The 57671-nt window shown below is 72.2% G+C and carries 29 protein-coding genes (2 of these 29 only partly in view); 10 read left to right on the plus strand and 19 right to left on the minus strand.

The genetic code is table 11. The features are described from left to right. Both OG892_RS39325 and OG892_RS39330 read left to right on the plus strand, forming a co-directional pair. Nucleotides 1–6079, plus strand: the 3' portion of a protein-coding gene (locus OG892_RS39325) for a type I polyketide synthase (RefSeq protein WP_371631826.1). Its footprint begins 3101 nt before the window's first position; the window shows 6079 of its 9180 coding nt (coding positions 3102–9180); its start codon lies off the left edge, out of view; its stop codon occupies nt 6077–6079. Nucleotides 6080–6081: 2 nt separating this feature from the next. Then, nucleotides 6082–17481, plus strand: a complete 11400-nt coding sequence (locus OG892_RS39330) for an SDR family NAD(P)-dependent oxidoreductase (RefSeq protein ID WP_371631827.1) — start codon at nt 6082–6084, stop codon at nt 17479–17481. A 156-nt stretch (nt 17482–17637) separates the two neighbouring features. On the opposite strand, the gene OG892_RS39335 is transcribed toward OG892_RS39330, so the two are convergent. Then, nucleotides 17638–18906, minus strand: coding sequence for an activator-dependent family glycosyltransferase (locus tag OG892_RS39335; protein WP_371631793.1), 1269 nt, complete (start codon nt 18904–18906; stop codon nt 17638–17640). Between the two features lie 224 nt (nt 18907–19130). Between OG892_RS39335 and OG892_RS39340 the strand changes: the two genes are divergently transcribed. The 4 genes from OG892_RS39340 to OG892_RS39355 all read left to right on the plus strand — a co-directional run bounded on the left by OG892_RS39340 (nt 19131) and on the right by OG892_RS39355 (nt 23895). After that, a complete protein-coding gene (locus OG892_RS39340; RefSeq protein WP_371631794.1) occupies nt 19131–20099 on the plus strand; it encodes an NAD-dependent epimerase/dehydratase family protein in 969 nt (322 codons plus the stop codon). A gap of 27 nt (nt 20100–20126) precedes the next feature. After that, nucleotides 20127–21437 carry a lipopolysaccharide biosynthesis protein RfbH gene (gene rfbH / locus OG892_RS39345; RefSeq protein WP_371631795.1) on the plus strand — a complete coding sequence of 437 codons (1311 nt, stop codon included), beginning with the start codon at nt 20127–20129 and terminating at the stop codon, nt 21435–21437. Between the two features lie 171 nt (nt 21438–21608). Then, nucleotides 21609–22649 (plus strand): Gfo/Idh/MocA family oxidoreductase, encoded by a 1041-nt coding sequence (locus OG892_RS39350; protein ID WP_328868581.1) that lies wholly within the window; start codon nt 21609–21611, stop codon nt 22647–22649. Beyond that, the gene (locus OG892_RS39355) at nt 22636–23895 is read left to right on the plus strand and encodes a macrolide family glycosyltransferase (protein WP_328868582.1); all 1260 of its coding nucleotides are present in this window, start codon (nt 22636–22638) and stop codon (nt 23893–23895) included. Before OG892_RS39350 ends, OG892_RS39355 begins: the two co-directional genes overlap by 14 nt. A gap of 54 nt (nt 23896–23949) precedes the next feature. Here OG892_RS39355 and OG892_RS39360 read toward each other — a convergent pair whose 3' ends face one another. Continuing rightward, nucleotides 23950–24822, minus strand: coding sequence for a 1,4-dihydroxy-6-naphthoate synthase (locus tag OG892_RS39360; RefSeq protein WP_371631796.1), 873 nt, complete (start codon nt 24820–24822; stop codon nt 23950–23952). Nucleotides 24823–24850: 28 nt separating this feature from the next. Next, nucleotides 24851–25495, minus strand: a complete 645-nt coding sequence (locus OG892_RS39365; protein ID WP_073737826.1) for a hypothetical protein — start codon at nt 25493–25495, stop codon at nt 24851–24853. A gap of 194 nt (nt 25496–25689) precedes the next feature. Here OG892_RS39365 and OG892_RS39370 point away from each other — a divergent pair, with 194 nt between their 5' ends. Then, entirely contained in the window at nt 25690–26901 is a 1212-nt protein-coding gene (locus OG892_RS39370; RefSeq protein WP_328698389.1) for a macrolide family glycosyltransferase, read from the plus strand. 71 nt (nt 26902–26972) lie between these two features. Here the strand turns inward: OG892_RS39370 and OG892_RS39375 are convergent, their stop codons facing one another. From OG892_RS39375 to OG892_RS39390, 4 genes are all read right to left on the minus strand, one after another. Next, entirely contained in the window at nt 26973–27677 is a 705-nt protein-coding gene (locus tag OG892_RS39375) for a PAS domain-containing protein (protein ID WP_242436821.1), read from the minus strand. Nucleotides 27678–27959: 282 nt separating this feature from the next. After that, on the minus strand, nt 27960–29540 hold the full coding sequence (locus OG892_RS39380; RefSeq protein ID WP_371631797.1) for a bifunctional 3-(3-hydroxy-phenyl)propionate/3-hydroxycinnamic acid hydroxylase: 1581 nt from the start codon (nt 29538–29540) through the stop codon (nt 27960–27962). A gap of 127 nt (nt 29541–29667) precedes the next feature. After that, nucleotides 29668–30606: a hypothetical protein gene (locus OG892_RS39385; protein ID WP_371631798.1), complete on the minus strand. Its 939-nt coding sequence runs from the start codon at nt 30604–30606 to the stop codon at nt 29668–29670. Nucleotides 30607–30744: 138 nt separating this feature from the next. After that, nucleotides 30745–32343, minus strand: coding sequence for an FAD-dependent monooxygenase (locus tag OG892_RS39390; protein ID WP_371631799.1), 1599 nt, complete (start codon nt 32341–32343; stop codon nt 30745–30747). A 283-nt stretch (nt 32344–32626) separates the two neighbouring features. Between OG892_RS39390 and OG892_RS39395 the strand changes: the two genes are divergently transcribed. Further along, nucleotides 32627–33712: an arylcarboxylate reductase gene (locus tag OG892_RS39395; RefSeq protein WP_328868588.1), complete on the plus strand. Its 1086-nt coding sequence runs from the start codon at nt 32627–32629 to the stop codon at nt 33710–33712. Nucleotides 33713–33758: 46 nt separating this feature from the next. Then, complete coding sequence (locus tag OG892_RS39400; protein WP_371631800.1) at nt 33759–41789, plus strand: type I polyketide synthase; 8031 nt, start codon at nt 33759–33761, stop codon at nt 41787–41789. 44 nt (nt 41790–41833) lie between these two features. Here the strand turns inward: OG892_RS39400 and OG892_RS39405 are convergent, their stop codons facing one another. From OG892_RS39405 to OG892_RS39460, 12 genes are read right to left on the minus strand one after another with little or no spacing between them, the layout of a single operon-like run. Next, nucleotides 41834–43030, minus strand: a complete 1197-nt coding sequence (locus OG892_RS39405) for a macrolide family glycosyltransferase (protein WP_371631801.1) — start codon at nt 43028–43030, stop codon at nt 41834–41836. Nucleotides 43031–43088: 58 nt separating this feature from the next. Continuing rightward, the gene (locus tag OG892_RS39410) at nt 43089–43952 is read right to left on the minus strand and encodes an SAM-dependent methyltransferase (protein ID WP_371631802.1); all 864 of its coding nucleotides are present in this window, start codon (nt 43950–43952) and stop codon (nt 43089–43091) included. Further along, the gene (locus OG892_RS39415) at nt 43949–45256 is read right to left on the minus strand and encodes an amidohydrolase family protein (RefSeq protein ID WP_371631803.1); all 1308 of its coding nucleotides are present in this window, start codon (nt 45254–45256) and stop codon (nt 43949–43951) included. Before OG892_RS39415 ends, OG892_RS39410 begins: the two co-directional genes overlap by 4 nt. A gap of 5 nt (nt 45257–45261) precedes the next feature. After that, on the minus strand, nt 45262–46167 hold the full coding sequence (locus OG892_RS39420) for a UbiA family prenyltransferase (RefSeq protein ID WP_371631804.1): 906 nt from the start codon (nt 46165–46167) through the stop codon (nt 45262–45264). Further along, nucleotides 46164–46811 carry a nitroreductase family protein gene (locus OG892_RS39425; RefSeq protein ID WP_073737815.1) on the minus strand — a complete coding sequence of 216 codons (648 nt, stop codon included), beginning with the start codon at nt 46809–46811 and terminating at the stop codon, nt 46164–46166. The genes OG892_RS39420 and OG892_RS39425 overlap by 4 nt, the downstream gene beginning before the upstream one ends. Then, nucleotides 46808–47797 (minus strand): ScbA/BarX family gamma-butyrolactone biosynthesis protein, encoded by a 990-nt coding sequence (locus OG892_RS39430; protein ID WP_371631805.1) that lies wholly within the window; start codon nt 47795–47797, stop codon nt 46808–46810. The genes OG892_RS39425 and OG892_RS39430 overlap by 4 nt, the downstream gene beginning before the upstream one ends. A 15-nt stretch (nt 47798–47812) precedes the next feature. After that, entirely contained in the window at nt 47813–48814 is a 1002-nt protein-coding gene (locus OG892_RS39435; protein WP_107421845.1) for a nucleoside-diphosphate kinase, read from the minus strand. Further along, nucleotides 48811–49947: an SDR family oxidoreductase gene (locus tag OG892_RS39440; protein WP_073737813.1), complete on the minus strand. Its 1137-nt coding sequence runs from the start codon at nt 49945–49947 to the stop codon at nt 48811–48813. The genes OG892_RS39435 and OG892_RS39440 overlap by 4 nt, the downstream gene beginning before the upstream one ends. Then, nucleotides 49944–50219 (minus strand): acyl carrier protein, encoded by a 276-nt coding sequence (locus OG892_RS39445; protein ID WP_073737812.1) that lies wholly within the window; start codon nt 50217–50219, stop codon nt 49944–49946. Before OG892_RS39445 ends, OG892_RS39440 begins: the two co-directional genes overlap by 4 nt. A gap of 28 nt (nt 50220–50247) precedes the next feature. Further along, on the minus strand, nt 50248–51903 hold the full coding sequence (locus tag OG892_RS39450; protein ID WP_371631806.1) for a hypothetical protein: 1656 nt from the start codon (nt 51901–51903) through the stop codon (nt 50248–50250). Next, a complete protein-coding gene (locus OG892_RS39455; protein ID WP_371631807.1) occupies nt 51900–53618 on the minus strand; it encodes an AMP-binding protein in 1719 nt (572 codons plus the stop codon). Before OG892_RS39455 ends, OG892_RS39450 begins: the two co-directional genes overlap by 4 nt. Beyond that, on the minus strand, nt 53611–56376 hold the full coding sequence (locus OG892_RS39460; protein WP_079193581.1) for a phosphoenolpyruvate synthase: 2766 nt from the start codon (nt 56374–56376) through the stop codon (nt 53611–53613). Before OG892_RS39460 ends, OG892_RS39455 begins: the two co-directional genes overlap by 8 nt. A 318-nt stretch (nt 56377–56694) precedes the next feature. On the opposite strand from OG892_RS39460, the gene OG892_RS39465 reads away from it, so the two are divergent. Beyond that, nucleotides 56695–57671, plus strand: partial view of a cytochrome P450 gene (locus tag OG892_RS39465; protein ID WP_371631808.1) — the 5' portion only. 445 nt of this gene lie beyond the right edge of the window; 977 of the gene's 1422 nt are visible here — the first part of the coding sequence; it begins with the start codon at nt 56695–56697; its stop codon lies beyond the right edge, outside the window.

Consider the following 57671-nt stretch of genomic DNA (forward strand, 5'->3'; position numbering starts at 1 on the left):
GTTGGTGCAGGCGTTGGGTGATGCCGGTGTTGACGTTCCGGTGTGGTCGGTGACGTCGGGTGCGGTTTCGGTGGGTGCGGGTGATGTGGTTGCGCGTCCGGTGCGGGCTGGTGTGTGGGGTCTGGGTCGGGTGGTGGCTTTGGAGGAGCCGGGGCGTTGGGGTGGGTTGGTGGATGTTCCGGTGGGGGTGTCTGCCGAGGGTGTGGCCCGGTTGGTGGAGGTTGTGGCCGGTGCTGTGGGGGATGAGGACGAGGTTGCGGTGCGTGGTGGGACGGTGTTCGGTCGCCGTCTTGGACCGGTGAGTGCTGCCTCTGGTCCCGGTGTGGTGTGGTCGCCGTCGGGGACGGTGTTGGTGACGGGTGGTTTGGGTGCGTTGGGTGCCCGGGTCGCGCGGTGGGTGGTGGGCCGGGGTGCTGAGCGTGTGGTGCTGGTGGGCCGTCGCGGCATGGAGAGTGATGGTGCGGCGGAGTTGGTGGATGGGCTTCGTGGGTTGGGTGCTGTGGTGGATGTGGTGGCGTGTGATGTGGGTGTGCGGGAGGAGGTGGAGGAGCTTTTCGCCCGGTTCGAGTTTTCGGCGGTGGTGCATACGGCGGGGGTGTTGGACGACGGTGTGGTGGATGGTCTGACGGCTGAGCGGGTGTCCGGGGTGTGGGGGGCGAAGGCGGGTGGTGCGTGGAATCTGCATCACGCTTCGCTCGGTCGGGAGCTGGATGCGTTTGTGGTGTTCTCGTCGGCTGCGGGTGTGTGGGGTGGTGCGGGTCAGGGTGCGTATGCGGCGGCGAATGCTGCGCTGGACGGGTTGGTGGATTTCCGCCGGGGTCAGGGTCTGGTGGGCTCGTCCATTGCGTGGGGGCCGTGGGCCGAGGGTGGTATGGCTGATGACGTCACGGTGTTGGCCCGGATGGAACGCGGTGGGGTAAGGCCGTTGGATCCTGGTGCGGCGCTTGGGGTGCTGGGGTCCGCGTCGGGTTGTGTGACGGTTGTTGATGTGGAGTGGGAGCGTTTCGTTCCCGGGATGACCGCGTTGCGGGCGAACCCTCTGTGGGACGAGGTCGCGCCCCGTGGGGCGGTGGCTCCGGTGGTGGGTGTTGGTGGGCTGAGGGAGCGGTTGGCCGGGGTGTCGGGGGTGGCTCGGCGTTCTTTGGTGACGGATGTGGTGCGCGGGCAGGTCGCGGCGGTTCTGGGCTTCGCGGACGGGGCTGCGGTAGAGGTGTCGAAGGCGTTCCGGGATCTGGGCTTCGACTCCCTCACTGCCGTCGAACTGCGCAACGCACTCACCGCCGAGACCGGCCTCAAACTCCCCTCGACGGTCGTCTTCGACTACCCCTCGGTCGAGGCTCTGGCCGCCTTCGTGGTGACCGAGCTGTTCGGTGTGGAGGAGGAGGGTGCGGCGCTGGGTGTGGTGGCGGCGCGTCAGGCCGATGCTGATGATCCGGTGGTCGTGGTGGGGATGGGTTGCCGGTTCCCGGGTGCGGTGGATTCGCCGGAGGGGTTGTGGCGGCTGCTGGCTGAGGGCACTGATGCGATGGGTGGGTTCCCCGCGGATCGCGGCTGGGAGCTGATCAGCGGTGTCGGTGGTGACTATGCCCGGGTCGGTGGGTTCGTCGAGGGCGTGGCGGACTTCGATGCCGGTCTGTTCGGGATCTCGCCGCGTGAGGCACTCGCCATGGACCCGCAGCAGCGGCTGCTGCTTGAGGTGGTGTGGGAGTCGCTGGAGCGGTCGGGCATCGCACCGTTCTCGTTGCGTGGCCTGCCGGTCGGGGTCTTCGCGGGGACGAACGGCCAGGACTACCCCGCGGCGTTGGCACTGGCGGGGGAGCCCGCTGATGGTTACGGCGGGACTGGAAGCTCGGGCAGTGTCCTGTCCGGGCGGGTCTCGTACGCACTCGGGCTTGAGGGTCCGGCCGTGACTATTGATACGGCGTGCTCGTCGTCATTGGTGGCTCTTCACCTTGCGGCGCAGGCGTTGCGGTCGGGTGAATGTGATCTTGCGCTGGCCGGTGGTGTGACGGTGATGTCGACGCCGGGTGCGTTCGTGGAGTTCGAGCGGCAGGGTGGTCTGGCCGGGGACGGCCGGTGCAAGGCGTTCTCGGACGATGCGGACGGTACGGGCTGGGGCGAGGGAGCGGGTCTCCTGGTCCTGGAGCGGTTGTCGGATGCCCGGACCCATGGGCACGAGGTGCTGGCGGTGTTGCGCGGGAGCGCGGTCAATCAGGATGGTGCGTCCAATGGTCTGACGGCGCCGAACGGTCCCTCGCAGCAGCGGGTGATTCGGCAGGCGCTGGCGAATGCGGGGTTGTCGGGCGCTGAGGTGGACGCGGTCGAGGCGCACGGCACGGGCACCTCGTTGGGTGACCCGATCGAGGCGCAGGCGCTGCTGGCCACGTACGGCAAGGACCGGCCCCAGGACCAGCAGCCGTTGTGGCTCGGCTCGATCAAGTCGAACATCGGTCACACGCAGGCGGCCGCAGGCGTCGCGGGTGTGATGAAGATGATTCTGGCGATGCGGCACGGTGTGTTGCCGCAGTCGTTGCACGTCGGTACCCCGTCCTCGCACGTGGACTGGTCGGACGGTGCGGTTGAGCTGCTGGCCGAGGCGCGGGACTGGGCGCCCGGTGACCGGCCGAGGCGGGCGGGTGTGTCCGCGTTCGGCGTCAGCGGGACAAACGCACACGTGATCATCGAAGAGGCGCCGACTTCTCAGACAGCGCCGGACCCGCAGGGGCTGCTGGAACTTCCCGTGGTGCCGTGGGTGGTATCCACGAACGTGGGCACCGCGCTGTCCGCACAAGCTGCGCGGCTGGCTTCCGGTGTGGACGGCCTGGACGCCGTCGATGTCGGCCTGTCGCTGGCGCAGACCCGGGCAGCGCTGGAGCACCGCGCCGTCGTTCTCGGTGCGGACGCCGATGAGCTGCGGGCGGCACTGACGGCTCTGGCGGCCGGTGACTCCACACCGAGCATCGTCACCGGCCGGACCCGCACAGGGCCTACAGGGTTCGTGTTCTCGGGTCAGGGTGGTCAGCGGGTCGGTATGGGGCGTGAGTTGGCGGAGGCCTTCCCGGTGTTCGCGGCTGCGTTGGATGAGGTGTGTGGGCACTTCGATGGTCTGCGTGAGGTGATGTTCACCGATGCGGAGGCGTTGAAGTCGACCGGTTGGGCGCAGCCGGCGTTGTTCGCGGTCGAGGTGGCGTTGTTCCGGCTTCTTGAGTCGTGGGGGGTGCGCCCGGACTACCTGGTGGGTCATTCGGTGGGTGAGCTGGCGGCTGCGCATGTGTCCGGGGTGTTCTCGCTGGCGGACGCCTGCAAGCTGGTGTCGGCGCGTGCCGGGTTGATGCAGGCGTTGCCTGCTGGTGGTGCGATGTGGGCGGTTCGGGCGACGCTCGACGAGGTCACTCCGCTGCTGGTCGAGGGCGATGGTGTGTCCGTGGCTGCGGTGAACGCTCCCGGTCAGGTGGTGCTGTCGGGTGCCCGGGAGGCGGTCGAGGCGGTAGCGAGTGGTCTTGCTGATCGGCAGGGGCGGTGGCTTGAGGTCAGTCACGCGTTCCACTCGGTGTTGATGGACCCGATGCTGGACGAGTTCCGTGCGGCGGCGGATGCGCTGGAGATGCGCAGCCCCGGGATACCCGTCGTATCGACGCTGACGGGTGAGCTGGTCTCCGAGTTCACCGGGTCGTACTGGGTGGATCAGGTGCGGGGGACGGTTCGTTTCGCGGATGCCGTTTCCCGGCTGAGGGCACTGGGGGTGGCGCGTCTGGTGGAGATCGGGCCGGATGCTTCTCTGGTCGGTGCGATCGGTGAGGCGGCTGACGATGCGGTGTTCGCTGTCTCGATGCTGCGTCGGGACAAGCCTGAGCCAGTCACCGCGGTCGCCGCCTTGGCCCGGCTGTGGGCGGCCGGCGCCGATGTCGACTGGGCGTCGTTCTACGGGCCCACCGGCGCCCGCACCGTCGACCTGCCTACGTATGCGTTTCAGCGTCAGCGTTTCTGGCCGAGTGTGCGGCGGGAGCCGGTGGTGGCGTCGGCTGCTGTTGATGCGGTGTTCTGGGATGCGGTGGAGCGTGGTGACGGTGAGTTGTTCGCGGCGGAGTTCGGTGTGGATGTCGGGGCGCCGTTGCGGGAGACGTTGCCGGCGTTCTCGGCGTGGCAGCGTCGGCGTCGTGAGCGTGAGGTAGCGGACAGGCTGCGTTATGAGGTGTCGTGGGCGCCTTTGGTTTCCGTTGCTGGTGGTGCTGGTGTTGGGGTGTCGGGTGGGTGGCTGATTGTTGAGCCGGGTGGTGTTGAGGATGTGTGGGCGGCTGCGTTGGCGGATGAGCTGACGGGTCGGGGCGCGGAGGTGTCCCGGTTGGTTTTGGATGCGGAGGGCTTGGAGCGGGCGGTTCTGGCTGGCCGTCTTGGGGAGTTTGCGGGTGTTGGGCGTGTGGTGTCGTTCCTGGGTCAGGTGGAGTCGGGGGCCGGGGGTGTTGTGGGGTCGGCGGTGTTGGTGCAGGCGTTGGGTGATGCCGGTGTTGACGTTCCGGTGTGGTCGGTGACGTCCGGTGCGGTCTCGGTGGGTGCGGGTGATGTGGTTGCGCGTCCGGTGCGGGCTGGTGTGTGGGGTCTGGGTCGGGTGGTGGCTTTGGAGGAGCCGGGGCGTTGGGGTGGGTTGGTGGATGTGCCGGAGGTGCCGGTGGGGGGTGCGGTGGGCCGGCTGGTGGAGGTGCTGGCCGGTGGTTTCGGTGATGAGGACGAGGTGGTGGTGCGTGGTGGGGCGGTGCTGGGGCGTCGGCTCGGTCCTGCCCGGCCTGGGGGTGTGGTGTGGTCGCCGTCTGGGACGGTGTTGGTGACGGGTGGTTTGGGTGCGTTGGGTGCCCGGGTCGCGCGGTGGGTGGTGGGCCGGGGTGCTGAGCGTGTGGTGTTGGTGGGCCGTCGTGGGATGGAGTCCGTTGGTGCGGCGGAGTTGGTGGATGGGCTTCGTGGGTTGGGTGCTGTGGTGGATGTGGTGGCGTGTGATGTGGGTGTGCGGGAGGAGGTGGAGGAGCTTTTCGCCCGGTTCGAGTTTTCGGCTGTGGTGCATACGGCGGGGGTGTTGGACGACGGTGTGGTGGATGGTCTGACGGCCGAGCGGGTGTCCGGGGTGTGGGGGGCGAAGGCGGGTGGTGCGTGGAATCTGCATCACGCTTCGCTCGGTCGGGACTTGGATGCGTTTGTGGTGTTCTCGTCGGCTGCGGGTGTGTGGGGTGGTGCGGGTCAGGGTGCGTATGCGGCGGCGAATGCTGCGCTGGACGGGTTGGTGGATTTCCGCCGGGGTCAGGGTCTGGTGGGCTCGTCCATTGCGTGGGGTCCTTGGGCCGAGGGGGGTATGGCTGATGACGTCACGGTGTTGGCCCGGATGGAGCGTGGTGGGGTAAGGCCGCTCGACCCCGACTCCGCCTTGGGTGTGCTGGGGTCTGCGTCGGGTTGTGTGACGGTTGTTGATGTGGAGTGGGAGCGTTTCGTTCCCGGGATGACCGCGTTGCGGGCGAATCCTCTGTGGGACGAGGTCGCGCCGCGTGGGGCGGTGTCTCCGGTGGTGGGTGTTGGTGGGCTGAGGGAGCGGTTGGCCGGGGTGTCGGGGGTGGCTCGGCGTTCTTTGGTGACGGATGTGGTGCGCGGGCAGGTCGCGGCGGTTCTGGGCTTCGCGGACGGGGCTGCGGTAGAGGTGTCGAAGGCGTTCCGGGATCTGGGCTTCGACTCCCTGACGGCCGTCGAACTGCGCAACGCGCTCACCGCCGAGACCGGCCTCAAACTCCCCTCGACGCTCGCCTTCGACCACCCGACCACCCTCGCCCTCGCCGAGTTCCTGCTCGGTGAGCTGTCCGAGGATTCGGCCGACGATGCCCCGGACGTGGCAGCCGAACTGGACCGGCTCGAAACCGCCCTGCTGGCTCTGCCCGCTCCCGAATACGCGCGGCTGAGGATCGCCTCGCGCCTGCAACAACTGATGAAACGACTGGACGGTGCGCCATCTGACGCGAATGCCGTGGACATCTCGGCAAAGATCGAGGCCGCTACATCCAACGACATCTTCGCTCTTATTGATCACGAGATCGGGACGCGGTGAGCTTGATGAGTAACGAGGACAAGCTTCTCGGATACTTGAAGAAGGTCACGCTTGAGCTTCATGAGACCAAGCAGCGCCTTCACAGCATGGAATCCGCAGGAACCGAACCCGTGGTCGTCGTCGGCATGGGCTGCCGCTTCCCCGGTGGGGTGAACTCGCCGGACGACCTCTGGCGGCTGGTGGCGGACGGTGTCGACGCGCTCGGCGCGTTCCCCCCGGACCGGGGCTGGGACGCCCTCCAGGGCGTCGGTGGGTTCGTCGAGGGTGTGGCGGATTTCGATGCCGGTCTCTTTGGGATCTCGCCGCGTGAGGCACTGGCGATGGACCCGCAGCAGCGGCTGCTGCTTGAGGTGGTGTGGGAGTCGCTGGAGCGGTCGGGCATCGCACCGTTCTCCTTGCGTGGCCTGCCGGTCGGCGTCTTCGCCGGGACGAACGGGCAGGACTACCCGACAGCATTGGCGCTGGCGGGGGAGTCGGCCGAGGGGTACGGCGGGACGGGAAGCTCGGGCAGCGTCCTGTCGGGGCGCATCTCCTACGCGCTGGGCCTTGAGGGGCCGGCCGTCACCATCGATACGGCGTGTTCGTCGTCGTTGGTGGCCCTTCATCTTGCCGCGCAGTCGTTGCGGTCGGGTGAGTGTGATCTTGCGCTGGCCGGTGGTGTGACGGTGATGTCGACGCCGGGTGCGTTCATCGAGTTCGAGCGGCAGGGTGGTCTGGCCGGGGACGGCCGGTGCAAGGCGTTCTCGGACGATGCGGACGGTACGGGCTGGGGCGAGGGCGCCGGCGTTCTGGTCCTGGAGCGGCTGTCGGACGCCCGACGCAGCGGGCACCAGGTCCTGGCGGTGTTGCGCGGAAGTGCGGTCAATCAGGACGGTGCGTCCAATGGTCTGACGGCGCCGAACGGTCCCTCGCAGCAGCGTGTCATCCGTGAGGCGCTGGCCAGTGCGCGTCTCTCGTCGGCGGATGTGGACGTGGTGGAGGCACACGGTACGGGTACCAAGCTGGGTGACCCGATCGAGGCCCAGGCCCTGCTGGCCACGTACGGGCAGGACCGGCCTGCGGACCAGCCGCTGTGGCTCGGCTCGATCAAGTCGAACATCGGGCACACGCAGGCGGCCGCAGGCGTCGCGGGCGTCATGAAGATGATTCTGGCGATGCGGCACGGTGTACTGCCCCGGTCCCTCCACGTCGGTACCCCGTCCTCGCACGTCGACTGGTCCGCCGGCGCGGTGGAACTGCTGGCCGAGCCACGCGCGTGGCCGCACTCCGAGCGGGTACGCCGGGCTGGAGTGTCGTCCTTCGGGATCAGCGGGACGAACGCGCACGTTCTCGTCGAGGAGGCGCCGCCCTCTCAGCTGGCCCAGGTACCGCAGGAGCTGCTGGAGCTTCCGGTGGTGCCATGGGTGGTGTCGTCGAAGTCGGCGGCGGGGGTTGCGGATCAGGCGCGTCGACTGGCTTCCGGTGTGGACGGCCTGGACGCGTGTGACGTCGGTCTGTCGCTGGGGACGACCCGGGCAGCGCTGGAGCACCGTGCAGTGGTCCTCGGCGCGGACACCGGTGAGCTGCGGGCGCGGTTGGGTGAGCCGTTGGTGCCGGTGGTGGCCCGGGACGGTCTGACCGGGTTCGTGTTCTCGGGTCAGGGGGGTCAGCGGGTCGGTATGGGCCAGGAGCTGGCCGAGTCCTTCCCGGTGTTCGCAGCCGCTCTGGATGAGGTGTGTGCGCACTTCGATGGTCTGCGTGAGGTGATGTTCACCGACGCTGAGGCGCTGAAGTCCACGGGCTGGGCGCAGCCCGCGCTGTTCGCGGTCGAGGTGGCGCTGTTCCGGCTTCTTGAGTCGTGGGGGGTTCGCCCGGACTACCTGGTGGGCCACTCGGTGGGTGAGCTGGCCGCCGCGCACGTGGCCGGGGTGTTCTCGCTGGCGGACGCCTGCAAGCTGGTGGCCGCGCGTGCCGCGTTGATGCAGGCGTTGCCTGCCGGTGGTGCGATGTGGGCGGTCCGGGCCACGCTCGACGAGGTCACCCCGCTGCTGGTGGACGGTGTCTCCGTGGCTGCGGTGAACGCTCCCGGTCAGGTGGTGCTGTCGGGTGCCCGGGAGGCCGTTGAGGCGGTAGCGAGTGGTCTTGCTGATCGTCAGGGGCGGTGGCTGGAGGTCAGTCACGCGTTCCACTCGGTGCTGATGGACCCGATGCTGGACGAGTTCCGTGCGGCGGCCGACGCGCTGGAGATGCGCAGCCCCGAGATACCCGTCGTATCGACGCTGACGGGTGAGCCGATAGCCCGGTTCACCGGGTCGTACTGGGTGGACCAGGTGCGCGGCACGGTCCGCTTCGCCGACGCGATCACCCACCTGAAGTCCTCCGGTGTCACCAGGTTCCTGGAGCTGGGCCCGGACGCCACGCTGACCGGTGCCGTCGACGAGACGTACGACGGCGAATCCCTCGCGGTGGCGGCGCTGAACCGTAAGCAGTCCGAGCCCGCCACCGCCGTCGAGGCCCTGGCCCGCCTCTGGGCCGACGGCGCCGACGTCGACTGGGCGGCCTTCTACGCGCCGACCGGCGCCCGCACCGTCGACCTGCCCACCTACGCCTTCCAGCACCAGCGCTACTGGCCGACCGCCCGTCTCACCGCAGGACCGCGACCGCTCGGCTCCGCCGGGGCCGGGCACCCGCTGCTCCAGGCCATGATCGGTCTGGCGGACTCGGGGGACGTGCTGTTCCTGGGCGGGCTGTCAGCGCAGTCGCACCCTTGGCTCGCGGACCATCAGGTGGCCGGCCGGATCGTGTTCCCCGGAACCGGGCTGCTCGACCTCGCCCTGTGCGCCGGGTCGCGGGTGGGCTGCGAAAGGGTCGAGGAGCTGACCCTGACGGCTCCCCTGGTGATCCCGGAGAGCGGCATCGTCTACGTGCAGTTGCTGGTCGGTGCGCGGGACGCCGCCGGCTGCCGCTCCGTACAGGTGTCGTCGCGGCAGGACAGCGAACCGGCCGACCGGTGGACCCGTCACGCCACCGGCCTGCTCTCCGCCGCCCAGGACGAGGAACCGTCGTACGACCTCGCCCAGTGGCCCCCGGACGGTGCGCAGGAGGTGGACACGGCCGGGCTCTACGAGGCCCTGGCGGCGCTGGGGCTCCAGTACGGTCCTGTCTTCCGCGGGCTGCGCCGGGCGTGGCGGCGGGCGGACGAGCTCTTCGTCGAGACCCTGCTCTCCGACCCCGCTCAGCCCTCGGGCGCCGGCACCTACCCGCTGCACCCCGCCGTCCTGGACTCGGTGCTCCACGCGATGGCGCTCGGCGCCACCGCATCCAGCGGCGCCGACGCGGCCGGGAGCGGGACCCCCGGGCGGTTGCCGTTCTCGTGGAGCGGGGTGGCCCTGCACGCCGAGGGAGCCGGTGCGCTGCGGGCGCGCCTGACGCACAGCGGACCGGACAGCATCGCCGTCCAGGTGGCCGACGTCCTGGGCCGGCCCGTCGCGGAGGTGGCCTCCCTGACGCTCCGGCCGATGGCCGTGGACGCCCGGGACTCAGAGGGAGCCGGCGCAGCCGGCTCTGCGGACGACGCCCCGAAGGACGCCCTGTTCCGGCTGGACTGGATGCGGATCGCGGCACCGGACGCGCCGGCGGGACCCGGACCGGTGCTCCTGGGCGAGGACGCGGGCTCAGCCGCGTACCGCGACCTGGCGGCACTGCGTACGGCGATCGACGCCGGACACCCCGTACCCGACGTGGTCATGGCCAGAGCGGCCGGCACGGCCGCCACAGCCGACTCGGCCACGGCCTCCGGCGCCGGGCTGGCCGACAGCACCCACGAGGCGGTCCTGCACGCCCTCGCCCTCCTCCAGGACTGGCTCGCGGACGAGCGCTTCGAGACGAGCCGGCTGGTCCTGGTCTGCGAGGGGGCGGTCGCGGTCCGGCCCGGGGAGAACGTGCGGGACCTGCCGGGCGCGGCCGTCTGGGGCCTCGTGCGGTCGGCCCAGTCCGAACACCCGGAACGGTTCCAGCTCATCGACGTACAGGGTGGGCCGACCGCCGACGCCGAGGCCGCGTACGGCTCGTCCGAGCCGCAGCTCGCCGTCCGCGACGGCGAGCTGTTCGCCTGCCGCCTCGCCGTCGCACCGCCGACGGCCCAGGCCCCTGTCTGGGACCCCGACGGCACCGTGCTCCTCACCGGCGCCACCGGCGAACTCGGCGGCGTGATCTCCCGCCACCTGGTCACCACCCACGGGGTACGCCGTCTCCTGCTCCTCAGCCGTCGCGGCCCGGACGCACCCGGGGCCGCCGAGCTGACCGCGGAACTGACCGCACACGGCGCCGAAGTCACCCTCCTCGCCTGCGATGTGGCGGACCGGGACGCCCTCGCCGCCGCTCTCGGCACCGTCCCCGCCGGGCACCCGCTGACCGGCGTCGTGCACACCGCCGGTGTGCTTGCGGACGCGACGGTGATGTCCCTGACCCCGGAGCAGGTGGCGCGAGTGCTGCGCCCCAAGGTGGACGCCGCGCTCCAGCTGCACGAACTGACCCGCGACGCACCCCTGTCGGCGTTCGTCCTGTTCTCCTCGGTCTCGGCCGCGCTCGGCGCACCCGGGCAGGGCAACTACGCCGCCGCCAACGCCTTCCTGGACGCGCTCGCCCAGCGCCGCCGTGCCGAGGGGCTTCCCGGGCTCTCCCTGGGCTGGGGCCTGTGGGACGGCTCGGGCGAGATGACCGGCGAGCTGGGCGACACCGACCGGCGGCGCATGGCCCGCGGCGGTGTGGTGCCGCTGTCCATGGCCGACGGCACCGCCCTGTTCGACCTGGCCGCCGCCACCGGGCACGCGGCGGTGCTGCCCGTCCGCCTCGACCTCGCCGTGCTGCGCGAGTCCGCCGAGCACCTGCCACCGGTCTTCCGAGGCCTGGTCCGCCCGCCGCGGCGGCGCGCGGCCGCCGCGGATACGGTCACCGCGGACGCGCTGTCCGACCGGCTCACCCCGCTGCCGGCCGAGGAACGGCTCGCCGCCCTGCGCGAACTGGTCCAGGACCGGGCCGCCACCGTGCTCGGCCACGGCTCGGCGCACGACGTCGCACCCGACCAGCCGTTCCACGAGCTGGGTTTCGACTCGCTCACCGCGGTCGAACTGCGCAACCACCTCAACGCCGCGACCGGGCTGCGGCTCTCCGCGACCCTCGTGTTCGACCACCCGACCGCCGACGCCGTCGCCCGCCATGTGCTGGAGCGGCTGTTCGGGGCGCAGCGCCCCGAACGCGTCCCGGCCGCGCCCGCACGGACCCGGGGCCCGGACTCCGACGACCCCGTCGTCATCGTCGGCATGGCCTGCCGCTACCCCGGCGGTGTCCGCAGCGCCGACGACCTGTGGGACCTGGTGAGCACCGGCGCCGACGGCGTCACCCCGTTCCCCGTCGACCGCGGCTGGGACCTGGAACGGCTCTACGACGCCGACCCGGACACCGGTGGTGCGAGCTATGTGCGGGAGGGCGGATTCCTGCACGACGCCGCCGAGTTCGACGCGGCCTTCTTCGGTATCTCACCACGTGAGGCGCTGGTCATGGACCCGCAGCAGCGGCTCCTCCTGGAGACGTCCTGGGAGGCCGTCGAGTCCGCGGGCATCGACCCCACCGCGCTGCGCGGCGGGCGCACCGGAGTCTTCGCGGGCGTCATGTACCACGACTACCTGGCCAGGCTGCACACCGTCCCCAAGGGCGCCGAAGGGTTCCTGGGCACCGGTTCGGCGGGCAGCGTCGTCACCGGTCGCGTCGCCTACCTGCTGGGACTCGAAGGTCCTGCCGTGACGATCGACACCGCCTGCTCCTCCTCGCTGGTGGCGCTGCACCTGGCTGCCCAGGCGCTGCGCTCGGGCGAGTGCGACACGGCGCTGGCCGGCGGGGTCACCGTGATGGCGACCCCGGGTACGTTCATCGACTTCAGCCGGCAGCGCGGCCTCGCCCCCGACGGCCGGTGCAAGTCCTTCTCGTCCACCGCCGACGGCACCGGATGGGCCGAGGGCGTCGGCATGCTGCTGCTGGAACGCCTCTCCGACGCGCGTCGCCACGGACACCGGGTGCTGGCGGTCGTGCGGGGCTCGGCCGTCAACCAGGACGGCGCTTCCAACGGCCTGACCGCACCCAACGGACCCGCCCAGCAGCGCGTCATCCAGGAGGCCCTGGACCGTGCCGGACTGCGGCCCGCCGAGGTGGACGCCGTAGAGGGCCACGGCACCGGAACGGTCCTGGGCGACCCCATCGAGGCGCAGGCGCTGCTGGCCACCTACGGCCAGGACCGGCCCGAGGGGCTGCCGCTGCGGCTCGGCTCGCTCAAGTCGAACATCGGGCACGCCCAGGCCGCCGCGGGCGTCGGCGGCATCATCAAGATGGTGCAGGCCATGCGGCACGGCGTGCTTCCGGCGACGCTGCACGTGGACCGGCCGAGCGAGCAGGTCGACTGGTCGGACGGACAGGTCGAGCTGCTCACCGAGAGCGTCTCGTGGCCCGCGACCGCACACCCCCGGCGCGCCGGTGTCTCGTCCTTCGGCATCAGCGGCACCAACGCGCACGTCATCCTGGAGGCCCCGGCCGAGCAGCCGGTAACCGCCCCGGCCCCCGACACCCGGCCCGCGCCCGCCGTGCTGCCGATCCTGGTGTCGGCCCGCACCGAGGCGGCCGTACGCGGCCAGGCCGCGGCCCTGCGCGACCACCTGGCTCGGCAGCCCGGACTCACCCCGCTCGACGTCGGCTTCTCGCTCGCCACCACCCGCCCCCTCTTCGACCACCGGGCGCTCACGGTCGCCACCGGCCGGGAGGAGCTGCTGGCCGGACTGGACGCGATCGCGGCCGGCACCACCGCACCGGGCGTCGCGCACGGCCGGGCCGCGCCCCGCCGGGTCGCGATGCTGTTCACCGGGCAGGGCAGCCAGCGGCCCGGCATGGGACGCGAGCTGTACGCGGCCGAGCCGGCGTTCGCCGCCGCCCTGGACGAGGTGTGCGAGCACCTCGACGCCGAAATCGGCACGTCCCTGCGCGAGGTGATGTTCACCGACGCGCAGGCCCTGGCCGACGCGGGACACGCGCAGGCCCTCGCCGACACGGGATACGCGCAGCCCGCGCTGTTCGCCCTCGAAGTGGCGCTGTACCGGCTGTTCGAGTCCTTCGGAGTCGAGCCCGACCATCTGGTGGGGCACTCGGTCGGTGAGCTGGCCGCCGCCCATGTGGCGGGCGTACTGACACTGGAGGACGCCTGCCGGCTGGTCGCGGCCCGGGGCCGGCTGATGCAGGCACTCCCGGCGGGCGGCGCGATGCTGGCACTGCGGGCGACCGAGGCGGAGGTCGCCCCACTGCTGGGCGACGGGGTGGACCTCGCCGCGGTCAACGGGCCCACAGCAGTGGTGCTGTCGGGCGAGGAGGAAGCCGTCCTCGCGGTGGCCGGACGGTTCGCGGACCGTTCGAAGAAGCGGCTGCGGGTGAGCCACGCCTTCCACTCGGCCCGGATGGAACCGATGCTGGCGGAGTTCCGCCGGATCGCCGAGGCCGTCACCTACCACCCGGCGAGGATCCCGGTCGTGCCGACCGGCGGTGCGCACGCCGGTCCCGACAGCTTCGGTTCCCCGGAGTACTGGGTGCGGCAGGTACGCGAGAGCGTGCGGTTCCACGACGCGGTCACGCGGTTGCGCACGGCCGGAGTCGGTACCTTCCTCGAACTCGGCCCGGACCCCGTCCTCACGGCCGCCGTCCAGGACTGCCTCGCGGACGACGACACCGGCGAGGCGCCGGAACCGGTCGTCCGCGCGGCCCTGCGCCGCGGCCGCTCCGAGACCGGCACGTTCGCCGCGGGGCTCGCCCCGCTCCTCGTGCACGGCACCGGCACCCGAAGGAGGGAGCTCTACTCCGGCACCGGTGCGTGCCGGGTGGACCTGCCGACCTACGCGTTCCACCGGCAGCGGTACTGGGCCGAGAACGTCGTCGTCCCGGCCGACCTGGCGGGAGCCGGACTGACCGGCGCCGCCCACCCGCTGCTCGGCGCCTGCGTCCCGCTGTCCGGCGGGGGGTCCGTCTGCACCGGACGGCTCTCCACCGCCGCCCACCCGTGGCTCGCCGGCCATCTCGTCGCCGGGCGGCCGGTGCTTCCCGGCACCGCGCTCCTCGACCTGGCCGTGCACGCGGGCGACCACGTCGGCTGCGGTCTCGTGGACGAACTGGTGCTGTCCTCCCCGCTGTCCCTCGACGCGGGCGAGCAGCAGATCCAGGTCCTGACCGAGCCCGCCGACGCGGCCGGAAACCACACCGTGCGGATCTCCTCCCGGCCGGCCGACGCGCCCGCAGAGGAGCCCTGGACCCTGCACGCGACCGGAACCCTCACCCCGGCCGTGGCAGGCGACGAGCCGTTCGACACCTCTGAGTGGCCGCCGCGCGGCGCCGTCGAAGTGCCGCTCGACGGGCTCTACGAGGACGAGCAGGACCCGGCGGGGAACGGAGTCGCCTACGGCCCGGCCTTCCAGGGACTCAGCGCGCTCTGGCGGCGCGACGGAGAGGTCTACGCCGAAGTGGTGCTGCCCGAAACGGTCCATGCGGACACCGGGCGCTACGGACTGCACCCCGCCCTCCTCGACGCGTCCCTGCACTCCCTCGCCCACCTGCTGCCCGGCGCCGCCGGCCGGCTCGTGCCGTTCTCCTTCGGCGGCGCCGCCCTGCACGCCCAGGGCGCCACCGCCCTTCGCGTCCGGCTGACGGCGACCGGGCCAGAGCAGGTGGCGCTCAGCGCCGTGGACCCCGCCGGGCGGGCGGTCGCCTCGATCGCCGCGCTCACACTGCGCCCCCTCGCCACGGACGGCCCTCGCGAAGCGCGCCACCCGGACGCGCTGTTCCGCGTCGACTGGCAACCCGTGCCGGTGACAGCGCGGAAGACGGAGACGGAGAAGGGGACGGAACCGGAGTTCCGGCGCTGCGCACTGGTCGGCGCGGACCCGCTGAGGATCATGGACACCCTCTCCGGGGCGGGTGTGTGGACCGAGTCCTTCGCCGACCTGGAAGCCCTGTCGGACGCGGCGTCGGCGGGCATGACCCTGCCCGAACTCGTCCTGGTCTCCTTCGCCTCCGGTCCCGGAACCGACCCGGTCCGCGGCCTGCGGGACATCACCGGCGAGGCGCTGCGGACCGTACGGTCGTGGCTCGCGGACGAGCGGTTCGCCGGAACGAGCCTGGCCTTCGTGACACGCTCCGCGCTCGGTGACGGCACCGGACGCCCGGACGACCTGGCCTGTGCTCCGCTCTGGGGCCTGGTGCGGACCGCCCAGTCGGAGAACCCGGGCCGCTTCCTCCTCATGGACCTCGACGGGACGGAGGCCTCGGTCCTCGCCCTGCCCGCCGCCTTCGACACCGGAGAACCACAACTCGCGATCAGAGACGGTCAGTTGCGTGCGGCCAGGCTGGCCCGTGTCGCCGTACCCGAGGAGCCCGGCGCCGCCTGGGACCCGGACGGCACCGTGCTGGTCACCGGTGCCACCGGCGCCCTCGGCGGACTGGTCGTCCGCCACCTCGTCGCGGCCCACGGCGTGCGGCAGCTGCTGCTGGTGAGCCGCAGCGGCTCCGCCGCCCCCGGCGCCGGGGAGTTGCTGGCCGAACTCGCGGAGCTGGACGCCGAAGTCACCCTGACCGCGTGCGACGCGGCCGACCGGACCGCCCTGGCCGGGGTCCTGGACCGGATCGACCCGGCGCATCCGCTCACCGCGGTGCTCCACCTCGCCGGGGTCCTGGACGACGGAGTGATCACCTCGCTCACCCCGGAACGGTTCGAGACCGTACTGCGCGCGAAGGCGGAGGCCGCGCTGCACCTGCACGAACTGACCCTCGACGCGAAGCTCGCCGAGTTCGTGCTGTTCTCCTCGTCGGCGGCCACCTTCGGCACCCCGGGCCAGGCCAACTACGCCGCGGCCAACGCCTTCCTGGACGCCCTGGCCGAGCAGCGGCGCGCCGACGGCCTGCCCGCCAGATCGCTCGCCTGGGGCGCCTGGGAGCACGGCATGGCCGGCCGGCTCGGCGAAGTGGACCGCGACCGCATGACCCGGGGCGGCGTGCTGGCGCTGGGCGACGGGGAAGGGCTCGCGCTCCTCGATGCCGCCCTGCGGGTCGACGCCGCCCAGTTCGTGCCCGTCCGCCTCGACACCGCGGCGTTCGGCCCCGAACCGGCCCCGCTCCTGCGCGGCCTCGCCCGCCCGGCGGCCCGGCGCACCGCCGCGAGCCACGACACCGGCCCCCGTACGGGAGACCGGCTGCGCGGGCTGACCGGCACGGCCCGCCGGGACGCGGTACTCGACCTGGTGCGCGGTGCGACCGCCGCCGTCCTCGGGCACGCCTCGGCCGACGCGGTCGAGTCCGACCAGGCGTTCCTCGAACTCGGCCTGGACTCACTGACCTCGGTGGAGCTGCGCAACGCGCTGGCCGCCGAGACCGGGCTGCGGCTGCCGGCCACCGTCGCCTTCGACCACGCCTCACCGCTCGACCTGGCCGAGCACCTGCACGCACTGCTCGGCACGGCACAGGACGGCGCGGAGGACCGCACGGACACCGCGGCCGCCGTTGGCGGGCCCGACACCGACGAGACCATCGGCCGGCTCTTCCGCCGGGCCTGCGAGGAGCGCAGGCTGGCCGAGGGCTTCGGACTCCTGCAGAGCGTCGCCCGGCTGCGGCCGACCTTCGGCGACGGCGGCGAGGAGGCCGAGTCCCCCACCTCCGTCCGGCTGGCCAAGGGCGGCGAACCGGTCCGGCTCGTCTGCTTCGCCTCGCAGGTCGCCCTCGGCGGCGTCCACCAGTACGCACGGTTCGCCTCCGGGTTCCGTGAGGTGCGGGAGGTGATCGCGCTCGCGGTGCCCGGATTCGCGACCGGTGAGCCGCTGCCGGCCACCGAGGACGCCCTGCTCGACCTGCTGGCGCGGACGGTGCGCGAACAGGTCGGGGACGCGCCCTTCGCGCTGCTGGGCTCGTCCTCCGGCGGTGTACTCGCCTACGCGACGGCCGCCCGGATGGAACAGGAGGGCCGGCCTCCGGCGGGAGTCGTGCTCCTGGACACCTATGTGCCGGGCGACGACTCGCTCGGCCAGTTCGAGGACCAGCTGCTCGGCGGCATGTTCGAACGCGAGGCCGGCTTCGCGCGCATGGACGCCGCCAGGCTGTCCGCGATGAGCTGGTACTTCAACCTGCTGGGCGGCTGGCGGCCCGGGAAGCTCGACTCGCCCGTGCTGCTCGTGCGGGCCGGCGAACCGATGCCCGGCGGCGAGGAACTGGCCCCCGAGCGGTGGCAGACGGGCTGGAGCGAGGCGGACCGCGTCGTGGACGTACCGGGCAACCACTTCACCATGATGGAGAACCTGGCCGACGCAACCGCGGCCGCGGTCGAGAGCTGGATCCGCGAACAGTCGTTGTGAAAAAGGCCGTTGAAGGGGACACGGACGTGCGGCCCGGCGGCGTTCAGCGGCCGGGCCACGCGATGTCGTCGACGGCGGGGAACAGCCCGGCCGTTCGCCGGGTCTGCCCCGGGGGGCCGTCCCGCCGCGTCATGAGGCCGGGCCGGGCACCGCGCCTCAGGCCCGCCACGGTGCGGTGCGGCGCTCCTCGGCCAGCTGCTCCAGGACCGGAACCACCTCGGACGGGGCCGGCCGGGAGAGTGCCTCGTCGCGCAGCCGGGCGGCGTTGTCCAGGAAGTCCGGGTCCGCCAGGATCCGCGCGACCCGGTCCTGTACCGCGTCCGGCGTGGCCTGGTCGTGGGGGAGGAGCAGTCCGGCCCCCTGCTGCTCCAGACCGGCGCCGCGGTAGAGCTGGTCGGCCACCGGTGTGGTGACGGTGAGCTGCGGTACGCCGTGCACCAGCGCGTTCGCGTAGCTGCCGAAACCACCGTGGTGGATCAGCAGGGAGCAGCTCGGCAGGAGCGCGTGCAACGGCACCGACTCCACGACACGTACGTTGCCCGGCAGCGGGCCCAGTTCCTTGACCTGCGCGGGCAGCAGCGCGGCGACCACCTCGGCGTCGAGCTCCGCGAGCATGTCGAGGATCTTGCCCTTGGAGACGTAGTCCCCGCCGTAGCGCTCGGTGTTGGAGGCGCCGAGGCTCATGCAGATCCGGACCCGCTCCGGCGGGGTCCGCAGCCAGTCCGGGACGACCGCCGGGCCGTTGTACGGCACGAACCGTACCGGCGTCCGCAGCGCGCCGGTGTCCAGGCCCAGGCTCTCGGGCAGCGGGTCCAGCGTGAGCTGCCCGGTGGCGAATTCCTCGGTGAAGGTCCCCCCGAATTCGGCGGCGCGGCCGCCCAGCCATTCGGCCAGCGGATCCTTGCGCCGGTCCGCGGACACGTCCGCCGCCAGGCCCTGGAAGAGCCGGCGTTTCATCACCCACACGTCGGCGAAGCACAGCGACCGCACGTGTGCGGCCCCGACGACGCCCGCGACGAGGGGGCCGGCGTAGGTGAGCGGATCCCAGACCACGAGGTCGGGCCGCCAGGAGCGGGCGAACTCCACCATCTCGTCGATCATCGGCTCGTTGTACATCGCGCTGCCGTACGCGGCCAGCTGGGCCCGTTCGAGCTCGTTCTCGTAGGTCAGCTTCGCCGGATCCAGCTCGTTCCAGCTCGCCGACTCCCACTCCTCCTGCGACTGGCGATTCGAGGTCATCGCCGCGCTGATTCCGTCGTTCCGGCCGGTCGCCACGGCGGTCATGCCGGTACGGGCGATGACGTCGACGAGTTCCTCGCAACTGGCGACACGGACCTCGTGTCCCGCGGCACGCATCGCCCACGCGATCGGCGTCATGCAGAACAGGTGGGACTTCTCGGGAATCGTCACGAACAGCACACGCACGGTGGACTCCTGGGAGCGACAAGTGGTCCGAAGCCTCCCCAGCGTCGTCCGGCCGCCGGTCGAGCGGCGGGCCGCGGCCGGGCATCGGGGGAAACACCCAGAGTTTGGATGCATGGCCCGGCTGCCGGTGTGCGCATCCCGGGAGCGCGTGGATAGTTGCGGCAGCGGCGACGGCCCGGCCGGGCCGTCGCCCCAACGGACCAGTTGATCCGGGAGACTCGTCGATGGCTTCAGTGGGTTCCGCGGACCGGCCGACCGCCGTGGTGCTCGGCGCCGGCGGCTTCGTCGGCCGCAACGTATGCGCCGCGCTGCGGGCCACCGGCCGGCCGGTGGCCGCCGTCGCCCGCCGCCCCGCCGGCCTGCCCGACGGCTGCCGCCCCGTGCCCTTCGACGTCGCCCGCGGTGACCCCGCCGACCTCGCCGCCGCCCTCGCCCCGCTACGGCCCGGCCTGGTGGTGAACGCGGCGGGCGCGCTGTGGAACGTCACCGACGACGAGCTGACCGCCGGCAACGTGACCCTCGTCGAGAGGCTCGTGCGAGCCGTCGAGGCGCTGGCGGACCCGGTGCGGCTCGTGCACATCGGAACGGCCTACGAATACGGGGTGCACCCCGACGACACGCTGGCGGAGACGCTGCCGGCCCGCCCCGTGGGCCGGTACGCGCAGACCAAGCTCGCCGCCACCCGGATCGTCACCCGGGCCGCCGCCGAGGGACGGGTGAGCGCGACCGTGCTGCGCATCCCCGTCGCGCTCGGCCCGTTCATCCCGGCGGAGAGCCTGCTCGGCGGGCTCGCCCGGCAGCTCGCCGCGCACCCCGCCGAGTTGCGGCTGCCGCCGCTGGACGGCGTACGGCGGGACCTCATCGATGTCCGGGACGTCGCCGACGCCGTTCTGTGTGCGGCGCGGGCTCCCCGGCTGCCCCCCGTCGTCAACATCGGCTCGGGCCGTCTCGTCCCGCTGGCCGACACGGTGGACGCGCTGATCCGGATCGCCGGAACGGGCGCGAAGGCACCGGCGATCGTGCGCGGCCCGGCACCCGCCGGGCGCCGCGACGCCGGCGCCGGGGACCGGCCCCTGGACATCGGCCTGGCACGGCGGGAGTTCGGCTGGGCCCCCGCCCGCACCGTGACGGACGCGCTGCACGCCCTGTGGGGCAGCACCCGCGTCCCCCACACCTCACAGCACCACACCTGACCACCGCAGCGGACGAAGAGGGCTTCCATGACTGACACCGATGTGCAGTCCATCATCGAACTGACCCGCAAGTACCACCGGGAACAGGAGGCTTCCGGGACGGAGTTCGTCCCAGGAGTCACCCCGATCCTGCCGGCCGGCGCGGTCCTCGACGAGGACGACCGCGCCGCGCTGGTGGAACACGCGCTGCAGCTGCGCATCGCCTCCGGCGCCACCGCGCTGCGCTTCGAGCGGAAGTTCGCCAAGACGATCGGTGTCCGCAAGGCTCACCTGACCAACTCCGGCTCGTCCGCCAACCTGCTGGCGCTCGCCTCGCTCACCGTGCCGGAGCTGGAGGACCACCGGCTGCGCCCCGGCGACGAGGTGATCACCGTCGCCGCGGGCTGGCCCACCACCGTCAACCCCATCGTCCAGTGCGGTCTGGTGCCGGTCTTCGTCGACGTGGACCTCGCCACGTACAACACAACGGTGGAACGGGTCGAGGCGGCGATAGGCCCGCGCACCAAGGCCATCATGATGGCCCACACGCTCGGCAACCCCTTCCAGGCCACCGAGATAGCGCAACTGGCCAAGGATCGCGGGCTGTTCCTCGTCGAGGACAACTGCGACGCCCTCATGTCGACGTACCAGGGCCGTACCACCGGCACGTTCGGGGACTACTCGACCGTCAGCTTCTACCCGGCCCACCACCTCGCCATGGGCGAGGGCGGCTGCGTGCTCTCCAACAGTGTGGAGCTGGCCCGGATCACCGAGTCGATGCGGGACTGGGGACGCGACTGCTGGTGCGAGCCGGGCGAGGACAACAAGTGCCTCAAGCGCTTCACCTACCAGATGGGTGATCTGCCGCTCGGCTACGACCACAAGTACATCTTCTCCCACATCGGCTACAACCTGAAGTCGACCGACCTCCAGGCCGCCCTGGGCCTGAGCCAGCTCGGCAAGCTCGACGACTTCACCGCCGCCCGCAAGCGCAACTGGCAGCGGCTGCGCGACGGCCTTGAGGGAGTGCCCGGCCTGCTGCTGCCCGAGGCCACCCCCGGCAGCGACCCGAGCTGGTTCGCCTTCGTGCTGACCCTGACCGAGGACGCCCCGTTCCGCCGCGCCGAACTGGTCGACTTCCTCAACGCCCGCCGCATCGGCACCCGGCTGCTGTTCGCCGGCAACCTCGTACGGCACCCCGCCTACCGCGACGTGGAGCACCGGGTCAGCGGTGGTCTGGCCAACAGCGACATCATCATGGAGCGGACGTTCTGGATCGGCGTCTACCCGGGCATCACCGCCGAGATGACCGACTACATGGTCGCCTCCATCCGGGAGTTCGTCGCCAAGCACCGCTGAGCGCCGCCGGCCGGGCCCGCCCCGGGCCCGGCGCGATCTGACAGACACGGGATCTGGTGGGGCCGGCTGCCGCGGCCGGCCCCTGGACTTCAGCGGCGAGGGACACCATGCAGCCAATGCCACCCACCTCTCCGACCGCCCCCGCACCGGGCACAGAACGCGGGGGACGCCGTGTCTGACACCGAACGGACGGGCATCGCGATCCTGGGCGCCGCCGACATCGCCTGGCGCCGCACCGCCCCGGCCCTGCTGCGCTGCCCCGCTCTGCGCGTGGTGGCCGTGGCCAGCCGTACCCCCGACAAGGCGCGCGCCTTTGCCGACCGCTTCGGCATCGAGGCCGTGACCGGCTACCAGCGGCTCCTCGAACGCGAGGACATCCAGGCCGTCTACATCCCGCTGCCGAACGCCCTGCACGAGCAGTGGGCGGACGCGGCCCTGCGGGCCGGCAAGCACGTCCTGGTGGAGAAGTCGCTCACCGCGAGCACGGCGGCCGCCGCCGGCCTGGCCCGGACGGCCCGTGAGCGCGGCCTGGCCTTCATGGAGAACTTCGCCTTCCTCCACCACACCCAGCACGACCGGGTCCGCGAGCTGGTCGCGGAGGGCGCCATCGGCACGCCCCGGGTCCTCACCGCCTCCTTCGGCATCCCGCGCACCGACGGGGAGCTCATCCGCTACAGCAGGGAACTGGCCGGCGGAGCGCTCCGGGAGACCGGCTGCTACCCGATCCGCGCCGCCCGGCTCTTCCTCGGCACCGACATCGAGGTCGTCGGCGCCCGGCTCCGGTACGAGGAGGACGGCGGCTGCGACATGGCCGGATCGGTACTGCTCGCCGACGGCGCGGGCGTCACCGCCCAGTGCGACTTCGGCCTGGACCACGCCTACCGCAACACGTACGCGCTGTGGGGCAGCGAGGGCCGCATCGAGGTGGACTGGGCGTTCACCCCGCCCCCCGACACCCGGCCGCTGCTGCGGCTGCGCCGGGGGGACCACGCCGAGGAGTGGACCCTGCCGGCCGCCGACCAGTTCCTCCGCGCGGTCTCCGCCTTCGCGCGGGCCTGCGCCGACCCGGCCGCCCACACCTCGCACGCCGACGACGCCGTCCGCCAGGCCTCGCTGATCGAGTCGGTCCTCGAACTGTCCGGCGCCCCCGAAGACCCCGCCCGCGACCGGCTCGGACGGGCCGGGGCAAGGAGCGCGCATGTCCCCGGCTGACCTCCCCGCCCCGGCTGCCGCCGACACCCCGGCGCAGCCCGGAAAGCACGTGCTGTGGCTGGGGTTTCCCTCCTACGGGCACATCAAGGCGAGCCTCGGCGTCGTCGAGGAGCTGCTGCGGCGCGGCCACCGCGTCACCTACGTGATAGCCGACCGGTTCGCCGCCGCCGTCGGGACCACCGGCGCGCGCGTCGTGTCCTACGCCTCAACGTTCCCGGAGACGATCACGGGCAACGAGACCGCGACGGCGATGCTGCTGGCCTTCCTGGAGGAGAGCTTCGCGCCCCTGGAGGCAACCCTGGCGGCGGTCGCCGCCGACCCGCCGCAGCTGGTCGTGCACGACGTGCTCGCCTCTGACACCGCCACCGCCGTGAGCAGGCTGTACCGGACACCCACCGTGCGGGTCTACGCCGGCTTCGGCACCAACGAGCACGTCCCGCAGAACGGCACCGAGGCGGATCCCGCGCACACCCCGGTGGACCCGGACGATCCCCGGCTGCGCGACCTGGCCGCCGCACTGACCGCCCGGGTCGAGGCGGCCGGCGTCGCCGCCCTGTTCGCCGACGGGCGGACGGGCGGTGACGAGCCCGCCGTCAGCCTGTCCTTCGTCGTGCGGGAGTTCCAGACCAAGGGGGAGACCTTCGGCGACGACTACCTGTTCGCCGGGCCCTGCCTGCGCGCGGTGGACTTCGCGGGAGCGTGGGAGCCCCCGCCCGGCGACCCACCCGTGCTGCTGGTCTCGCTCGGTACCTCCGCCAACCGCCACCCCGGATTCTTCCGGCACTGCGCCGAGGCCTTCACCGGCACCCCCTGGCACATCGTGATGACCCTCGGCCGCGACGCCGACCCGGCGGAGCTCGGGACGCTGCCGCCCAATGTCGAGGTCCGGTCGTGGCTCCCGCACCTGACCGTGCTCGGGCATGCCGCCGCGTTCGTCTGCCAGGGCGGCACCGGCAGCCTGATGGAGGCGTTCCACCAGGGCGTCCCGGTGGTGGTCGTACCGCAGCAGCAGGACCAGTGGGCGACCGCGCGACAGGTCGTCGACCTGGGCCTGGGCCGGTCGATCAGCCCCGGCGACCTCGATGCCGAGACCCTGCGCACCGCCGTCGAGGCCATCGCGGACGACGCCGGGATGCGGCACCGGGTGAGAGAGCTGAGCCGGCGGGTGCGCACCGCCCCCGGGGCCACCGCGGCCGCCGACCGCCTGGAAGCCGTCATGGCGGACCGCGCCGCCGCACTGAGCTGACGCCGCGGCGGGAGCGGCCCCTCGGGCACTGGAGCCCCGGGGCCGCTCCCGCCGTCACCGCGCCGAGCCCGCCGAGCCCGCCGGGTCCAGCGCGTCCGGCGGGAACGCGGGCACGGCCCCCGCCCGCACGGCGTGGTCCAGCAGGGTACGGACCGCCGCGAGACCGTCCGCGCCGAGATCCTCGGTGTACTCGTTGACGTACAACTCGATGTGCTGCTTCTGCACTTCGGGCGCGAGCTCCTGCGCGTGCGCCCGCACATGGTCCCGCGACGCCTCGGGATCGGCCCACGCGTGCCGCACGGAGGCGCGGACGGCCTCGGCGATGCCCGCGAGCCGCTCGGGGCCCAGATCGCGCCGGGCGACGATCGCACCGAGCGGGATGGGGAGCCCGGTCCGTTCCTCCCAGGCCTCGCCCAGGTCGACCAAGCGGTGCAGACCGTACTCGTGGAAGGTGAACCGGGCCTCGTGGATCACCAGGCCCGCGTCCACCTCGCCGTCCCTGACGGCCGGCATGATCCGGTCGAACGGCATCACCACCGTGCGGATCTCCTGGCCCGGCAGCGCCTGCCGGGCCCACAGCCGCAACAGCAGGTAGGCCGTGGAGCGTTCGGTGGGGATCGCCACGACCCGCCCGCCCAGATCTGCGGGCTCGCAGGCGGTACGGGTGAGCAGCAGCGGTCCGCAGCCGCGGCCGAGCGCGCCGCCGCAGGGCAGCAGCGCGTACCGGTCCAGGACGTACGGCAGCGCCCCGTACGAGATCTTCAGCACGTCCAGCTCGCCGCGCGCGGCCATCGTGTTGGTGACGTCGATGTCCGCGATGGTGACCGAGGGGGACGGCACCCCCGGCAGCAGCCCGGCCGTCCACGCGTGGAAGACGAACGTGTCGTTGGGGCACGGCGAATAGGCGAGGTCCAGGGAGCTTGCCATGACACTCCTGTCTCTTTCCGCGGAGCGGCTATCGGGTCAGGTCCCAGAGCCCGAGGTACTTGTTGGGCGAGTTCTCGGGGATGAGGTCCAGCGGCTGCCCGAGGCCGAAGGGCGGCAGCGACAGATCGAGTTTCGCGTGCCGCAGACTCGGCTCCGCGATCCGCTCGGAGTTGGTGAACGCGTCCTGCTCCATCGTGGGATCGCTGGTGTAGCTCGTGGTGAGCAGGTACCGGCAGGAGCTGCGGAACCGCTCCAGGGCGGGCAGGACCATGCTGTTCGGCAGATGGATGAACACGTCGCGGCAGACCAGCAGATCGGCCGTCCGCAGCACGGTGGCCGTGATGTCGACGACCTCCAGCCGGTAGCCGCGCTCCCTCAGCTCGGGCCAGGTGGCCCGCTCGTGGACGTCGTAGCCCCGGTAGTCGACGCCGTCGAGGTCCATCGTGCTCATCCAGGCCAGATCACCGCAGCCGGCGTCGTTGAGCGTCTTCACGTCGTACGTCTCGATGATGTTCATGAGCCCCTTGCGGACCAGCTGGGTGTGCGGCTCACTGGAGCCCCACCCGCAGACCGTGTCGGGGGCCTGGTCCGGCCATCCTCGTGAGAAGACGTTCAGGCTGGGGTTGTACTGGTGGAGCTCCCGTGCATCAGCGCGACCTAGTTGGTTGATCACGGCATCTCGCTCTCTTCGGGAACGGGTCGTCGGCCCCCACGGGAGCACGGGTCCCGTGCGCCGAACCACACCGAGCGCCGGACACCAGGTGTTCTCCCGAACTCCGTGGCGAGCTGCAGCAACGGACTGGTGAATCGACCAGTGTTGGGCCGGTGCGGTGAGCCTTTGGCGCCGTCGCTGGCAAGCTGCTGCTCATGTCGGCGTACCACGTGGCGTTTCTGCCGTTTCCCGCGTTCGGACACATCAACACGACGCTGCCCGTCGTCACGGAGCTCGTACGCCGTGGCCACCGGGTGACCTTCGCGACCAACGCACGCTTCGCCCCCCTGGCGGCCGAGGCCGGCGCGACGGTGGTGGAGTACGAGTCCTGGCTCGCCTCGCGCAAGCTGCCCGACCGGGTGGACGCGGACTACATGGTGCGCGAGCCGGTCCGCTCGATCGACGAGGCCATCGCCACCGTTCCGGTCTACGAGGCCGGATTCGGCGACGACATACCGGATGTGCTGCTGTACGACGTCAGCACCTTCGCCGCCGGCCGGGTGCTGGCCCGCAAATGGCAGCGGCCCGCGATCGAGCTGTTCGCGACGTTCGCCTCCAACGAGCACTACTCACTGACGCAGCAGATCGGTGCGCTGTACGCGGACGAGATCGACCGGGAGCACCCCGCGCTCATCGACTTCTTCGTGAAGCAGGGAAAGCTGCTGAGCGACCACGGCCTCGCCGACGTCACGCTGGAGGAGTTCAACGCGGCGGCCGACGACGCGAACCTGGTGTTCCTGCCGAGGCCGTTCCAGCCGGCCGAGGAGACGTTCGACGAGCGGTTCGCCTTCGTCGGCGCGTGCCTGGGCGACCGGCCCGAGGACGCCCTCTGGAAGCCGCCGGGCGACGGCCGCCCGCTGCTGCTGGTGTCGATGGGCAGCTTCAGCTTCGACCACCAGAAGGACTCGCTGCGTACCTGGGTGGACGCCTTCGCGGACAGCGAGTGGCAGGTGATCGTCTCGGCGGGCGCGCTGGCCGACAGCGAGGACCTGCCGACGGTGCCGGACAACGTCCAGCTGCACCGCTGGGTGCCGCAGCTGGCGGTACTGGAGCACGCGGACGCGTTCGTGTCGCACGCCGGGATGAACAGCGTGATGGAGGCGATGTACTTCGGAACGCCCGTGGTCGCGGTGCCGCACATGCCCGAGCAGCGGCTCGTCGCGGACCGGCTCCAGGAGCTCGGTCTCGGCGTGCACGTGCCGCAGGCCGAGGCGAGCGGCGAGCGGGTGCGCGCCGAGGTGGACCGCATCGTCAAGGACGGGCGGACACGCGCCCGGGTCGATGCGCTGAGTGGTGCGATGCGTTCGGCCGACGGCCCGGTGCTCGCCGCGGACTACGTCGAGAAGGTGGCCGCGCGCGGGTGCTGACCGGCGCGGACCACCCCTGGCCCCGGGGCGCCGGCCTGCGTGCGGGGCGGCGCCCCGGCGGGGTGCCCGGGTCAGGCGCTGCAGTCCGGCCGCAGGCCCCGGGTGCGTTCTGCCCCCTGGCGGTCGGGGCGGATGTACTCGGGCAGGATCCGGGGCGGCCAGCACCCGATGCTGAACATGCCCATCGAGTAGGCCTTCGCCGCGAGCGCCGTGCGGTTGGGCACCTTGAACTGCCGCAGCAGGATGCTCACGTGGTACTCGACGCCCTGGCGGCTGAGGAAGAGCTTGGCCGCCAGGCGCACGGTCGGGTCGCCCGCCGCGACGCCCTCCAGGACCTTCGCGGTGAGGGCCGTCAGCTTCCGCTGCGAGCCGACGAGTTCCTGCCGGTCGTCGGCCGTCTCCTGCGGCGTGAACTGCGCCATGATCATCTTGACCCGGCCGCTGTCGTCCTTCACCGGGAACGCGGTGAGCTTCCCGGAGACCGCGGTGTCGTGGAACCACATGGCGATGGACCGGCTGACGACGGGGGCGTGGTGCTCCTGGACCAGCCGGCCGAACTGGCGCAGTACGTACTGGCGCACGCTCGGGTGCAGGAACTCGGCGAAACTGCGCTCACGGATCTCGTCGGGATAGCGGCCGCACTGCGTACTGAACGCGTTGTTGACCGACCGTACGCGCAGGGTCGGATCAAGGATCGCCAGGCCGACTCCCGAACGTTCGAACATGGAGAGGACCACGGCGCTGTACTCGTCGCTCCGGATCTCCGCGGTGAACAAGGACGATTCGGCGTCGCGTGGTTCGTCGACTGCCTGAGACGGTCTTCGCGCAGTGGTGGAAACCACCCCGGCCGGCTGCGGAAATTCGCTCCTGGTGCTGGTTTCTGCATGGAACATGTGCGCCACACCTTCCCCGATTTTGTGTGTATCGGCGGGCGCTCAGCAGCCTAGGAGTTCATGGCCGGATCTCGCTGCAGTCCTGGTAGTGCGCGACTAGCGCAACGCTCAGGAAGGCGTGGATCATGGACCTCCGGATCACTCCGGGGATCGGCGACCCGATCGTCAGGGAAGAGTCGACACGTCCTGCGCCAGGTCGTTCACCAGGCCGTTCAGCATCTCGGTCATCTCGGCGCGGGTGCCGGCGGCGCCGTAGACGTGGAAGTCGGGGCGGATCAGCGCGGCCGGTGCCAGCACGGCCTCCTTCAGCCAGGCGGTATACGTGCCGTCGATGTCGACATCGGGCGTCAGATGGACGATCGAGCAGCCCAGCGCGCCGAGCCGGCCGGCCAGGACCGGCTCCACCAGGGTCTCCGGGTCGTCCAGACTGAGCAGGGCGAAGGTGCCACCGCACAGCTCACCGGCGTCCGCACGGCCGGTGCGCGCCTGGGGAACGATCCTGCTGTCCGGTCCGGCGAACAGGCCGTCGGCGGACTGCTGGAACAGCCCCGCCTTCAAGGCCTCCTCCCCCGGGCGGGCGAACGCCTCCGGATCGCGGGAAGGAGCGTCGTCCGCCCCGCGCACGGCCAGCAGGGCACTGTCCCGGTAGCCGGCGACAGCCGGGTCGACCGTGCCGATCAGCTCGGCCAGGTTCACCGACATGTCGATGGTCCGCTGGGCGTCGGGGCGGCGCTCGGCCTCGTAGCTGTCGAGCAGTTCCTCACCGGCCGAACCGGCGAGGACCAGGTGGAGCTTCCAGGCCAGGTTGGTCACGTCCCTGATTCCGGTGCACATGCCCTGGCCGGCGTGCGGGGGCATCACATGGGCGGCATCGCCCGCGATGAAGACCCGGCCGGGACCCCGCGAGCGCCAGCGGTCGGCGTTGCGGCCCAGGCACGTGTAGGCGACGTACCGCTGGAGCGTCGCGTTGTCGGGGTTGACCCCGAAGTGGGTCAGCAGCCGCCAGGCGTTCTCCACGGTGTCGAAGTCCTCGAAGGACTGACCGGGAAGCCGCATGAACTCCCAGCGGCTGTGGGACGGCCCGGCCGACAGGTCGACGCGGGGCTGCGCAGGGTCGGCGACCTGCACGTTCTGCGAAGGGAACTGCGCGGTGTCGTGCGGCATGACGTCGCAGGCCATCCAGTCGGCGGCGTAATCGGACGCCGAGACCGAGACGCCCAGCCGCTTGCGTACGAAGCTGTTGGCTCCGTCGCAGCCGACCAGCCAACGGGCGGCCAGGACGCGCTCGCCGTCCTTCGAGCGGACCGTGAGCCTTACCGAGTCGTCCTCCTCGGTCAGACCGACAGCCTCGAAACCGCGCAGCACCCGCAGGCCGGGCAGCTGCTCGCCGCGCCCGACCAGGGCCGACTCCAGGCCCGGTTGGTAGAAGGAGGTCGCTTCCGGCCAGCGGTAGCGGTCGTCGTGGTTCAGCTCGAAGTGCATCAGCGTCCGGCCCTCGCCGTTGACCACGACGTAGTCCTTGGTCAGCTCACTGACCGGGGCGAGCGCGTCGGCGACGCCTATCGTGCCGAGGATGCGGCCGACATGACGGTCGAAGGAGACCGCCCGGGGCAGGTTGTAGGGCTCCACGTACTTTTCCACCACGGTCACACGCCAGCCGCGCTGGGCAAGCATGATCGACAGCACCTGTCCCACAGGGCCGTAGCCGACTACCAGGACATCCGCGTCCGCTGCGTCTTCATTCACGGCCCGACCGTAGTTCAGCGGGAGGCGTTGCAGGCCGGCTCCCGCACGGGTCAGGGACAAGCACCAGAATGAGCAGCCGTGGCTTGACCGGACCGGGATGCGGCCTTCACCGGTGGTGTGCGGGGAGTCAGCGGCGGTCGTACCTGTCCGCCATCGCGTGAAAGATCTTCTTGGGTTCCCAGCGGGTTTCGTCGAGCATGCGGACCACGCCGTAGGAGGCGATGTCACGCGCCCCGGGCTTGTCGAAGCCGGCGAAGGAGAACCACAGCGCGGTGTCCACCCCCTCTTCCTCGAAGACCGTCAGCAGCTCGGTGAGGTAGCGGACCTGCTCGTCCTCGTCCGACACCGGCCCCGGCGGCGGATCCCAGGCCATGCCGCCGAGTTCACCCGCCCCGAGGTAGGCGCAGGTGCCGTACTCGGTGACGGCGACCGGCTTGCCGTGGCGGCGGAACTCGCGCAGGTGGGTGCGGAAGGTGTCCGCGTTGTGGGCGCCGCGGTAGGCGTTGATGCCGACGAGGTCGAACGGGGCCCAGTCGATGGACTCCCAGGGGCCGGACGCGTAGGTGACCCGGCCACCGAAGTGTGCGCGCACGGTGGCGACGGCCTCGGCGAGGAAGCTGTTGACACGCTCGGTCGCCCGGCCCAGGTCGGACCACCACTGCGCGTCGGACCCCATGGAGTAGATGCGGCGGCCGAAGGAGTCACCGGGGAAGAAGCCGCCGCAGAAGACACTGATCTCGCACCCGGTCACGAACACCACCTCGGCCCCGGTCCGCCGTACGGCTTCGGCACGCCGGGCGCAGTCCACGAAGAAGGGCAGCAGACACTCCGCGGGGAGGTCGACGGGGAAGGGCGCGAACCAGACCTCCAGGCCGGCCTCGGCGGCGCTCAGGGCCGCCGTGCTCAGCCGTTCCGGGTCGCGCCCCGACACGCGTACCGCGTCGCAGCGCAGTTCACCGGCGAGCACCGCCATGTCGCGCCGGACCGCCTCCGGGTCGAAGGTCTTCCGGGTGAACTGCTCCCCGGGAAGGAACCCGGTGTCGTAGTTGATGCCGCGTGCGCGCACGTCACTGCTCCCCTTGTCTCCGAACGAGTCAGTGTGCCGGGTTCGGAGGCGGGCCGGACTCCGGAGGCGGGCCCGTCGTCCGTCGCCGGCACACTGCCGGCCTCGCGGTGGAGGAGGTGCCTTGCTTGCCGTGGTCGCTCAGCGTTCCGGACGCGTACGGCCGGCCGGAGCCGCACCGCAGGCGCTGCCGAACCAGCCGGCCAGCGCGTCGCGGAGCCCTTCAGAGGCCCGGTCGGACGGCTCACCGGGGGCGGCCGCCCAGGCGACGTAGCCGTCGGGCCGGATGAGCAGCGCGGCCGCGGGCGGCTGCGCGCAGCGGGCGGCGACGATGTCGACCCGGTCCTTCCATTCCGCCGCGGCTTGTGCCGGATACGGTTCCCCGGCCAGGTCGAGCAGGACCGGCCGGCCTGCGCGCATGAGTTCGGCGAGCCGTGCGGGGCCGCCGCCGGTCTCCAGGGCGAGGTCCGGGGCGAAGTGTCCCGCGAGCGGGTGCGCCGATGTCGTCCCGTAGCGGAGGTCGTCGCCGGCCAGCAGGTCGGCGACGCGCTGGATGTTGTCCTTGGAGTGCAGGAGCTCCCCGAAGAGCTCGCGCAGCGCGGTGACCTCGGGGCCGGGGGCCATGAGCGCCGTCTGGGCCTGGGTGTGCATGAAGACGCGGCGCCCGGCCGCGTGCCGCTCGGTGTGGTAGCTGTCGAGGAGGCCGGGCGGTGCCCAGCCGAGGATCTGCGCGGCCAGTTTCCAGCCGAGGTTGGCGGCGTCCTGGAGGCCCAGGTTGAGCCCGGGGCCGCCGACGGCCGAGTGGACGTGCGCGGCGTCCCCCGCGAGGAGAACCCGGCCGCTGCGGTAGACCTCGGCCAGCCGGGTGCTGCGGCCGACGAGGCGGCGCAGCATGTGCGGGCCGGGCCCGGACGGCGGGGCGAGGGGCAGATCGATGCCGAGTACGCGGCGGACGCTGTCGCGCATGTCATCGAGCGTCATCGCCGTGTCCTCGCCCTCCGGCGGGGAGCCCCATTCGAGGGTCAGGAGGCGGTGGTTGCCGTCCGGCAGCGCCGCGAAGGCGAAGATGCCGTGCTGGGTGCGGTTGAACGTGAACACCGGGCTCATCCGGCCGTGACCGGGGACGTCGAGCTCACCGGTGTCCGGCACCAGCGCCGAAGCGGGCAGAGTGGCATACGCGGCCCGGGAGACCAGATCGCAACCGGTAGCTCCCGGAAAGGAGATACCGGCCAGCTTGCGGACGGTGCTCTTCCCGCCGTCGCAGCCGACGAGGTGGCGGGCGCGCAACTCGTAGCTGTCGTCGCCGTACCGGACCTGGGCGGTCACCTGCTCCTCGGACTGGTAAAGGCCTGTCAGTTCATGCCGGCGGCGGATTTCCACCCCGAGCTCGCGGGCCCGTTCCGCCAGCACCTGTTCCATGCGCTGCTGCGTCACCGGCAGGACGGTCATCGGGTTGGCTTCCAGCACGCCCAGGTCCAGCGGGAGCGCGCCGAAGAGGTAGCCCGAGACCTGCTGGGGTACGCCGGCCACACCGCCGAACCGCTCGTACAGACCACGCTGGTCGAGGAACCGGACCACCTGGCCGGCCAGGCCGTTGGCCTTGATCTGTGGGCTGGGGTCTGGCAGCCGTTCGAGGACGACCGGCCGCACCCCGGCCATGGCCAGCTCACATGCCAGCAGCAGCCCGACGGGGCCGCCTCCGACGACGACGACATCGGCGGTCTCTGTCTCGACAGCCATCACAGATCTCCTCGAAGGTGGCGCTCCTGGGGGCACGCACAGGTGTACACGGCAAGTGGGCCGTGGACGACAACCGCGGTCTCGGCCATGGAGCTGACTCCGAATCTCCGCCGGACGGAAGAGAAGTGACGGGAGGTGAGACACGACGGAAGGTCCGGGGACCGGACCCGCGTCCCACCGCAACGTCCTTGCGCGCCCACACTAGACACGCCGTTCAAGGCCTGGTCCCACGGCTCCGGCGCACTAGGGAATCCCCTATCAGCTCCCCGTCGATACTGCCGTCATGTCGGTGACGATGAGCGCGGAAGAGCCGAGGTCGCTGACCGACGGCTGGTTGGCACAGGACCTCGACGAGTGGACGCGGCGCGTGCTGCGGCGCCAGTTCGATCCCGAACACGGATCGCCCTACTGGCTCAAGCGCCGCACCGAGCTGGACTTCGACCCGCTGGGACTCACCGGCTACGACGATCTGGCCGCCTTCGGCCACTTCGACATCACCGCCCTCAGGGACCTCGACCCGGCCGATCTCGTCCCGACCGCAGTGCCGCGCCCCCTCGGCGGCCGTGTCTGGGAGTCCGGCGGCACCACCGGCAGGCCCAGCCGCGTCTTCTACACCCCGGACATGTCGGCACACTGGGCCGCCTGGCGCCTCCACGGCTGGCGGACCGCCGGGTTCCGCCCCGGCACCACCTGGATCGACGCCTGCCCCTCCGGACCGCACATCGTCGGTGAGGAGGCCGACTACCTCGCCGACATGTGCAGGTCCACCGTGTACTCCATCGACCTCGACACCCGGTGGATCAAGCAGCTCATCCGCAGCGGGCGGCTGATCGAGATGGAGGAGTACGTCGATCACGTCGTCGAGCAGATCACCGACATCCTGGAGACCTGCTCCGTCGACTACCTGCGCAGCACCCCCGCCACGGTGCACGCCCTCATCAACCGCCGCCCCGAACTGATGGCCCGCCTCTCCGGGGTCTACCTCGGCGGCACCCAGCTCACCGCCGACGCCTACCGCAGGTTCTCCGAGGCCATGCCCGGCGGGATCATCGCCACCACCTACGGCAACACCCTCGGCTGCGCCAACGGCATCCCCTCGCCCGACGGGGGCGCGACGCTCCCCTACGTGCCGAACTTCCCCCAGATCACCATGTCCGTGGTCGACAGGACCGAGCCCGGCCGTGTCGTGGAGTACGGCGAGGTGGGCCGGGTCCGCCTGACCGTGCTGCACGAGGACCTGTTCCTGCCCAACATCCTCGAACGGGACCAGGCCGTCCGGTTCCGGACCTCCGAGCAGTGGCCGTGCGACGGCGTGGCCAACGTACAGCCGCTCCAGATCAGCTCGGAGATGCCCGAGGGCCTGTACTGACCCGGCCCGACCGATGGAACAGCGACCAGAAAGACGGGGGCGGCGGATGCTGCGCACCGAGCTCATCAGGCCCCTTCACGAGCTGCTGCCGGCCCATGCCGAACGCCTCGGCGACAAGATCGCGTTCCGCGACGCGCGGCGGACCGTCAGCTACGCCGAACTCGACCTGCGCACCCGCCGTCTCGCCGGCCAGCTGGCCCACCTGGGCCTGGGCCGCGGCGAGACCGCCGCCCTGCTGCTCGGCAACTGCCTTGAGATGGTGGAGAGTTACCTGGCCATCGCGCGGGCGGCCGCGGTGGGCGCGCCGCTCAACCCGCACGCCACCGACGACGAGCTGGAACACCTGCTGGGGGACAGCGGCGCGGTGGTGCTGATCACCGACCGCACGCACCTGGAGCAGGTGCTCCGGCTCGGTGCCGGGCACCCGGGGCTCCGGGTGGTGGTGACCGGGAGCGGGGCGGCGCCGCGGGACGTGGCGCTGTTCGACACCCTGGTGGGCGCCGAGCCGCCGGTACCGGCCCGGGACGACGCCGCTCTGGATGACGTCGCCTGGATGCTGTACACCTCCGGCACCACCGGCAGGCCCAAGGGCGTGCTGTCCACGCACCGGAAGGCGATGTGGGGCGTGGCCGCCTCCTACGCGCCCACCCTCGGCCTCGAAGAGGCGGACCGGGTGCTGTGGCCGCTGCCGCTGGCCCACACCGTGGCGCACAACCTGTGCGTCCTCGGTGTCGTCGCCGTCGGCGCCAGCGCGCACATCGTGGACGGCCTGGCCGCCGACGAGATCGTCGCCGCGCTGGAGGAGGACCGGACCACCTTCTTCTGCGCCGTTCCCACGGTCTACCAGCAGTTGCTCGGGGCGGCCCGCGACACCGGGCTGGGCACGCACGAGCTGCGGGTCTGCATGGTCGCCGGCGCCGCCTGCCCGGCCGGACTGCACGACGACTTCGAAGAGGCCTTCGGCCTGAGGCTCCTGGACAGTTACGGCAGTACCGAGACGGGCGGCCCCATCGCGTCCAACGCCCCCGCCGGACCACGCGTCGCCGGCTCCTGCGGGCCGCCCGTCCCCGGTCTCGCGCTCCGGCTCCTGGACCCGTCCACCGGTGAGGAGGCACTGCCCGGCGCCGAGGGCGAGGCCTGGGTCAGGAGCCCGGCCGTGATGCTCGGCTACCACGGCCATCCCGAGGCCACCGCGGCGGTGCTGCGCGACGGCTGGTACCGCACCGGCGACCTGGCCCGGATCGACGAGCAGGGCTTCGTCACCATCACCGGCCGGGTCAAGGAACTCATCATCCGAGGCGGGGAGAACATCCACCCCGGCGAGGTCGAGGCGGCCATCGCCCCGCTGCCCGGGATCGCGGAGGTCGCCGTGGCGGGCCGTCCGCACCCGCTGCTGGGCGAGATCCCGGCCGCGTACGTGGTCCCCGGCCCCGGGGGCTTCGACGCCGGGCAGCTCATCGAAGCCTGCCGTGCGCGGCTGTCGTACTACAAGGTGCCCCACGAGGTGTGGGAGGTGGAGCGCCTCCCGCGCACCCCTCTCGGCAAGGTCATGCGGCCGGCCCTGGCGAACACCCCGGCGCGGCTGGTGCTGTCGCGTGCGGCGGAGAGCGACGACGCGGGGGAGGGCGACGCCGGGCAGTGGGCGCGACTGCTCGGCGAGACGCCGCGGGACAGCCGCGACGAGGTACTGCTCGGCCTGGTCCGGCGTGAGATCGGCGCCGTGCTCGGGCAGCCGGTACCGGCCGCGGCGGACACCGCCTTCCGGGAGCTGGGCTTCGACTCGATGATGGCCGTGCGGCTGCGCGACAGGTTCGTCGCCGCCACCGGTCTGCGGCTTCCGGCGACGCTGGTCTACGACCACCCGACCCCCGAGGCCGTCGCGGCGTACCTGGGGGCGGAACTCTCCGGCGGCACCGTCCCGTCGGCGACACCCGACGCGGGTACGGGTACGGGGACGGGCGCGGACGACGCCATCGCCATCGTCTCGATCGCCTGCCGCTTCCCCGGCGATGTCACCTCGCCCGAGGGGCTGTGGAAGCTGGTGGCCGAGGAGTCGGACGTCGTGGGCGACTACCCCGACGACCGGGGCTGGGACCTGGACCGGCCCCTTGACGGCGACCCCGGGCGGGAGGGCGCCGGCTACGCCCGCACCGGGGGCTTCCTCGACGGCGCCGACCTTTTCGACGCCGCGTTCTTCGGCATCAGCCCGCGCGAGGCCCTGGCCATGGACCCGCAGCAGCGGCTGCTGCTGGAGTGCGCCTGGGAGGCGTGCGAACGCGCGGGCATCGACCCGACCTCCCTGAAGGGCAGCCGCACCGGGGTGTTCGCCGGCCTCATGGCGGGCGAGTACGGTGCCCGGCTGCTGGGCCGCCCGGCCCCGGAGGGCCTGGAGGGCTATCTCGGCAACGGCAGCGCGGGCAGCGTCGCCTCCGGACGCCTCGCGTACACGCTCGGGCTGGAGGGCCCGGCGATATCGGTGGACACGGCGTGCTCGTCGTCGCTGGTGGCGCTGCATCTCGCGGCACGGTCGCTGCGGGAGGGCGAGTGCTCCATGGCCCTGGCCGGCGGGGCGACGGTGATGTCCACCCCGTCGCCGTTCATCGAGTTCGGCCGCCAGCAGGCGCTGTCCGTCAGCGGCCGGTGCCGCCCGTTCTCCGCCACGGCCGACGGGACCACGTTCGGTGAGGGTGTCGGACTGCTGCTGCTGGAGCGGCTGTCGGACGCGCGGCGCAACGGCCACCGGGTGTGGGCCGTGCTGAAGGGCTCCGCCGTCAACCAGGACGGCGCCTCCAACGGCCTGACCGCGCCGAGCGGCCCCGCACAGCAGCGCGTGATCCGGCAGGCCCTGGCCGACGCCCGCCTCTCGGCGGCGGACGTCGACATGGTGGAGGCGCATGGCACGGGAACCGCCCTGGGCGACCCGATCGAGGCGCAGGCGATCATCGCCACCTACGGCCAGGACCGCCCCGGGCACCGGCCCCTGTGGCTCGGCACGGTCAAGTCGAACATCGGGCACGCACAGGCGGCGGCCGGAGTCGCGGGCGTCATCAAGACGGTGATGGCCATGCGCGAGGGCGTGCTGCCGAGGACTCTGTACGCGGACGAGGCATCGCCGCTCGTGGACTGGTCGGCGGGCACCGTCGAACTGCTGACGCACGCCCGCACGTGGCCCACGACGGACGGACGGCCCCGCCGGGCCGGCGTCTCGGCTTTCGGCGCGAGCGGCACCAACGCGCACCTGATCCTGGAGCAGGCCCCGCCCGAGGAGCCCGTCGCGGATCCGGCAGCAGAGGAGACCGGCCCGGTCCCGTCGGCGTCCCTGGTGCCGTGGGTGCTGTCGGGCCGCACCGCCGCGGCACTGCGCGACCAGGCGGCGGCGCTCTCGCCGCAGGCCGCCACCGGCGGGAGCGACGCGGCGGACGTGGGCTGGTCGCTGGTGACCGGCCGGGCGCGCTTCGAGCACCGGGCCGTGCTGGTCGGGGACTTCGGTGCCGGCCTCAAGGCGCTGGACGCCGGTGAACGGGCGGACCGGGTGGTCACCGGAGCGGTGGCGGAAACCCTCAGGAACGCCAAGCCGGTGTTCCTCTTCCCGGGCCAGGGCGCGCAATGGGCGGGCATGGGCGTGGAACTGGCCCGGGCCTCAACGGTGTTCGCGGCCCGGCTGGCCGAGTGCGAGAGCGCGCTGTCGGAGTTCGTGGACTGGTCGCTGACCGACGTCCTGCACGGCGCCCACGGCGCGCCGCCGCTGGAGCGGGTCGACGTGGTCCAGCCGGCTTCGTTCGCCGTGATGGTGTCGCTCGCCGCGCTGTGGCGTTCCTTCGGAGTGGAGCCGGCCGCGGTCGCGGGCCACTCCCAGGGAGAGATCGCCGCCGCCTGCGTCGCCGGAGTGCTGTCGCTGCGCGACGCGGCCCGGGTGGTGTGCCTGCGCAGCAGGGCGATAGCGGAACTGGCCGGGCCGGGAGCCATGGCCTCGGTGACGCTGCCCGTCGAACGGGTGGAAGAGCTGCTGGCGGAGGGCGTGTCGGTGGCCGCGGTCAACGGCCCGTCCCAGGTGGTCGTCTCCGGCGAGGTGGCCGCTGTGGAAGCGCTGCTCGCGCGGTGCGAAGAGCGGGGCGTGCGGGCGCGGCGGATCGCGGTCGACTACGCCTCCCACTCCCCGGCGATGGACGTACTGGCGGAACGGCTGACGGCCGACCTCGCCGGGATCGTGCCCGGCGCGGGCCGGGTCCCGCTGGTCTCGTCGGTGACCGGCCGGCCGGCAGAGCCACTGACGATGGACTCCGCGTACTGGCTGCGGAACCTGCGGCAGCCGGTGCGGTTCTCCGACGCGGTCCGGACCCTGGCCGGCCAGGGTCACACCGCGTTCGTCGAGGTCTCCTCGCATCCGGTGCTGACGGCCGCCGTCGCCGACGTGGCACAGGACGCGGCCGTGGTGACCGGCTCGCTGCGGCGGGACGCCGGCGGCTGGGACCGCTTCCTGACCAGCGTCGGGGAAGCCTGGGTCCGGGGCGTCGCCGTCGACTGGACAGCCGCGTTCCAGGGGCTCCGGCCCCGGACCGTTGACCTTCCCACCTACCCCTTCCAGCGCAGGCGGCACTGGCTGCACGCCGGCCCCTCCTCGGGCGACCCGGCCGCGTGGGGCCAGCAGGCGGCCGCCCACCCGCTGCTCGGCGCAGTCGTGCGGCTCGCGGACAGCGACGCCGTGCTCCTGACCGGTGTGCTCTCGCCGAGGTCCCAGCCGTGGCTCGCCGACCACGTGGTGGGCGGCGCCGTCCTCTTCCCCGGCACCGGCTTCGTGGAGCTGGCGCTGCGCTCCGGCGACGAGACCGGCATGGACGTGCTGGACGAACTCGTCATCGAGACACCGCTCGTCCTGCCGGAGTCCGACTCCGCCGAGGTGCGGGTCCAGGCCCGGGTGGGAGAACCGGACACGACAGGACGCAGGCCGGTCACCATCCACTCCTGCGAGGCCGGCCCCACCGACGACGGGGAACACCAGGTGTGGACCCGGCACGCCACGGGATTCCTCACCGTGGACGCCTCGACCGCCACCGACCCGTCCGGCCCCCTGGACGCGGCAGCCTGGCCGCCCGCCGGCGCCGAACCCGTCGAACTGGACGGTGCCTACGAGCGGCTGGCGGACGGCGGTCTCGGCTACGGCCCGGCGTTCCAGGGGCTGCGCGCCATGTGGCGGCGGGGGACCGAGGTGTTCGCCGAGGTCGGGCTGCCGGCCGGAACCGGCGCCGACAAGGGCTTCGGAATCCATCCCGCCCTGCTGGACGCCTGCCTCCACCCGGATGTCATCGAGGCGAGCACCGGGCAGCTGCGGCTGCCGTTCAGCTGGAGCGGGGTGCGGCTGCACACGGCAGGCGCCTCCGTGCTCCGGGTACGGCTGAACCGGGGCGCCGACGGCGAGGTGGCCCTGCGGGCGACCGACGAGTCCGGGCGGCCCGTGGTGACGATCGGGGCGCTCGAAACCCGCCCGGCCGAACCGCGCACCGCACGGGCGGGCATCGCCCGCGAGGCCCTGCTGCGGGTCGCGTGGACCCCCCTGCCGATCCCGGACCCGGGCGCGGGCCGCCACCGCTGGGCCGTGCTGGGGCACGGGGACCGCGCCGGAACGCATCCGGACGTGGCGGCGCTCGCCGCGGCGGTCGCCGCGGGCGACGCCGTACCGGACCACGTGCTGGTGCCCTACACGGACACGTGGGGGCTGCCGACGGCCGAGGCCGTGCACCGCGCGACCGGTGAGGCCCTGCGGCTGATCCAGGACTGGCTGGCGCGGGAGAGCCTGTCCTCGGCGCGGCTGGTACTCGCCACCCGGGGCGCGGCGGTCGGCACGGGCGTCGGTCAGGTGACCGACGCGGTGCACGCGGCCGTGTGGGGGCTGGCCCGCTCGGCCCAGTCGGAGCACCCGGGCCGGATCGTGCTGGCCGACTTCGACACCGACCCCGCCCAGGATTCGCAGGAGTCGCGGGAGGCCCTGCGGATGCTGGCGGCGGCCATGGAATCGGCCGGGCCCGACGAGGAACAGTTCGCCGTGCGGGCGGGCACGGTGCTCGTCCCCCGGCTGACCCGGGCCGTGGCGGGGGCCTCCACCCCGCCACCGCCGGCGCTCGACCCCGAGGGCGTGGTGCTGATCACCGGCGGCACGGGGATGATCGGCCAGGTCATCACCCGGCATCTGGTCGAGGAACACGGCGTCCGGCACGTGCTGCTGGCCGGCCGCCGCGGCGACGCGGGCGAGCTGCCGGAGGAACTGGCCGCCCGGGGCGCCGAGGTGACGGCCGTCGCCTGTGACGTGACCGACCGCGCCGCCCTCACCGCGCTGCTGGACAACCTGGAACGGCCCCTGACGGCGGTGATCCACGCCGCGGGCGTACTGGACGACGGTGTGATCACGTCGCTCACCCCGCAGCAACTGGCCACGGCACTCGCGCCCAAGGCCGACGCCGCCGTGCACCTGGCCGAGCTGGTTCTCGCCCGGGGCGACGAGCCGGCCGCGTTCGTCACGTTCTCCTCCCTGGCCGGGGTCCTCGGCGGGTCCGGACAGGCCAACTACGCCGCGGCCAACGCGTTCCTGGACGCCCTGATGCAGCAGCGCCGCGAGCGGGGACTGCCGGGTGTGTCGGTGGCGTGGGGCCTGTGGGAGCAGCCGGACAACGGCCCGGGGCTGGCCGCCGACCTGGCCGCGGCCGACCGCCGCCGGCTCGCCGCCGACAGCGCACGCCCGCTCACACCGGCGCAGGGCGCGGCGCTGTTCGACGCCGCACTCGGCCTGGCCGGCACACACGGCGACGCCGTACTGGTGGCCGCCCGCTTCGACTCCGGCCGGCTGCGCGCCACCCGGACCGCTCTGCTGCGGGGCCTGGTGCGCGGGCCGGCCCGGCGCGCCGCCGCGACCGGTTCGGACGGGGCGTCGCTGCGGCGGCGGCTGGCCGGCCGGTCCCCGGCCGAACGGCAGGAGGCCCTGGTGGAGCTGGTGCGCCGAGAGGTCGCCGCCGTGCTGGGCTTCCCCGGCCCGCACTCGGTCACCCCCTCCCAGACCCTGGCCGAGGCCGGATTCGACTCCCTGACCGCCGTGGAGCTGCGCAACCGGCTGGGCGAGGCCACCGCGTTGCGGCTGCCCACCACCCTGGTCTTCGAACACCCCACGGCCGTCGCGCTCGCCGGATACCTGGCCGAGCAGCTCACCGACGACGCCGACACCAGCGACGCGGCCAGGGCCGCAGCTGCCGTCACGGACGGCGCGGACGAGGGCCCGGATGTCTTCGGGGCGCTGTTCCGGGAGGCCTGCGCGGACGGCCGCACCGACGAGGGCTTCGCCTTCCTCAACAGCGCAGCCCGGCTCCGCCCCCGGGGCATCGCTCCGGTCGAACCCGTCCGGCTCGGCTCCAGCGGCTCCGGGCCCGCGCTGATCTGCGTGAGCTCCCACGTGGCGCTGGGCGGGGCGCACGAGTACGCCCGCTTCGCCGCACCGTTCCGGGGCCGGCACCCCGTATGGGCCCTGCCCAACCCCGGGTTCGGCACGTCCGAGGCGCTGCCGCCGACCAGGCAGGCGCTGATCGAGGCGCACGCGCGGTACGTCCTGGAGTGCGCGGACGGAGGCCCGTTCGTCCTGCTCGGGTCGTCCTCCGGCGGAGTGATCGCGCACGCCGTGGCCGCCCTGCTGGAGTCGGCCGGCACACCGCCGACCGCGGTCGTCCTGCTCGACAGCTACGAGGGCGCGGTCCTGGACTCCTCGCCCACCGGGAGCGCCTTCCGCGACGTGCTGGCCGACGGGCTCCACGAACGGCAGAGCGCGTTCGCACGGCTCGACTTCACCCGGCTGACGGCGATGAGCTGGTACGGCGAGCTGTTCGCGCAGTGGAGCGCCGAGCCGCTGACGGCGCCCGTGCTGCTGGTACGGGCCTCGGAACCGCTCTCGCCCGCACTCGCGGGAGAGGACTGGCAGACGGTGTGGAAGACGGCGCACACCACGCTCGACGTGCCGGGGAACCACTTCACCCTGATGGAGACCCACGCACAGAGCACGGCCGGTGCGGTACGGGAGTGGCTGGAGGCGGTGGCGGGGTAGGCCCCCACCGCCCCCAGCCCGCCCCCGGGCTGCCCGCCGTGGCGTTACAGCAGGGCCTCCAGCGCCTCTGCGGCGCGGGGCGCGCCTCCGGCCCGTTCCAGCACGGTGGCCATCCTTCCCACCCGTTCGCACATCACCGTGTCCGCCGCCGTCGTGCGCACGGCCTCAAGCAGCGTCTCCTCCGTGACCTCCGTCGGCAGCACAAGCGTGCCGAGGCCGAGGGCCGCCGCCCGGTTCGACAGCACCCGGGTCTCCGGCATCTGCGGGATCATGACCGGCGGCGTGCCCGCGTACAGGGACTCCATCAGGCTGCCGAGGCCGGCGGCGGTGACGAAGACGTCCGCCCTCCGTAGCGCCGCCAGCTGAGGGATCCAGGAGTGTGCCTCGACGTTGTCCGGCAGCGGGCCCAGGTCGGCGGGGTCCGAGCCGGCGCCGACGGTGATCACCGCATGCCAGGGCTTGCCCTCGAAGGCGCGCACACAGGTGTCGAAGAAGCGCGGCTGCTTGTTGTAGAGCGTGCCCATCGAGATCACGACAAGGGGCAGCCCGTCGGCGGGCGGAGTCCAGGTCTCCGCGGTGAGGTACCGCGGGGTCATGCAAGGGCCGACGAAGGCCGTTTCCTCACCGAAGGTCTCCCCGAACGGCTGGAATTCTCGCGGCACGTAGACCAGGCTGCGGTCGGCGCCCCAGCTCACCAGGGCGTCCGGGGCGATGTCGATGCCCAGCTCCGTGGTGAACTGCCGCGCCCTGGTCAACAGTTCGACCACCGCCGGGTGGTCGCGTGTCACGCCGGCGTCGTCCGAGGCCGCGCGCACCTCCGAGTAGTGGGAGTTCGACGCCAGCGAGGGAGTCGACTGGACCGCGGGGCACCCCCACAGCTGTTCCAGGGCGCGGCCCGCAGGGGCGACGATCATGTCGTAGAGCACCAGGTCGGGCAGGTCGTCGGCGAACAGCCGCTGGGCGACGGGCACCAGCTCGATGCTCTCCTTGAGGAACAGCACCGCGGACCGCGCCAGCATGTCCGGGGTCATCGTGTCGTACCGGTCGTGGCCCAGTACGTCATCCAGCAGGCCCTTGTGGACGAAGGGGGTGGCTCCGGTGGCGCGTACCGCGGCTTCGAAGGTCTGCGAGGTCAGGAAGCTCACCCGGTGTCCGCGCCGGACCAGTTCCTCTGTGACGGCCAGGGCGGGCCGCATGTGCCCGTGAGCCGGGATGCTGAGAACGAGAACGTGGCTGCTCATCGATGTCCTTGGTGAGGTGAGGCGGTCCACCGGGACCGCTTTTCGTGATGGGCTGAGGTCACCGCAGCGCGGTCAGCAGGCCGACGCGGCCGGTGCCGGGCAGCGCCGGGTCGAAGGCCGGCGGAACCGGACGGCCGTGGCGTGCGGCGAGGTCGGGGAGCGGCTCCGCGTCGGCCGTCCATCCGTGGTCGGCGAGCCAGTCGGCGGCCGGGCGCGTCATCCGGTTCTTCCAGAACGCGGACAGCCGGTCGACGACGCCGCCGGGCGCGTCGGCGGCGGCGTGCCTGGCCCGGTCGGACTCGACCATTGCCCGGGTCACGTGCTCCACCGCCAGGTGGCTGCCCGGCGCCGAGAGTGCGCCGATCCGGCCGAGCAGGCTGTCCCCCTCCTGCTCGGTGAGGTACACGAGAACGCCCTCGACCAGCCACGCCGTCGGCTCGGTGGGGCAGAAGCCCCGCGCGGCCAGCTGCGCGGGCCAGTCCGCCCGCAGGTCCGCCGCGATCACCTCGCGTCGGCAGGCGGGCGTCTCACCGCGCAGCACGTCCTCCTTGAAGGCGATCAGCTCGGGCTGGTCGAGCTCGAACAGCCGGCAGCCCTCCGGCCACCGCAGCCGGAAGGCACGTGTGTCCAACCCCGCCGCCAGCAGCACCACCTGGCGGCAGCCCGCCTCGGCAGCGTGATGGAGATAGTCGTCGAAGTACCGGGTGCGCAAGGCGAAGTAGTCGCCCATGGCGGCGGTGAAGCGCTCACCCGAACCGGCGTTCCACTCCGCCTGCTGTTCGGTGCCCGCCGCGTCGAGGAGGCGCTTGGCCAAGAGGTCCTCGAACAGCCGGTCGTGCCGCTCGGTCTCGGCCCATCGGGCCATACCCACCACCAGCGCGGTGGTGCTGACCCCCGCGAGGGGCTTCGGTCGGTCTGTCATGGCGTCCCGTCTCTCGTGTCCTCGGTCGCGCTCCCGCTCGCCGGAGCGACGCGAGCGCGGTATGCCTCACGGTCGAAGCGGACGCCGCCGCGCCACACCGCCTCGATCGAGCGGGTGTGCGTGATGTCCTCGGCAGGGTTGCCGGCGACCAGCAGCAGGTCCGCGCGGCGGCCCGGCGCGATCAGCCCGCGGTCGTGCAGACCGAAGCGGGCGGCCGGCACCGAGGTCGCCGCGGCGAGCGCCTGTGCCGGGGTCAGCCCGGCGTCGACCAGCAGGGCCAGCTCGGCGTGCAGGCTCGCTCCGTGCACCACCGGGCAGGCCCGGTCGGGGCGTTGGTTGGCGTCGCTGCCCGCCAGTACCGGCACGCCCGCCCGGTGGAGGGCGGCCACGCTCGCCAGCGCGTGGCCGAAGCGGTGCTCGGGCCGGGGATGGTCCGCGCACAGCCCCTCGCGGCCCGAGGCGATGGCCCGCCGGGCGTGCTCGGGCAGGTGACCGGCGATCCGTGGGTCCTCCGCCAGCGTGCGGCCCACCCGGGCCGCGGGAGAGGGCGGCGGAGCGGACATCTCGAGCATCGTCAGGGTGGGCAGGACGGCATGCCCGCCGGCCGCGAGACGGCCGGCGAACTCGTCGTCCAGGGGCGCTTCCAACGGCAGGTGCGTCAGGACGTCCACCCCGCTGTCCAGCGCGAGCCGGGCGGACCACAGGGCCGAGACGTGCGCGACGGTCACCAGGCCGCGCCGCCGGGCCGCCTCGACGAGTGCCGTCACGGTCGCGCGGTCCAGCGCGGGCAGCGACATGCCGTGGTTGGCGCCGTCGTCCACCATGATCTTGAGGAAGTGTGCGCCCTCCTCGTGCCGGGCGGCCACGAACGCATCCGCCTGCCCGGGGCCGGCGACCGTCGGCAGCCGTGGCATGCCCACCGCCGGGTGCCCGCCGGGCGCGCTCGCCAGCCATCCGGCGCTGCGCAGATCGGCCACGTCGTCGCGGCCGGCGGCCAGCTCGCACAGGGCCCGGGTGGCGTCAGCCGGGCCCATGAACATGTCGAGCTCGGTGGTCACCCCGAAGGCCAGGGCCAGTTCGAGATTGTCCGGCACGCCGAAGACGTGGGTGTGCGCATCGATCAGCCCCGGCAGCAGGGTCAGGCCGCTCCCGTCGACCATCTGTGTGCCCTTCCCGGGCCGCGGCCGGGGACCCGGTCCGACGGTGACGTCTGTGACGACGCCGTCGGTGAACTCCACCGAACCGGTCCCCGCCACCGACTCCCCGTCGAAGACGCGTACGTCGTGGATGAAGGTCGCCCCCACCCGTCTCACCGTCCGATCCCGGTCGCTACGGACCCGTAGAGGCACAGCAGGTTGAAACAGAGGACGAAGCCCATCGCGGGGAGGGTCAGCCCGTCCGGTCTGCGCCGCGCCAGGAAGCGCCAACCGCCGAACGCGGGAAGCAGCAGGCTCAGCGCGGGCAGCAGGCCCGCCCGCCCGAGCAGCAGCGGGGCGATCACCGCGGCGGCGCTCGCCAGGGCCAGGCTGACCGCAGCGCTGCCGCGCGCGCCGAACACCTGTGAGTAGAGCCGCGCCCGTGGGTCGCTCTCGTGACTGGTCTTGCGCGCGACCTCGAACTGCAGGAAGACACAGGCGAACATGGCGAGCAGCGGCACCGCGCGCAGATCCCCGCCGATCGCGCCGCTGGTCATCAGCGAGCCGTACAGGTAGACCGAGAGCAGGAGTTGCACCGGGTAGCCGGCCAGCAGGCCGGCCACCGGGTCGTCACCGAGCCGGGGCCAGCGGCGCTCCAGGCCGGTCAGGGCCACCGTATAGCCGAGGCCGAGCACGATCAGGACCGCCGACCAGCCCGACACCGGCAGGTTGAGCGCCATCACGACGGCGGCGATCAGTCCCATCGCGCAGCGCAGCTCCGTCACCGAGATGGCGCCGGTCACCAGCGGGCGGTCCGGATGATGCAGCCGGTCGTACTCCAGGTCCTTCTGCTCGTCCACCATCCGGGCGAACAGCAGGGCCAGCACCACGCTTGCCGCGCGCACCACCGTCGCCGGGCCGGGCCTCCAGTGCCCGGCCCCCGACAGTGCCTCGGCCGCCCCCTCCAGAGCCAGGGTCCACAGCACTCCGTAGGTGACGTAGACCTGCGGGCGGAACATCCGCAGCACGAAATCGCCCAGCCGGGCCGGTGTGTGCCGGGCCGTCAGCGTCCCGCTCATCCCTGCCATCCGTTCCAGGAGACGACCTCGTCCAGTGGCTGCCGCGGCGGGCGACGGAAGTCGGGGCCGCCCGTGACATGCCCGACGGCCACCAGCGCCACCTGCGTGACCTCGTCCGCCGGAATGCCGAGCAGTTCCGCGACCTCTCGTTCGTGTGCCAGGTGCACCGTGGTCAGCGCGGTGCCCAGGCCACGGCTGCGCGCCGCCAGCATGAAGCTCCACAGCGCCGGGTAGACCGAGCCGAAGAAGGCGGACCGGCCGGCCGGCGGGGCGTCCGGCGCCAGCCGGCCCCGGGCGGCGGCCAGCACCAGCGCCGGCACCTCGTGCAGGTGATCGGCGAGATAGCGCACTCCGGCCACCGCCCGCTCGCTCATCGCGCCCGGTGGCTTCGCTGCCAGATAGGCGTCCGACGCGGACTTGTAGTACCGGGCGACGGCCGCCTTGGTCTCCTCGGCGTCGATCACCACGAACCGCCAGTCCTGGCGGTTGCCGCCGTTCGGTGCGTACTGGGCGATCCGCAGGCATTCGGCGATCAGCGGGCGGGCGACCGGACGCGACAGGTCGAGCCGGCGGCGCACGGTGGGCGTACGGGTCAGTATCGCGTCGACGTCGTGGACCGCCGGGGCGGCGTGGGTGCCGGTCATCCCGGTGTCCGCAGTCGCGGGGGCAGGGTCAGCCGCACCTCGCCCTCGGCGATCGGACGGCCCTGCTGCGTCAGAGTGCAGCGCAGCACGGCATCCGTCCCGTTGCCGCTGACCGGCAGGCTCTCGCAGGTGACGGGCAGGTCCAGTTCACCCATCGCGAGGAATCGGGCGCTCACCCCGGTCAGCACGGCCGCCGGCGAGTTCAGTGCGCCGGAGGCGACGGCGGTGGCGATGCCCAGCTGCCGGAACGCCTCAAGGGAGAGCATGCCGGGCACGTGGTCGAGGGGGTGGTCGAAGAGCACCGGGTGGGCGGTGTCGACGACGAGCGGGGCGGTCATGGCCCGGTCGGCGGCGCCCGGCATGAGCCTCGGTGCGCAGACCACCACGTTCGCCGGGTCCCGGCGGTCGACCAGCGCCGCGCCGATCGGCGGTGCCGGCGCGGGGCAGGCGGTGAACGCGGTCTGGGCGGACAGTCCGAGTGCCGCCCGCCCCTCGTCGCGCATCGCCTGCCAGTGCTCGCCCGACACCCACGACATGCTGCATTCCAGCGTTGCCGCCACCTGCTCGCCGATCAGCGCGCTGTAGCGGAGCCGCGCGCCCGTCACCCCCTCGCGACCACGGAAGCGGCGCAGGATCCGGCAGCGCAGTACCACCTCGGTGGGGGCGGCGCCCACCGCCAGAGCCGCCGGGTCGAGGTCCCGCAGCATGATCTCGCGCAGGATGAACTTCGTGCCGAACGGCATGTCGAACAGTTCGTGGCCCAGCATGATGAGTGTCTGCCGGGCGGCCTCCACCAGCACCATCGGGTCGTAGACGTCGCAGCAGCCCACCGTGTCCCGGTAGAAGGCGTGGGAGCGGGGGATCTGCACCCCGACGTCCAGGGTGTCCTCGTCCCGGCTGAGCGCGCCTGTGACGAGCACCTCCGTGAGACTCAACCGGTGAACGATCTCCCGGGGCACCGTGCGGCTGAACTCCACCGTGTCCATCGTGATTCCTCCTTGTCACCTGGCCGCGAGGCGGGCCAGGTGAAGTTGCCAGTCGGCTGAGCCGGGCCCGTCCAGCACCGGCGCCAGCCCCTGGTGCTTCATGGGCAGGACGTGGGTACCGACGATCACCAGGTCCCACGGGTCGATCAGCAGGCCGTTTCGCCAGACGGCCTCCAGCAGTGGGCCGTGGCCCTGCGGGGTGCTCGCCGCCAGCCGGGCCGCGCGGAGTTCGTCGCGGACCGCCCCGGGGGGCATCGACGCCTCCGCCCGCTCCACCGCCAACCGGAGCCGGCCGGCGGCCGGCGCGAACGTCAGTTCGCGCTCGGGCACTTCGGCGTGCAGCCGCGCGGCCAGTTCCAGGGCCCGCCCGGACTGGTCCGCGCCTTCCAGCGCACTGGCGTAGACCCGCTCCCGGGTCGCCGTGTCGAAGTGCACGCCCAGCTCGCGGGCCACGTCGGCCGGCTCGTCCGGGGTGTGCACCAGGTTGAGCAGGTAGCTGTAGCGACCGATCTCGTAGCGCAGCTGGCCGGGGATCCTGGCCTTCGGATCGGTCGGGCCCTTGCGCTCGGTCACCACCACCGACGTCGGCGGTGCCCAGGCCTCCTCCGCCTCCGGCCGGACGACCAGGACCACCGAGTCGCACGAGTCCATGAACAGGTCGGCCAGCCGGCGGCGCTCCGGGGTCGCCAGGTTCCACTGGTAGTACCAGAGCGACCGCACGGCGGTCCGGGTCAGCCGGGTGCGTTCCGCGGCGACGATTCGCAGGCCGTTGCGGGCCAGCCAGTCGACGGTCGTCGGGATCTGCCGGCTGACGACCGCGTCCGGCTTGAGCAGCAGCGCGGCGTGCCGGTGCAGGAAGCCCTCCACGTCGGCGGTGAGCCCCGCGAGCTGTTCGACGCTCTCCAGGAAGTACGTGTCGGAGGCGAACAGGGTGCGCTTGCGGGGATCACAGCTGAGGGCCGGTGAGAGGTCCACGCCGGAGCGGCGGTCCTGCCGCGTCGTGTCGTCCGTGATCATCGGCCGGCTCCGTCCGGTTCGTCCGCGCCCGGCTCGCCGGAGAGCGGTGCGGTGAGGTCCAGCAGGGCCAGCACGTCCTGGGCGCCCGGCAGCGGTGCGCCGAGATAGCCGGTCTCCAGGCAGTGGTCGATCAGCCGGCGCAGGAAGTCCTGACCGCCGTCCGGGGTCCCCCGGCCGGTCAGCTCGGCCGTGTTGGAGGCGTCGAAGATCATCTGCCGCCGGAAGTAGCTCTCGTAGAGCGAGACGACCCGCTCGTAGTAGAGGCGCTCCCCGGGCGGCAGCCGCGAGGAGTCGAAGCTCGTCGGCGGTACGAACCTCGGCACGTGGAAGGAGGGGTACTCGGCCATCACGTCGGAGAAGTCCCGCAGGGTCAGCGGGGCGCCCACCGCGTGGAAGGTGCGGCCCTCCGCCTCCTCGAACCGTTCGGTGACCCGTGTGACGACGTCTGCCACATGGTCGACCGGGACCAGGTCGAGACGCGCCTCGTACTGGCCGGGTACGGACCGGACCTTGCCCTCGGTGGCCAGCTTGAGGACGACGTAGATGTTCTTGCGGTCGCGCACCGCGCCGGTGCGCTCGTCGCCGACGACGATGCTGGGGCGGACGACCGCAGCCCGCACCCCGTCGGTCCGCGCCTTGTGCACCAGAGTCTCGGCCTTCAGTTTGCTGGCCTCGTAGGAGTTGGCCAGCCGCTGCCCCTCGTCCAGTTCGCACTCGCGGACCACGCCGTCGCGTTCTCCGCACACGTAGGCGGTACTCACGTGCACCAGAGCGGCGCCGGAAGCCCGGGCCAGCTCGATCACGTGGGCGGTGCCCTCCACGTTGACGGCCTGGTAGAGCTCGTCGGGCCGGCCGAAGTCGGTGACCGCCGCGCAGTGCACGATCCGGTCGAGCCCGCCGGCCGCCAGCGCCCGGTACGCGTCCCGCGACAGGCCCAGCCGGGGCCGGGTCACATCCCCGGGCAGCTGTTCGACGGCTCCGTCCGCCAGCGCGCTCCCGTCGTTGCGGACCACCTCCGTGGCCCGGTGCACCAACGCGGTCACCCGGTGGCCGGTCTCCGCGAGCCGGGCACAGACCTCCGCGCCGACCAGCCCGCTCGCCCCGGTCACCAGCACGTTCAAGGGCGTTGTCATTTCGCTGCCTCCCTCAGCCGGGCCGCGGAGACCAGGCGCACCACGTCGCCGAGAGTGCCGGCGGTGGCCGTCTCATGCGCGCCCAACTCCGGTAGCGCGAAGCCCTGTTCCAGTGCCAGCGTCAGTTCGATCAGCCGTAGCGAGTCGTAGCCGAGGTCGGCCGCCAACGCGGTCTCGTCGGTCAGTTCCGTGTCCGGCACGGGCGCCATGGCGCCCACGATCGCGTACACGGTGGTCCGGGTGTCGTCCTCGACCGGGACAGGTGGGCTCATGGGTGACGTCAACGTTCCTCCAGCAGATTCAGGACGTGGCTGCATGGGGCTGCGCGCCTCCGCTGGACAGCAGATCGCTCGCCTCGTCGATGGGCAGGTCAGCGTTGAGGTGTGCGCCGAGGCGCAGCCAGTCGTAGCCGATCTCCAGCGTCCGCCGCCATGCGTCCGACGAGTCGAACGAGGACGGGAACCGGTCCGCGCCCGTGGCGCCGCGCACCAGGGCCACGAAGGCGTCCAACTCGGCCAGCGCGGTGGCGCCTTCGGTGTCGGAGCCGACCGTCAGCCTCTCCAGCCGCTCGGCCCGCTCCCGTATCCCGTCCGTGCGTGCGCCGGCCGGCAGCATCGCCAGACGGCGCACGACCTCGGCGTCCGGCGGCAGCGGGTTGACCGCGTACGCGCTGAGCAGGCCGCGCACCGCGAACCGCAGTATCCGGCGGGCGCTGAGCTGCGCGACGCCCCACTGTTCGCGGTCCAGAGCACCCACCAGGTCCTCGCGGGCATTCTCCACCAGCACGTTGGACCACACCAGGGTCATCGCGGCCGCGGAGAACCGGCGGGCCGGCACCGGTACGAGGCCGATCGCCTCCGGGTCCTCGATCGCGGCCCCGCCCACCCCGATGACGGGCAGTGCCGTGCTCGGCGGCGGTGTGATCGCGCCGGAGGGCGCGGCCAGCGGCATGGTCGCCACGATCGGCCCCTCACCGCGCCACGCCGCCCGCACCAGGCCGTACCGCAGGAACTCGGCGATCATCGGCCCGGCGTTCGGCGTCCCGGCCGCCTCCGCCGTGGCCAGCACCTGTTCCAGGGAACGGCCGAAGACCAGCGAGCGCCACGCCCGCGCTGTGCGGTGGCCGAGGACGAACACGTCCTGCCGTCCGCGCACCACGTGCACCCGCTCGCCGGTCTGCCAGGTGGTCACCGCGTCGGCGCGGGCCACGGTGATCCGCTCTCCGGTGTCCTCGACGCCGGAGATGCCGAGATCGACGGCGAGCCGGCGGCCCTCGTCCACGTAACCGGCCGCGTCCAGACCCGACACGTCCAGCGACGCCAGGGCGCGGAAGCGGCCGGACAACGGGTGGTCCCCGATCCGGTCCAGCTGCATGGGGAGCCACTTCGGCTCCAGGTAGGTCTCGCCGCGCGCTGCGGCCCACGACTTGACCGCCTGGAGCAGTCCCGCCTCCATCCATGCGGCGGCCTCCTGCGGCAGGCCCAGCCGCCGCAGCACCAGCGCATACCTCACGCAGTGCCGTGCCCGGTCCGCCCACCACCGGCCGGCCATGTCCGCGAAGTCATCCAGGGACATCAGCCCCTTCACCTTGGCCACCAGCTCCGGGTTGCGCAGCGGGAAGCTGCGCAGCAGACGCTGGCACCGGTTGAGCAGGTCCTCCACCTGCGCCCCCGAGCCCTCGCGCACCGCGGTGGCCACCGCGGAGAACTGTTCCTCCAGCTGGCGTACCGAACGGGTCCTGACCTCGACCCGCCGCCCGTCGACGAAGAGCAGGGAGGGCATGGTCGGCAGGTCCGCGTCGACGTCGGCGATGAGCAGGAAGTCGATGTCGGACGACGAATTGCCGAACCCCTCGGCGATCGAACCCTCCAGCACCACGGCGCAGCCGGCCGCGGAACGTATCTGCGGGAACGTCTTGTCGAGCAGGCTCTGCAGGTATTGCTCGCTGAGGATCACAGGGGTCTCCCGGTCGTGGTGGCGTCGGTCTCCAGGACACGTGAGTCCCGCAGCCGGCCGGCCCGCAGTTGTTCCCACATGTGCCGACGTCTCGGTTTGCCGCTGGACGTCCGGCTGATCAGCCCGCTGCGGCCGACGACGACCGTGACGGTGGTCTCGTCTCCCAGCGTGCCGCGCAACGCGGTGGTCGCCTTGCGCACCCAGCTGCCTTCGGGCCGCTCCACGAACAGCGTCACCGCGGTGCCGTCGGCGTTCCCGACGCCGACGACCGCGCACCTGTCCCGGGCGATGCCGGTCGCCGCGGCCACCCGCGCCTCCAGGTCCTCGACGTAGACGCTGCGCCCGTGTGCCTTGATGCTGTCGCCGGTCCGGCCGAGTACGAACAGCTCGCCGCGGTGCAGGAACCCGGCGTCCCCGGTCCGCAGCGCGCCGTCGACGATGCGGGTGGAGCCGGTGCGGCCGGCGTGGTAGCCGTCGGTGACCGAGGGGCCGGCCACCGCGATCTCGCCGAGGTGACCGTTCGGCAGCGGCTTCCCGTCCTCGTCCAGCACGTTGACGTCCAGCCCGTCGGCGGGCGGCCCGCAGCCGATCATCCAGCCTGTGCCGGCATCGTCGGGGGAGGGGGCGGGACCGGCTCCGCCGGTGAATCCCCGCTCCGCTTCGACGGTCACGGGCCCGCCGAGGCGCAGGCCGCCCGTGTCCACCCGCACGACCTTCAAGGGGGTCTGCCGGGAGCGTACGGTCACCGCCAGTGTCGCTTCCGCCAGGCCGTAGGACGGCAGGAAGACCGAGGAGGAGAAACCGGCGGGCGCGGCGAGCGCGGCGAATCGTTCCAGCACCCCTGGGGAGATGGGTTCGGCGCCGGTGATCGCGGTGCGCCACGCGGACAGGTCGAGGTCGCCGAGCCGCTTGCCCAGCCGCCGGACCGCGTACTCGAACGCGAAGGGCGGCGCGGCGGTGTGCGCGGCGAAGGCGAACCGGCTCAGCCAGCGGACCGGGTCGCGGATGAACTGTTCGGGCCGCATCAGCCAGAGATCCTCCTGCCTGCTGACAGGCGCCAGCAGGCAGCCGATGAGGCCCATGTCGTGGTGGAGCGGCAGCCAGGAAGCGGTGCTCTCGCCCGCCCGCCAGTCGAGCCGGTCATGGATCATCGACAGATTGGCCGCCAGATTGGCCCACCCGACCCGCACCCCGCGCGGACGGCTGCTGGAGCCGGAGGTGAACTGCAGCAGCGCCAGCCCGCTCGGAAGGTGTACCGGTGCTTCCTCGCCGTCGTCGTGCCAGACCCACGGCTCACGCTCCGAGCCGGCGGCGGCGACCACCCGTGCGGCGACGGGGGCCAGTTCGGCGGAGGTAATGGTGAGCGCGGCTCCGGTCTGCCCGAGGATTCCGGCCACGTGCTCCACGTACTCCGCCTCCGGCGTGTACGACGGCGGCGGAAGAAGGCACAGGGTGGCGCCGGCGGCCCAGACGCCGAAGAGCGAGGACAGGCAGGGGAAGCCGGTCGGCAGCAGAAGGCAGACCACGTCGCCGGGGCCGACTCCGGACGCGGCCAGCGACCCGGCCACCCGCCGCGCCGAAGCGGCGATCTCACGGTAGGAGTGGAAGGTCCAGCCGCCCCGGTCGTCCGCAAGGTGGATGCCGCGGTCGGTTCCGGCCGTGAGGCCGCCGGTGTGCGGCGGATCCGTCAGCCAGCCGAGCAGGTCGTCATTCACTCTTCGCCCCTCCCGCGCTTCCGGCGAGGACGGGCACGGTGGTCATGCCCGTGTCGGGAGCCGTGTCCTGGTCCGTGGCCGGGTTCGGCTCGTCGTCCAGGACCGTGATCGTCCCGGTGCCACCGTCCACCCGCACCCGTGCGCCGGTCCTCAATTCGGCCACCGCGCCCCTGACCTGGACCACCGTCGGGATGCCGAGCTCCCGGGCCACGATCGCCACATGCGTCAGCGGGCTGCCGCGCTCGATGACCAGGGCGGCGGACGAGGGCAGTGCGGCCACCCAGCCGGGGTCGGTGCGGTAGGTCACCAGGACGCCACCGGACACGTCGACCGGGGTGTCCGTGACGACGGCCCGTGCCTCCACCACTCCGGGGCAGGACGGCGTGCCGCGCAACTCTCGGACGCCGGTGCGCGCCACCGCGCCCGATACGAAGCCGGCTCGCTCCAGATTGCCCCGCCAGTAGGGCGCCGAGCGGGTGGTGAACCGGGACGGCGCGGACAACTGCTCGTCCTCGGCCCGCTGCCGCTTGCGCAGCTCCACCAGGTCCCGCAGGCCGGTGTGACCGGTCGTTCCTTCGTAGGCGCCGTGCAGTTCGTCGAGGTAGAGGAAGAAAACGTCGTTCCAGTGGTCGATCGCCCCGATCCGGGCGAGGTCGCGGCCCATGGCGCGCAGCATCCGCTTCGCCGAGCCGAACGCGCGGGTGCGGCAGAATCTGAGCTGTTCGCGGTTGTACAGCGAACTCTGCGCCTTGCGGCGGACGATGTCGTAGACGAGCCTGCGTGGGCCGCGCAGGTGCGCGTCCAGGTAGGCGTCGACGTCTCCGCCGGGGCCCGCTCCCACCTCGGGCAGTGCGGTGCGCAGCAGGGCGAACAGCGTGGAGGGGTCTTCCCGCAGGTCCGGTACCTCCAGCTTGAGTTCGTCGAGGCTGCGGTAGCCGTACGCGTCCACGTACGCGTCCACCGAGGCGAGGAACCCCGTGTGGCCGGCGGCACGCAACGCCTCGTAGGTCTCCTCGGCCGGTGTCTCCCTGACCAGGCGGTCGAGTTCGGTGTCCTTCCGCACGGCGGCCGCCAGCCGGGCCAGTGCGTGGGCCGGCTCGATGGACTCCACCTGCGGGCCGGGACTGGCGGCGCTCCAGGTCAGCCACTCGGGGGCGTCCGGCAGCCAGCGTCGGCCGAGCAGCGCGAGCCCGCCCAACGACCACAGGATCGCCGCGTCGAGCGTCTGCATCGGACCCCACTTCTCCAGCAGGTCCTTCTCCAGTGCGCGGAAACGCCCATGGACGTCCTGTCCGTCCATCGCGTCGTAGTCGACGTTGTCGAACTCCTGGTACGCCTCATAGAAATAGGCCATGAAGCGCTTGACCGACCTGTTCATGGTCAGGAACCGCCGGACGAATGCGCCCGCCGTCCTGGCCCTGGTCAGCCGACCGCGCAGCGAGGGCGAGAAGGTATACGGGTAGATCGCCGACGCGGTCTCGTCGTCGATTTCTTCCTCGACGCCGATGGCCAGCTCAAGCACTTTTCGATTGAGTTTGTAGAGAGGCGCGATCCGGACCATCCGGTACCAGTTGAAAAGGTTGTAGTAAACACGCCCGTGGAAATATCCGAGCATATTGGGGGCCCACTCGAATATCTCGCGGAGTTCGGCCTGAGGAACGCTCAAGGATCGGGCGTAGTACTCGTACACCTTGCCGTACACGTGGGCGGCGAAACTGAAGGTGAGGGGCGAGACGATTCCGGAGAAGCTTTCGACGATATTGGCGTTGTCCCATATGCGGATATCGGCGTCCGGGGCCGGTTCCGGGTTCCCTTCGGCAACCGGCAGGGCGGTGACCGGACGGGTCTGGAGTATCCACAGGGTTTCCCCGGAGAACGCCCACTCGATGTCCTGCGGGGACCCGAAGCACGCCGTGATCCTGACCCCCGCCTCATGCAGCCGGGCCAGCTCCGCGGGCTTCAGCGACAGCCGCTCCCGTTCCTGGGCCGGCACCGCGCTCACCAGGCAGCCCGAGCCCGCCGCGTCCGGGTGGTAGCGCTCCCCCTTCTCGCCGATCACCACGTCGTCCGTCGCGCCGGTGGCGGCGTCCAGCACCACGGTGTCGGCGTCGACCGCACCCGACACCAGCCCCTCGCCCAGCCCGTACACCGAGCTGACCACGTACTGGCCCCGGTCTCCGCTCACAGGATTCGCGGTGAACAGAACGCCACTGCGCTCGGCGTCCACCATCTCCTGTACGACGACGGCCATCTCCGCGTCGCGCAGCGGCAGCCCGTGACGCAGCCGGTAGTGCAGCGACCGCTCGGAGAACGCCGACGCCCAGCACCGCCGCACGTGGTCCTCGACCTCCGCGAGCCCTCGGACGTTCAGGAAGGTGTCGAACTGCCCCGCGAAGGAGAGGCGTGCCCCGTCCTCCTCGATGCCGGAGGAGCGCACCGCGACCGCGCCGCCCCCTGCCCGGCGATAGGCCTCCTCGATCACCGCGGCCGCCCGCTCGTCCAGCCGGCCCGAGCCGATGAGCTCGGCCAACTGTTCCGCGATCCGTCCGGCATTGTGAACAGTGGCTGTGGAGAGCAGCTCATCGATCCGCCCGGACATATCGAGGGCGGTAACGAATTTCCGGAACACATCGACGCCCACCACGGCCCACCGCGGGACGTCGAGCCCGTGAACGGAAAGATCATATAGATTCCTCCCCTTGCCGCCCGCCGCGCGTGCGACCTCTTCCAGCGAACTTCCAGCGAAAATGGTGCGCATCGAACCCCTAGGTCTCTGGCGCTACGTGCGGGAAAACCCATCTGTCTGGGCGGCCAAAAGTGCACACTAGTCGCAGAGAAGGCACCTCTGCCCCCCAGATATCCACTCCAATGGTTTCCCTAGTACTCGCCGATTGACCCGGCGCCGGACCAGCGGGTTGCCTCTACGGTTTGATTGTCGTCAGGCCTCCTTCGGGTAATGCATCGAGTCTCCTTCGGATCTCGAACGGGTCTCAAGGGTTTCACGACTGAGGAACTCGGAGCAGGCAACGGCAGAAGTAATATTCGCGCAGACGCTGGAATACGGAGAACAAAGACCATGCAGAAGCTTCCTCCCGGATCGCGGCAACCTGCCTTCCTCCAGACCTTCCACATGCGGAATCCGGTGCGTTATCACGAGAAGCTGCGCCGGCGCCACGGCCCGGTCTTCCGTCAGAAGCTCCTCGGCTTCCCGCCCCAGGTGGTCGTCACCAACCCCGAGCTCGCCGCACAGATCTGGGCCACCGACGGGGAGGGCAACCGGGCCGGGGCCCTGCGTGCCCGGTACATCCCCTGGGTGGGCGACCACTCCCTGCTGACGACCGACGGCGAGGGATGGTGGCGTCAGCGGCGGCTGATCAGCCCGACCCTGCACGGCCGCTCGATCGCGGCCTACCCTTCGATCATTTCCGAGATCGCCGCGCGCGACCTCGCCGACTGGCCCCTGGAGACGCCGTTCAAGCTCATGGACCGACTGCAGTCCATCACCCTCGACATCGCCCTGAGGCTGGTCTTCGGAGTCAGCGAACCGGGGAAGGACTCCGCGTTGCGAACCGCCCTCATCGCCTTCTCCAGAGTCACCGGGTCGCCCGCCCTGTTCCTGATGCCCTCGCGGCTGCGGACCTGGGCGGAGAACTCGCCGCTGGCCAAGCGCATGGCGTTCCTGCCGAGCACCCGCGCTCAGCGCGCCAGCGACGCGGTCGACGAGCTCCTCCTCGCGGAGATCGCCCGGCGCCGTGGGGAGAGCGACCCGGACGCCACCGACGTCCTGGGCCGGCTGCTCCGGGCACGGGACGACGAGGGCCTCGGCATGACCGACCAGGAAATCCGCGATCAGCTCATCACCCTGCTGGAAGCCGGCCTGGAGACCACGGCGACGGGCCTGTCCTGGACCTTCGAACGGCTGGTGCGCAACCCGGAGGCATACGCCCGCCTGAAGCAGGAGGTCGAACGCGGCGAGGAGGAGATCTACCTCGACGCGGTCATCAAGGAGGCACTGCGCGCCCGCCCGGTCGTATTCGGCAGCGGCCGCGTGCT

It is taken from the genome of Streptomyces sp. NBC_00341 (genome assembly GCF_041435055.1).
In the GTDB taxonomy this organism is placed as follows: domain Bacteria; phylum Actinomycetota; class Actinomycetes; order Streptomycetales; family Streptomycetaceae; genus Streptomyces.

Coding starts and splice junctions, on each gene's coding strand:
- OG892_RS39440 (WP_073737813.1), bottom strand. CDS start 49,947: ATGACAACGCCCTTGAACGTGCTGGTGACCGGGGCGAGCGGGCTGGTC.
- OG892_RS39390 (WP_371631799.1), bottom strand. CDS start 32,343: ATGGCTGTCGAGACAGAGACCGCCGATGTCGTCGTCGTCGGAGGCGGC.
- OG892_RS39405 (WP_371631801.1), bottom strand. CDS start 43,030: ATGAGCAGCCACGTTCTCGTTCTCAGCATCCCGGCTCACGGGCACATG.
- OG892_RS39435 (WP_107421845.1), bottom strand. CDS start 48,814: ATGATCACGGACGACACGACGCGGCAGGACCGCCGCTCCGGCGTGGAC.
- OG892_RS39425 (WP_073737815.1), bottom strand. CDS start 46,811: ATGACCGGCACCCACGCCGCCCCGGCGGTCCACGACGTCGACGCGATA.
- OG892_RS39400 (WP_371631800.1), top strand. CDS start 33,759: ATGCTGCGCACCGAGCTCATCAGGCCCCTTCACGAGCTGCTGCCGGCC.
- OG892_RS39420 (WP_371631804.1), bottom strand. CDS start 46,167: ATGAGCGGGACGCTGACGGCCCGGCACACACCGGCCCGGCTGGGCGAT.
- OG892_RS39395 (WP_328868588.1), top strand. CDS start 32,627: ATGTCGGTGACGATGAGCGCGGAAGAGCCGAGGTCGCTGACCGACGGC.
- OG892_RS39410 (WP_371631802.1), bottom strand. CDS start 43,952: ATGACAGACCGACCGAAGCCCCTCGCGGGGGTCAGCACCACCGCGCTG.
- OG892_RS39340 (WP_371631794.1), top strand. CDS start 19,131: ATGGCTTCAGTGGGTTCCGCGGACCGGCCGACCGCCGTGGTGCTCGGC.
- OG892_RS39370 (WP_328698389.1), top strand. CDS start 25,690: ATGTCGGCGTACCACGTGGCGTTTCTGCCGTTTCCCGCGTTCGGACAC.
- OG892_RS39445 (WP_073737812.1), bottom strand. CDS start 50,219: ATGAGCCCACCTGTCCCGGTCGAGGACGACACCCGGACCACCGTGTAC.
- OG892_RS39360 (WP_371631796.1), bottom strand. CDS start 24,822: ATGGCAAGCTCCCTGGACCTCGCCTATTCGCCGTGCCCCAACGACACG.
- rfbH (WP_371631795.1), top strand. CDS start 20,127: ATGACTGACACCGATGTGCAGTCCATCATCGAACTGACCCGCAAGTAC.
- OG892_RS39355 (WP_328868582.1), top strand. CDS start 22,636: ATGTCCCCGGCTGACCTCCCCGCCCCGGCTGCCGCCGACACCCCGGCG.
- OG892_RS39430 (WP_371631805.1), bottom strand. CDS start 47,797: ATGGACACGGTGGAGTTCAGCCGCACGGTGCCCCGGGAGATCGTTCAC.
- OG892_RS39460 (WP_079193581.1), bottom strand. CDS start 56,376: ATGCGCACCATTTTCGCTGGAAGTTCGCTGGAAGAGGTCGCACGCGCG.